This window comes from Nonomuraea sp. NPDC004580, from assembly GCF_040609855.1.
GTDB classification, from domain to species: Bacteria; Actinomycetota; Actinomycetes; order Streptosporangiales; family Streptosporangiaceae; genus Nonomuraea; species Nonomuraea salmonea.
In genome coordinates, this window is the sequence record NZ_JBEXLH010000069.1 from 1 (window position 1) to 43,859 (window position 43,859).

The 43,859-nt window shown below is 72.4% G+C and carries 44 protein-coding genes and 1 riboswitch; of the genes, 27 read left to right on the forward strand and 17 right to left on the reverse strand.

The genetic code is table 11. The features are described 5' to 3' along the window. Nucleotides 1–34 precede the first annotated feature (34 nt). Both ABZW11_RS39680 and ABZW11_RS39685 read right to left on the reverse strand, forming a co-directional pair. Nucleotides 35–2,491, reverse strand: a complete 2,457-nt coding sequence (locus ABZW11_RS39680; protein WP_355429381.1) for a VIT domain-containing protein — start codon at nucleotides 2,489–2,491, stop codon at nucleotides 35–37. Further along, the gene (locus ABZW11_RS39685; RefSeq protein ID WP_355429384.1) at nucleotides 2,488–3,087 is read right to left on the reverse strand and encodes a MerR family transcriptional regulator; all 600 of its coding nucleotides are present in this window, start codon (nucleotides 3,085–3,087) and stop codon (nucleotides 2,488–2,490) included. Before ABZW11_RS39685 ends, ABZW11_RS39680 begins: the two co-directional genes overlap by 4 nt. A 116-nt stretch (nucleotides 3,088–3,203) precedes the next feature. On the opposite strand from ABZW11_RS39685, the gene ABZW11_RS39690 reads away from it, so the two are divergent. Both ABZW11_RS39690 and ABZW11_RS39695 read left to right on the forward strand, forming a co-directional pair. After that, nucleotides 3,204–3,671 carry a DNA starvation/stationary phase protection protein gene (locus tag ABZW11_RS39690; protein WP_355429387.1) on the forward strand — a complete coding sequence of 156 codons (468 nt, stop codon included), beginning with the start codon at nucleotides 3,204–3,206 and terminating at the stop codon, nucleotides 3,669–3,671. Nucleotides 3,672–3,938: 267 nt separating this feature from the next. Beyond that, nucleotides 3,939–4,961 (forward strand): alkaline phosphatase PhoX, encoded by a 1,023-nt coding sequence (locus tag ABZW11_RS39695; RefSeq protein ID WP_355429390.1) that lies wholly within the window; start codon nucleotides 3,939–3,941, stop codon nucleotides 4,959–4,961. Between the two features lie 4 nt (nucleotides 4,962–4,965). Here ABZW11_RS39695 and ABZW11_RS39700 read toward each other — a convergent pair whose 3' ends face one another. Then, nucleotides 4,966–5,808, reverse strand: coding sequence for a helix-turn-helix domain-containing GNAT family N-acetyltransferase (locus tag ABZW11_RS39700; RefSeq protein ID WP_355429393.1), 843 nt, complete (start codon nucleotides 5,806–5,808; stop codon nucleotides 4,966–4,968). 103 nt (nucleotides 5,809–5,911) lie between these two features. On the opposite strand from ABZW11_RS39700, the gene ABZW11_RS39705 reads away from it, so the two are divergent. Next, the gene (locus ABZW11_RS39705) at nucleotides 5,912–6,826 is read left to right on the forward strand and encodes a beta-propeller fold lactonase family protein (protein WP_355429395.1); all 915 of its coding nucleotides are present in this window, start codon (nucleotides 5,912–5,914) and stop codon (nucleotides 6,824–6,826) included. Between the two features lie 52 nt (nucleotides 6,827–6,878). Then, complete coding sequence (locus ABZW11_RS39710; RefSeq protein ID WP_355429398.1) at nucleotides 6,879–8,204, forward strand: N,N-dimethylformamidase beta subunit family domain-containing protein; 1,326 nt, start codon at nucleotides 6,879–6,881, stop codon at nucleotides 8,202–8,204. Between the two features lie 14 nt (nucleotides 8,205–8,218). Here ABZW11_RS39710 and ABZW11_RS39715 read toward each other — a convergent pair whose 3' ends face one another. Then, a complete protein-coding gene (locus ABZW11_RS39715; RefSeq protein ID WP_355429400.1) occupies nucleotides 8,219–9,688 on the reverse strand; it encodes a glycerol kinase in 1,470 nt (489 codons plus the stop codon). Nucleotides 9,689–9,840: 152 nt separating this feature from the next. On the opposite strand from ABZW11_RS39715, the gene ABZW11_RS39720 reads away from it, so the two are divergent. Further along, nucleotides 9,841–10,866, forward strand: a complete 1,026-nt coding sequence (locus tag ABZW11_RS39720; RefSeq protein ID WP_355429403.1) for a 6-phosphofructokinase — start codon at nucleotides 9,841–9,843, stop codon at nucleotides 10,864–10,866. A gap of 137 nt (nucleotides 10,867–11,003) precedes the next feature. On the opposite strand, the gene ABZW11_RS39725 is transcribed toward ABZW11_RS39720, so the two are convergent. Both ABZW11_RS39725 and ABZW11_RS39730 read right to left on the reverse strand, forming a co-directional pair. After that, nucleotides 11,004–11,822 carry an MHYT domain-containing protein gene (locus tag ABZW11_RS39725; RefSeq protein ID WP_355429405.1) on the reverse strand — a complete coding sequence of 273 codons (819 nt, stop codon included), beginning with the start codon at nucleotides 11,820–11,822 and terminating at the stop codon, nucleotides 11,004–11,006. Between the two features lie 118 nt (nucleotides 11,823–11,940). Next, nucleotides 11,941–12,927, reverse strand: coding sequence for an MHYT domain-containing protein (locus ABZW11_RS39730; protein WP_355429408.1), 987 nt, complete (start codon nucleotides 12,925–12,927; stop codon nucleotides 11,941–11,943). A gap of 298 nt (nucleotides 12,928–13,225) precedes the next feature. On the opposite strand from ABZW11_RS39730, the gene thiI reads away from it, so the two are divergent. Next, nucleotides 13,226–14,422, forward strand: a complete 1,197-nt coding sequence (gene thiI, locus ABZW11_RS39735; protein ID WP_355429411.1) for a tRNA uracil 4-sulfurtransferase ThiI — start codon at nucleotides 13,226–13,228, stop codon at nucleotides 14,420–14,422. A gap of 154 nt (nucleotides 14,423–14,576) precedes the next feature. Here the strand turns inward: thiI and aroF are convergent, their stop codons facing one another. Next, nucleotides 14,577–15,617 (reverse strand): 3-deoxy-7-phosphoheptulonate synthase, encoded by a 1,041-nt coding sequence (gene aroF, locus ABZW11_RS39740; protein WP_355429414.1) that lies wholly within the window; start codon nucleotides 15,615–15,617, stop codon nucleotides 14,577–14,579. A gap of 241 nt (nucleotides 15,618–15,858) precedes the next feature. On the opposite strand from aroF, the gene ABZW11_RS39745 reads away from it, so the two are divergent. From ABZW11_RS39745 to ABZW11_RS39755, 3 genes are read left to right on the forward strand one after another with little or no spacing between them, the layout of a single operon-like run. After that, the gene (locus ABZW11_RS39745) at nucleotides 15,859–16,455 is read left to right on the forward strand and encodes a molybdopterin-dependent oxidoreductase (protein WP_355429417.1); all 597 of its coding nucleotides are present in this window, start codon (nucleotides 15,859–15,861) and stop codon (nucleotides 16,453–16,455) included. Between the two features lie 54 nt (nucleotides 16,456–16,509). Next, entirely contained in the window at nucleotides 16,510–17,640 is a 1,131-nt protein-coding gene (locus ABZW11_RS39750) for a histidine kinase (protein ID WP_355429420.1), read from the forward strand. Between the two features lie 58 nt (nucleotides 17,641–17,698). Next, nucleotides 17,699–18,439 carry a LytTR family DNA-binding domain-containing protein gene (locus ABZW11_RS39755; RefSeq protein ID WP_355429422.1) on the forward strand — a complete coding sequence of 247 codons (741 nt, stop codon included), beginning with the start codon at nucleotides 17,699–17,701 and terminating at the stop codon, nucleotides 18,437–18,439. Between the two features lie 664 nt (nucleotides 18,440–19,103). Here ABZW11_RS39755 and ABZW11_RS39760 read toward each other — a convergent pair. Then, a complete protein-coding gene (locus ABZW11_RS39760) occupies nucleotides 19,104–19,943 on the reverse strand; it encodes a deoxyribonuclease IV (protein WP_355429425.1) in 840 nt (279 codons plus the stop codon). 170 nt (nucleotides 19,944–20,113) lie between these two features. Between ABZW11_RS39760 and uraD the strand changes: the two genes are divergently transcribed. The 10 genes from uraD (at nucleotide 20,114) to alc (ending at nucleotide 28,330) form a co-directional block, all read left to right on the forward strand. Further along, a complete protein-coding gene (uraD, locus tag ABZW11_RS39765; protein WP_355429428.1) occupies nucleotides 20,114–20,614 on the forward strand; it encodes a 2-oxo-4-hydroxy-4-carboxy-5-ureidoimidazoline decarboxylase in 501 nt (166 codons plus the stop codon). After that, complete coding sequence (gene uraH, locus ABZW11_RS39770) at nucleotides 20,611–20,910, forward strand: hydroxyisourate hydrolase (RefSeq protein ID WP_355429431.1); 300 nt, start codon at nucleotides 20,611–20,613, stop codon at nucleotides 20,908–20,910. The genes uraD and uraH overlap by 4 nt, the downstream gene beginning before the upstream one ends. Beyond that, nucleotides 20,911–21,771, forward strand: a complete 861-nt coding sequence (pucL, locus tag ABZW11_RS39775) for a factor-independent urate hydroxylase (RefSeq protein WP_355429434.1) — start codon at nucleotides 20,911–20,913, stop codon at nucleotides 21,769–21,771. A 6-nt stretch (nucleotides 21,772–21,777) separates the two neighbouring features. Then, the gene (locus ABZW11_RS39780) at nucleotides 21,778–22,638 is read left to right on the forward strand and encodes an FAD binding domain-containing protein (protein ID WP_355429437.1); all 861 of its coding nucleotides are present in this window, start codon (nucleotides 21,778–21,780) and stop codon (nucleotides 22,636–22,638) included. Continuing rightward, the gene (locus tag ABZW11_RS39785) at nucleotides 22,638–23,108 is read left to right on the forward strand and encodes a (2Fe-2S)-binding protein (protein WP_355429440.1); all 471 of its coding nucleotides are present in this window, start codon (nucleotides 22,638–22,640) and stop codon (nucleotides 23,106–23,108) included. The genes ABZW11_RS39780 and ABZW11_RS39785 overlap by 1 nt, the downstream gene beginning before the upstream one ends. Continuing rightward, on the forward strand, nucleotides 23,105–24,490 hold the full coding sequence (locus tag ABZW11_RS39790; RefSeq protein WP_355429443.1) for an 8-oxoguanine deaminase: 1,386 nt from the start codon (nucleotides 23,105–23,107) through the stop codon (nucleotides 24,488–24,490). Before ABZW11_RS39785 ends, ABZW11_RS39790 begins: the two co-directional genes overlap by 4 nt. Before the next feature lie 36 nt (nucleotides 24,491–24,526). Beyond that, nucleotides 24,527–24,739: an EF-hand domain-containing protein gene (locus ABZW11_RS39795; protein ID WP_355429446.1), complete on the forward strand. Its 213-nt coding sequence runs from the start codon at nucleotides 24,527–24,529 to the stop codon at nucleotides 24,737–24,739. Between the two features lie 184 nt (nucleotides 24,740–24,923). Beyond that, the gene (locus tag ABZW11_RS39800; RefSeq protein ID WP_355429449.1) at nucleotides 24,924–26,078 is read left to right on the forward strand and encodes a glycerate kinase; all 1,155 of its coding nucleotides are present in this window, start codon (nucleotides 24,924–24,926) and stop codon (nucleotides 26,076–26,078) included. Then, a complete protein-coding gene (gene allB / locus ABZW11_RS39805) occupies nucleotides 26,075–27,385 on the forward strand; it encodes an allantoinase AllB (protein WP_355429452.1) in 1,311 nt (436 codons plus the stop codon). Before ABZW11_RS39800 ends, allB begins: the two co-directional genes overlap by 4 nt. Next, entirely contained in the window at nucleotides 27,386–28,330 is a 945-nt protein-coding gene (alc, locus tag ABZW11_RS39810; protein ID WP_355429455.1) for an allantoicase, read from the forward strand. It abuts the gene before it with no gap. Between the two features lie 63 nt (nucleotides 28,331–28,393). On the opposite strand, the gene pknB is transcribed toward alc, so the two are convergent. The 4 genes from pknB to ABZW11_RS39830 all read right to left on the reverse strand — a co-directional run bounded on the left by pknB (nucleotide 28,394) and on the right by ABZW11_RS39830 (nucleotide 32,753). Beyond that, on the reverse strand, nucleotides 28,394–30,349 hold the full coding sequence (gene pknB, locus ABZW11_RS39815; RefSeq protein WP_355429458.1) for a Stk1 family PASTA domain-containing Ser/Thr kinase: 1,956 nt from the start codon (nucleotides 30,347–30,349) through the stop codon (nucleotides 28,394–28,396). A gap of 256 nt (nucleotides 30,350–30,605) precedes the next feature. After that, nucleotides 30,606–31,313 carry a thiazole synthase gene (locus ABZW11_RS39820; protein ID WP_355429501.1) on the reverse strand — a complete coding sequence of 236 codons (708 nt, stop codon included), beginning with the start codon at nucleotides 31,311–31,313 and terminating at the stop codon, nucleotides 30,606–30,608. A 40-nt stretch (nucleotides 31,314–31,353) separates the two neighbouring features. Beyond that, nucleotides 31,354–31,554 carry a sulfur carrier protein ThiS gene (gene thiS / locus ABZW11_RS39825; RefSeq protein WP_345401180.1) on the reverse strand — a complete coding sequence of 67 codons (201 nt, stop codon included), beginning with the start codon at nucleotides 31,552–31,554 and terminating at the stop codon, nucleotides 31,354–31,356. After that, on the reverse strand, nucleotides 31,551–32,753 hold the full coding sequence (locus ABZW11_RS39830) for an FAD-dependent oxidoreductase (protein ID WP_355429461.1): 1,203 nt from the start codon (nucleotides 32,751–32,753) through the stop codon (nucleotides 31,551–31,553). Before ABZW11_RS39830 ends, thiS begins: the two co-directional genes overlap by 4 nt. Further along, nucleotides 32,744–32,860: riboswitch (TPP riboswitch) on the reverse strand. (Overlaps the previous gene by 10 nt.) 53 nt (nucleotides 32,861–32,913) lie before the next feature. On the opposite strand from ABZW11_RS39830, the gene ABZW11_RS39835 reads away from it, so the two are divergent. From ABZW11_RS39835 to thiE, 3 genes are read left to right on the forward strand one after another with little or no spacing between them, the layout of a single operon-like run. Beyond that, nucleotides 32,914–34,083: an FAD-dependent oxidoreductase gene (locus tag ABZW11_RS39835; RefSeq protein WP_355429463.1), complete on the forward strand. Its 1,170-nt coding sequence runs from the start codon at nucleotides 32,914–32,916 to the stop codon at nucleotides 34,081–34,083. 30 nt (nucleotides 34,084–34,113) lie between these two features. Continuing rightward, the gene (locus tag ABZW11_RS39840; protein ID WP_355429466.1) at nucleotides 34,114–34,488 is read left to right on the forward strand and encodes an Rv2175c family DNA-binding protein; all 375 of its coding nucleotides are present in this window, start codon (nucleotides 34,114–34,116) and stop codon (nucleotides 34,486–34,488) included. Next, entirely contained in the window at nucleotides 34,466–35,113 is a 648-nt protein-coding gene (thiE, locus tag ABZW11_RS39845) for a thiamine phosphate synthase (RefSeq protein WP_355429469.1), read from the forward strand. The genes ABZW11_RS39840 and thiE overlap by 23 nt, the downstream gene beginning before the upstream one ends. Nucleotides 35,114–35,173: 60 nt before the next feature. Here the strand turns inward: thiE and ABZW11_RS39850 are convergent, their stop codons facing one another. Next, on the reverse strand, nucleotides 35,174–36,241 hold the full coding sequence (locus ABZW11_RS39850; RefSeq protein WP_355429472.1) for a polyprenyl synthetase family protein: 1,068 nt from the start codon (nucleotides 36,239–36,241) through the stop codon (nucleotides 35,174–35,176). A 116-nt stretch (nucleotides 36,242–36,357) separates the two neighbouring features. On the opposite strand from ABZW11_RS39850, the gene metF reads away from it, so the two are divergent. Further along, on the forward strand, nucleotides 36,358–37,278 hold the full coding sequence (gene metF / locus ABZW11_RS39855; protein ID WP_355429475.1) for a methylenetetrahydrofolate reductase [NAD(P)H]: 921 nt from the start codon (nucleotides 36,358–36,360) through the stop codon (nucleotides 37,276–37,278). 201 nt (nucleotides 37,279–37,479) lie between these two features. Here the strand turns inward: metF and ABZW11_RS39860 are convergent, their stop codons facing one another. Both ABZW11_RS39860 and ABZW11_RS39865 read right to left on the reverse strand, forming a co-directional pair. Next, entirely contained in the window at nucleotides 37,480–38,052 is a 573-nt protein-coding gene (locus ABZW11_RS39860; protein ID WP_355429478.1) for a GNAT family N-acetyltransferase, read from the reverse strand. Nucleotides 38,053–38,062: 10 nt separating this feature from the next. Further along, on the reverse strand, nucleotides 38,063–38,539 hold the full coding sequence (locus ABZW11_RS39865; protein WP_355429481.1) for a YbaK/EbsC family protein: 477 nt from the start codon (nucleotides 38,537–38,539) through the stop codon (nucleotides 38,063–38,065). 99 nt (nucleotides 38,540–38,638) lie between these two features. On the opposite strand from ABZW11_RS39865, the gene ABZW11_RS39870 reads away from it, so the two are divergent. Beyond that, nucleotides 38,639–39,466 carry a L,D-transpeptidase family protein gene (locus tag ABZW11_RS39870; protein ID WP_355429484.1) on the forward strand — a complete coding sequence of 276 codons (828 nt, stop codon included), beginning with the start codon at nucleotides 38,639–38,641 and terminating at the stop codon, nucleotides 39,464–39,466. On the opposite strand, the gene ABZW11_RS39875 is transcribed toward ABZW11_RS39870, so the two are convergent. Then, entirely contained in the window at nucleotides 39,463–40,023 is a 561-nt protein-coding gene (locus tag ABZW11_RS39875) for a hypothetical protein (RefSeq protein ID WP_355429487.1), read from the reverse strand. The genes ABZW11_RS39870 and ABZW11_RS39875 overlap by 4 nt on opposite strands. 59 nt (nucleotides 40,024–40,082) lie before the next feature. Then, nucleotides 40,083–40,688 (reverse strand): helix-turn-helix domain-containing protein, encoded by a 606-nt coding sequence (locus ABZW11_RS39880; protein ID WP_355429490.1) that lies wholly within the window; start codon nucleotides 40,686–40,688, stop codon nucleotides 40,083–40,085. A 95-nt stretch (nucleotides 40,689–40,783) separates the two neighbouring features. Here ABZW11_RS39880 and ABZW11_RS39885 point away from each other — a divergent pair, with 95 nt between their 5' ends. The 3 genes from ABZW11_RS39885 to ABZW11_RS39895 all read left to right on the forward strand — a co-directional run bounded on the left by ABZW11_RS39885 (nucleotide 40,784) and on the right by ABZW11_RS39895 (nucleotide 43,148). Then, entirely contained in the window at nucleotides 40,784–41,974 is a 1,191-nt protein-coding gene (locus ABZW11_RS39885) for a cytochrome P450 (protein ID WP_355429493.1), read from the forward strand. A 6-nt stretch (nucleotides 41,975–41,980) separates the two neighbouring features. Then, nucleotides 41,981–42,172 (forward strand): ferredoxin, encoded by a 192-nt coding sequence (locus ABZW11_RS39890; protein WP_355429495.1) that lies wholly within the window; start codon nucleotides 41,981–41,983, stop codon nucleotides 42,170–42,172. 529 nt (nucleotides 42,173–42,701) lie between these two features. Further along, nucleotides 42,702–43,148, forward strand: a complete 447-nt coding sequence (locus ABZW11_RS39895; protein ID WP_355429498.1) for an SAV_6107 family HEPN domain-containing protein — start codon at nucleotides 42,702–42,704, stop codon at nucleotides 43,146–43,148. The last annotated feature ends 711 nt before the right edge of the window (nucleotides 43,149–43,859 follow it).

Genomic DNA, 43,859 nt, shown 5'->3' on the forward strand with positions numbered 1-43,859 from the left:
GGCCGGGCGTCGGGCGAGGGGGCCCCGGCCTCCGTCAGGCGCGCTTCCAGAAGGGGCCGCGCCGGCCTCCTTCACCAGGGGCGCCCGGGGCGCCCGGAGTCCCGGGGTCGTACGCCGGCCTCGGGCCCATCGCCGGGCGTGGGTCTCCCGCCGGAGGCGGGGGAGTGGGGCCGGTCAGGGCCGTGAGGACCTCGATGGCGCGGGCGTGCAGGGCGTGGGCGTCCGCGCCAGGACGCTCGGCCGCCGCCAGCTCCGCCGCCAGGCGTTCCAGTTGCTCGTTCCCCCCGAGGTACGCCGCCAGTGCCGCCAGCCGGGTGCCCAGGTCGGCCAGGTAGAGCAGGTCGGGCGCGGGCAGGGCCTTGAGGCGGTCGAGCTCGGCCGCGAGCTGGGGACGCACCGACTCCGGACGCCCGCCGGCCGCCCGCCCGCGACCCCGGCGCGGCCCGCCGGGAGCCATCGGCATGGGCGCCGGCGAGGGCGGCAGGGCGCCGCCGTCCTGCGGCCCTCCGGCGAGGAAGCCCCGCTCCATCTCCATCCCGCCCGCGCTGCTCAGCCCGGGCTGCGGTGTCCGCATCCTGGCCGGGCTCGCCGGTGCGGCGGCCAGCATGACGTTCGCCCCGAAGGCGCCCATCCCCGGCGACTGCGGCGGCTCCCACCCGCTCGGCGGCTCGACCGGCTGGATGACGCGGTGCTGCGGCCCCTCGCCGGCGACCTGCCGGGTGTCCACCGCCACGTACGCCGTGAACCGGCAGAGCACGCCGTACTCCAGCGAGGTGCGCACGATGCGCTCCTCCAGGTCGTGCTCGCCCATGGCGTACCGGTCCTCCAGCTCGCGCAGGTGAGCGCGGGCCCACACGGCCCTGATGGCCGGATTGTCCACCGTGACGCCGTCCACGCGCTCCTCCCACGGCCCCTGCGCGGTCAGTCCCCGCACGGTCACCGAGGAGCCCTCGCGATAGCGCCCGTACGCGCGCAGCGGCACCCCGGGGAAGATCGACCCCAGGTGGGTGACGGTCTCCGGCTCGACCTCCAGGCCCTTGAGCGCCAGGTCGGTGACCAGGGGAGCGCCGATCCTGCGGTGGATGTGCTCCATGGCCGCGTCGAGCCGGTCCTCCGACTCGACCAGCTCGCACCGGCCCGCGCCGAGCCCCGCGAGACGGCCGAGGAACCCGGCGTTCACCGCCCTGTCGATGCCCACCGCGTGCACCCGCATGGCCGACAGCGCGCCGCCCGCCTGCTCCAGGATCTGGTCCTCGTTGCCGACCTGCCCGTCGGTGACGAGCACGACGACCCGCTCGCGGCCCTCCGACCGGCCGTCGAGCAGCGCGACGGCCCGCCGCAGCGGCTCCAGCAGCTCGGTGCCGCCCCGGGCGTCCACCCTCGCGAGATGCTCGACCGCACGGTAACGGTTGCGGTCGGACGCCTCCACCAACCCCTCGAACGCCTCCTCCACCACCGAGTCGAACGTCAGCACCGCGAACCTGTCGTGCGAGGTCAGCGTGTCGACGATGCGCGCGGCGGCCCGGCGGGCGCAGACCATCTTCCAGCCGCCCATGCTGCCCGAGCGGTCGAGCAGCAGCACCAGGTCGCGCGGCGTGCGGGCGCCCTCCAGCGGCGGCGGCAGCACGGTCAGCGCGAACGTGCCCTGCCCGTCCACCTGCCCGTCCACCCGCCCGTCCACCCGCCCGTCCACCTGCCCGTCCAGCTGGAGAGCCGTGGAAGCGGCGAACGTCAGCCGCAGCACGAAGTCGCGGTCCAGGCGCTCGCCGGGGCGCAGGCGTACCGTGCCGCCCTCCTCCTCGACCACGTGCAGGCTGGAGGCGAGCTCGCGCAGCTCCAGCCCGGCCGCGTCCACCGTGGCCGTCAGCGACAGGCGTACGGGGTCGGGGAAGCCGGGCAGCAGCACCGGCGGGCTGATCCTGGAGGCGTCGGGCACGGCGTCGGTGTCGGGCGCCACGCCGGCACCGGCCGGCGGGCCGTCGATCGGGCGGCCGGGGATGTAGCGCGGCGCCACGACCAAGGGGAACCTGAACGTGGCGGCGCCGTCCTCGTACGGCAGCGGCTGGCTCATGCTCAGGCGCACCGAGACGCGCTCGCCGGGCAGGATGTTGCCCACCCTGATCGTGAACACGTCGGGCCGGTCCTCCTCGGCGATCGCCGCCCGCCTGCCCTCGCGCAGCGCCCGGTCGTAGTCGGCCCTGGCCTGGCCGCGCTCCTTGAGCACGCCCTCCACCACCCGGTCGTCGGCCTCCATGCGGAAGCCGGTCACCGCCGCCCTGTCGGGCAGCGGGAAGACGTACGTGGCCTCAAGCGTCACGTCGTACGGGTTCGTGAACCCCTGCGTGACCTCGACCCCGGCGATCAGGCCCGAGATGGCGGCGGTCACGTCCACGCTCTCCAGCGGCAGGTTGCCGCGCTCGGTCAGCAGCGCGCCGAACCCGGCGTCCGGCACCGGAAGGCACCGCGCGGGCTCCAGCGAAGTGATCTTCATGTCAGCTTCCTCTCTTCGAGCACCGCGAGCAGCGGCCCGGCCGCCGCCAGCACCGCCTGAACGTCCTCATCCGACAGCGCCCGCCTCCCGTCGAGCACCAACCGCACCCCATCGCCCAGCCTGACCCCCGTGACGACCCCGGCCGCCTCTTGGGCACGGGCGGCGACGTCACGCACCGGCTCCTCCGGTGGGCTACCCGGCCGCTCGGCCCAGAAGCGCGCCCGCTCCCCGCCCCCTCCGGCGGCCGGGGCGGGGCCGGGGCGGGGGAGCGACCCGTTCAGGCCGGACGCCTGCTCCAGGGTGTGGTCGGTGGCGCCGGTCAGGGTCGTCTGGATCTCGGCGATCGAGTGGCCTGCGGCCTGCATGCGCTTGACGGCCACGAGCTGCAGGAGGTGACGGCGGCCGTAGCGGGCGATCCTGCCGCGCCGGGTCAGTGGCGGGTCGAGCAGCCCGATCGTCGTGTACCACCTGATCAGCCGCTCCCCGGGCACATCACGGACCCGTCCGTTCGCGGAGTGTCCGGCGGTCGCCGCGCCGTCGCGCAGCGCGCGGGCCGCGTGCTCGGCCAGCTCGCCGATCGTCCAGGTCTCGCTCATACCTCCACAATGACACTGTCATTGTTACAGTGTCAACGTGCTCGTGTGGCGGAAGAACCGCAGGCCGAAAACCGTTCTAAAGGTGTAAAAGCCGACTGGCGGGGAGGAAAGTACGCATGGCTACAATCACCGGACCACTCACGGGCGACGCCAAGAACACCGTCGTCGAGGCCCTCCAGGGCGCCCTGGTCGATCTCATCGATCTGTCCCTGGTCGCCAAGCAGTCCCACTGGAACCTCATCGGCTCCCACTTCCGCCCCATCCATCTGCAGCTCGACGAGGTCACCGACCTCGCCAGGACCCACATGGACACCATCGCCGAGCGCATGGTGGCCCTGGGCGCCAACCCGGACGGCCGCGCCGCGACCGTCTCCCGCGAGACCAAGCTCCAGCAGCCGGACGGCGGCTGGCTGGAGGACGGCAAGGTCGTGGCGACCATGACCGACATCCTGGGCGGCATCAGCAAGCGCATGTACGAGCGCATCGCGGCCACCGAGGAGGCCGACCCGGTCAGCCAGGACCTGCTCATCGCCGTGGCGCAGGAAGTCGACAAGCAGCACTGGATGTTCCAGGCACAGCGCTGAGCCGAAGGCGCGCGCGACGAAGGAGAGCCCGGGCGTGCGGCCCGGGCTTTCGTGTGTCCGGGCCGTTGCCCGGGCCGTTGCTCGGGCCGTTGTCCGGGCCGTTGCTCGGGCCGTTGCTCGGGCCGTTGCTCGGGCCGTTGTCCGGGCCGTTGCCCGAGCCGTCCCACGCGCACCGGTGGCGAGGTTTGCGCAGAGTTTGGTTTCGCGAGTCCTTGCCATTCATGTCGGTGCGGTCGACTAGCGTGGCACCTAGAGGGAGGCCCCACGATGTCGCACAAGACTCTCCTCCGCACGGGCCCGCTCTTGCCGGGCGGCATCAGCCCGTACGGTCCGCTCGGACTTCCGGGCCCCGACGGCCTGGCGCTGCCCCCTGGGTTCACCGGCCGGGTGGTGGCCCGCAGCGGTCACAAGGTCGCCGGCCTGACCTGGCACGCGGCCCCCGACGGCGGCGCCTGTTTCCCCGACGGCGCCGGCTGGATCTACGTGTCCAACTCCGAGCTGCCCCTGCTCGGCGGCGCGTCGGCGCTGCGGTTCAGGGCCGACGGCAGCATCGGCGACGCCTACCGCATCCTGTCGGGCACCGACCTCAACTGCGCGGGCGGCGCCACGCCGTGGCACACGTGGCTGTCGTGCGAGCTCGGCCACCGCGGCCGCGTCTTCGAATGCGACCCCTACGGCGCCCGCGCCGCGCGTCCCCGGCTGGCGATGGGGCGCTTCAAGCACGAGGCCGCCGCCTGCGACCCCGAGCGGCGGGTCATCTACATGACCGAGGACGAGCTCGACGGCTGCTTCTACCGGTTCAGGCCGGGCGACTGGGGCGACCTGACGGAGGGCACGCTCGAGGTGCTGTGCTCGTCGGGCCGCTGGCAGGCGGTGCCGTCGCCGGCCGCGCTGCTCAAGGAGGCCCGCCACCAGGTCGAGGACGCCCGCCACTTCGACGGCGGCGACGGCTGCCACTACGCCGGCGGGGTGTGCTATTTCACGACGAAGGGTGACACCCGGCTGTGGGCGTACGACGCGCAGACCGCCACGCTCGACCGGCTGTGCGAGGGCGTGCGGGCCATCACCGCCGCGCCCTCCGGTGACCTCTACGTCGCCAGAGAGCGCGCCGAGATCGACGTGATCGCGCCCGACCGGGCGGTCACCCCGTTCCTGCGCCTGGAGGGCCACCACGGGGCCGAGCTGACCGGGCTGGCGTTCTCGCCCAGTGGTGAGCGCCTCTACTTCTCGGCCAGGCGCGGCCGCACCGAGGGCCACACCTTCGAGGTGACGGGCCCCTTCCGTCCCTGAGTGCTCAGGCGAGGTCGAGGGTCCACATCTCCTCGACCAGCTCGACGCCGTTCTCCGAGCCCTTCTCCGCCGACTCCAGCTCGAACCCGGCCGCCCGGTAGATGCGCCGCGCGCTGGTCAGGCAGTCGCGGGTCCACAGCGTGACGCGCCGGTAGCCCTCGTCGCGGGCATGCCGTACGCACTCCTCGACCAGCCGCCGCCCGATGCCGAGACCGCGCGCGGACGGCTCGACCAGCAGCAGCCGCAGCTTCGCCGTCTCGTCGTCCTGCCGCATGCAGAAGACGCAGCCGGCCCGCTCGCCGTTCACCTCGGCGATCCACCCGGCGTCGCGGGCGGGGTCGAAGCCGGCCACGATGCCGGCGACGAGCTGCTCGAACGCGGTGCCCCAGCCGTACTCGGCGCTGTAGAGCACGCCGTGCCGGTAGGCGACCCAGCCGAGGTCGCCAGTGCGCGGGGGCCTGATCACGTACGAGCGGGGCTCGCGCGCCCCGCCGAGCACCTGCCTGATCGCCGCCATGCCGCCGACCAGCCGTGCCTGGTCCTCCTCGGCAAGCTCGCCGAGCAGCTGCGCGATCTCCTCGCCCGAGCGCCGGTCGAGCGCCGCGAAGACCTCTGCCCCGCCGGGGGTGAGCCGGACGAGCTGCTTGCGCGCGTCGGAGGCCGAGCGCTCGCGCTCCACGAGCCCGTCGTTCTCGAAGCGGGTCAGGATGCGGCTGAGGTAGCCGGCGTCGAGGCCGAGCAGGCCGCGCAGCTCCCCGGTCTCGACGCGGTCGGTCTGCGCCAGCTCGAACAGCACGCGTGCCTCGGTCAGCGAGTACGGCGAGTCGTGCATACCCGCCTGGAGCACGCCGATCACCTTCGTATAGAACCGGTTGAAGGCCCTGATCTCAGCAACCCTTGCTTCTGTCAACGAACTCATTGCCTCAGTCAACCATAGGAGGATCCCCGCTGTGAAGCACCTGCGCATAGGCGGATACGGCCCGGGCATCGTCACGATCGATGACGGGAAGGAGCACGGCCTCGCGCGGGTGGCGGCGCCGTCCTTCCTCGCCGCCCACCCCACGCTCCCGGTGCTGTACGCCGCGGGCGAGCTCGAACGCGGCTGGCTCACCGCCTTCGAGGCCACCAGCGAGCTGACCCCCTTCGACGAGCGCCCGAGCGAGGGCCACAGCCCCTGCCACGTCGCCGTCGACCCCACCGGCACGCTGCTCGCGACGGCCAACTACGGCGACGGCACGGCGGTCGTGTACCACCTGGACGAGCGCGGCGCGTTCACGGGCGAGCCGCTCGTGCTGCGCAACGAGGGCTCGGGACCCGACGCGGAGCGCCAGGAGGGCCCGCACGCCCACCAGTGCGTCTTCCACGACGGCCTGCTGCACGTCTCCGACCTCGGCACCGACGAGATCCGCCGCTACCGCCCCGACGGCACCCGGCTGGAGTCGATCACGCTGAGCCCCGGCACGGGCCCGCGCCACTTCGCGTTCGCCGGCGACCGCCTCTACGTCGCGGGCGAGCTCGACGGCACCGTCACGCTCATCGACGGCGAGCGCCGCACCAGCGTGCCCGCCTCCCGGCAGGAGGGGGCCAACGCGCCCTCCCACCTCCAGCTCGACGGCGACTTCGTCTACGTCGCCAACCGCGGCCCCAACACCGTCTCCGTGCTGCGCGCCGGCGACCTGTCGCACGTGGCCGAGGTGCCGACCGGCGGCGACTGGCCCCGGCACTTCGCCATCGACGGCGAGCACATGTACGTGGCCAACCAGTACGCGAACACGGTCACCCGCTTCACCCTGCGCGACGGGGTGCCCGCGCCGGACGGGGAGGCGTACGAGGTGGACAGCCCGGCCTGCGTCCTGGTCATGTAAGGACTTCACCAAGTCGCGGCCGGAGGAGGCACGCCACGCCGACCATGGGCGCGTGCGCAAGGTGCTACTCGTCGTCGCCCTGCTCGTCGCCGGCTGCGGCGAGCCTCCTCCCGCCGCGCCGCGACCCGTCGCGCCGCCCGCTCCGATCGTGGGCGCGGACGTGCAGGAGTCGTGGCGGATCCACAAGCTCGGCGCCGCGCACGAGATCGAGGGGTACGCCGACCGGGTGAGCGTGCTGCCCGGCGAGCGGCTGCGGCTGCACGTCTCCACGACCGCGCCGCGCTTCACCGCCCGCGCCTTCCGCATGGGCGCCAACCCGGCCAAGGTGTGGGAGTCCGACCCGGTCAAGGGGGTGCGCCAGACGCCCGCCAAGGTCGTGGACGGCGCCGTCACCGCCGCCCACTGGACGCCGTCGCTGACCGTGGACACCGAAGGCTGGCCCGAAGGCTCGTACCTCATCAGGCTCGACGCCTCCACCGGCGCCCAGCGCTACGTGCCCGTCACCGTGCGCTCGGCCTCCACCGCGGGGCGCGTCGTCCTGGTGAACGCGGTCACCACCTGGCAGGCGTACAACCTGTGGGGCGGGCGCAGCCTCTACCAGGGCCCCGGCGGGTACGCGGACCGCTCCCGCGCCGTCACCTTCGACCGGCCCTACGACCGCAGTGGCGCCCGCCTCTTCCTCGACTTCGAGAATGAGGCGCTGGCGGTGGCCGAGCAGAGCGGCGTGCCGCTGGCGTACCTGACGAACCTCGACCTCGTCCCCGGCGCGCTCGACGGCGCCCGCGCGGTGATCTCGCTCGGCCACGACGAGTACTGGTCGCCCGGCATGCGCCAGGTCGTCACCCGGGCCAGGGACAGCGGCACCAACCTCGCCTTCCTCGGCGCGAACGCCGTCTACTGGCGCATCGCCGTGCACGGCAGGACGGTCGCCTGCGACAAGGAGCGCGACTGCCGGCTCTGGCGCGACACCCGGCCGGAGAGCGCGCTGGTGGGGCAGATGTACGACTGCTTCCCCGCCGATGGCGTCTACCGGGTCAGCAGGCCCGGCCACTGGATCTTCGCCGGGACCAAGGGGCGCAGCTTCCCCGGGCTCGTCGGCGTGGAGACCGACCGGGTGTCGCGCGGCTCGCCCGACGGGGTGCAGGTGCTGGCCGAGTCGCCGTTCTCGTGCGGCGGGCGGCGCAGCGTCACGCACAGCACCTACTACACGGCGCCCAGCGGGGCCGGGGTGTTCGCCTCGGGCACGATGCGGTGGGTGTGCGGGTTGCGCGGCAGGCGCTGCGGCCACGGCGTCACCGACTCCGCCGCCGCCTTCACCCGCCGCGTCACCTTGAACCTCCTCACCCGCTTCGCCCAGGGCCCCGCCGGCAAACCCTGATCGGTTGTGGTGCCTCAGGCGGGGTGGGCGGCGGTGCGGGTCAGGTTCACCGCGGCCTGCCAGCGGGCGTAGGCGGCCTCGTCACGCTCGCCGGGCTCGAAGCGGCGATCGAGGCGCCAGGTCTCGCGCAGCTCGGCCTGTGAGCCCCACACGCCCGCCCCCAGGCCGGCCAGGAAGGCCGCGCCCAGCGCCGTGGTCTCCTGGACGGCGGGGCGCTCGACGGCGGTGCCGAGCTGGTCGGCCTGGACCTGCATGAGCAGGTCGTTGGCGCTGGCCCCGCCGTCGGCCTTGAGCACCTGCACCGAGCCGGCCGTCATCGACTCGACCACGTCGCGCACCTCGAACGCGATGGCCTCCAGCGTCGCCCTGACCAGGTGCGCCCGGGTCGTGCCGCGCGTGATGCCGGTGATCAGCCCGCGCGCCTCGGGCTCCCAGTGCGGCGCGCCGAGCCCGGTCAGCGCGGGCACGAACACCACCCCGCCGCTGTCGGCCACCGTACGCGCCAGCGCCTCGGACTCCGGCGCCGAGCCGATCAGTCCCAGCCCGTCGCGCAGCCACTGCACCGCCGCCCCGGTGACGAAGATCGACCCCTCCAGCGCGAACGTGCGCTCACCGGCCGGGGTCTGCCAGGCCACCGTGGTCAGCAGCCCGTTCTCCGGCCTGGCGATCTTCTGGCCGAGGTTCGCCAGCACGAACGAGCCGGTGCCGTAGGTGCACTTCACGTCGCCCACGTCGAAGCACGTCTGCCCGAAAAGCGCCGCCTGCTGGTCACCGGCGACCCCGCTGATCGGCAGGTCGAGCCCGAGGAAGGAGGACGGGTCGGTCCGGCCGAGCGGCCCGAAGTTGGGCACGATCTCCGGCAGCGCCGCCTCGGGCACCCCGAACAGCTCGCACAGCTCCGGCTCCCAGCCGCCGGACGCGAGCCCGTACAGGAGGGTGCGCGAGGCGTTGGACGGATCGGTGACGTGCCGCGCGCCCGCCGTCAGCCGTGCGACGAGGTACGAGTCCACCGTCCCCACGGCCACGGCCCCCGACGTGACGCCCGCCCACACCCCGGGGTCGTGCTCGGCCAGCCAGGTGAGCTTGGTGGCGGTGAAGTAGGGGTCGAGCCGCAACCCGGTCAGCTCGCTCACCCGCGGCTCGTGCCCCGCCTCGCGCAGCCGCCCGCACAGGCCCGCGGTGCGGCGGTCCTGCCAGACGATGGCCCGGCGCGGCGCGGCCAGCGTGTGACGGTCCCACAGCACGGCGGTCTCGCGCTGGTTGGTGATGCCGACGCAGGACGGCCGCAGCGAGGTGCCGCGCAGCGCGGCGGCGCAGGCCGACAGCGTGGCCTGCCAGATGTCCTCGGGGTTGTGCTCGACCTGGCCCGGCTCGGGGAAGTGCTGGGCGAACTCCTCGTACCCCTTGCTCGCGACGCTTCCGTCCTCCGTGACGACGAGCGCCGTCACTCCCGTCGTCCCGGCGTCGATGGCCAACACGGTCACGGACATTCCTCCTCTAACGATCACGACACGACCGGGCGCCCAGGTTTAATTCCGCAGCCTCGCGTTTGGTCTAGACCACTGCGTGTGATGCCGGGCACAATGCGAGTCTGACATCAGGTCTGGTTCGTGACCCCAATCGGGAGGAACCCGCCATGCGTATTGGAGTGCTCACCGGAGGCGGCGACTGCCCCGGGCTCAACGCCGTCATCAGGGCAGTGGTGCGTAAGGGGGTGAGCGTCTACGGGCACGAGTTCGTCGGCTTCCGTGACGGCTGGCGCGGCCCCCTCGAAGGCGACACGATGCCACTCGACATTCAAGCCGTACGCGGCATCCTGCCGCGCGGCGGCACCATTCTGGGCTCTTCCCGCACCAATCCGATCAAGATCGAGGGTGGTGTCGACCGGATCAAGGAGAATCTCGCCGCGACCGGCGTCGACGCGCTGATCGCCATCGGCGGCGAGGACACCCTGGGCGTCGCCAAGCAGCTCTACGACCGTGACGTCCACGTGGTGGGCGTGCCCAAGACCATCGACAACGACCTGTCCGGCACCGACTACACCTTCGGCTTCGACACCGCCGTCAACATCGCGACGGAGGCCATCGACCGGCTGCACACCACCGCCGAGTCCCACCACAGGGCGCTCATCTGCGAGGTCATGGGCCGCCACGCCGGCTGGATCGCGCTGCACGCGGGCATGGCGGGCGGCGCCAACGTCATCCTCATCCCGGAGAAGCCGTTCGACATCGACCGGGTCTGCGAATACGTCGAGTCCCGCTTCCGCACCCGCTACTCGCCGATCATCGTGGTCGCCGAGGGCGCCCACCCCGTCGAGGGGCAGATGGAGCTGCAGACGGGCACGCTCGACGCGTTCGGGCACGTCCGGCTGGGCGGCATCGGCGAGGTGCTGGCCAAGGAGATCGAGAAGCGCACCGGCAAGGAGGCCCGCACCACCGTGCTCGGCCACATCCAGCGCGGCGGCACCCCGACGGCCTACGACCGGGTGCTGGCCACCAGGTTCGGGCTGCAGGCCATCGACGCGGCCCACGAGGGCGACTTCGGCAAGATGGTCGCGCTGCGCGGCACCGACATCATCCGCGTCGGGCTCGACGAGGCCACGGCCGAGCTGAAGACGGTGCCGGTCGAGCGCTACTCCGAGGCCGAGGTGTTCTTCGGCTGACTGTAAGCCGGTTGCAAGCGGGCGGCCGTACCGTCGAGGACAGCGGGGTTATCCGCTACAACCCCCTCGGGGTACGGCTTGCGCCGCGCCACGTCGGCGGCCCACCTGTGCGCCGCAAGCCGTACCCATGACATAGCTCAACCGCGGGGCGTGCCGAAGAGATCCACCTCCGGCGCGCCCTCAGCGTTTCCGCGGCGCAACCGCTCCTTGAACTCCGCCTCGCTGCGCAGCTCCTTCTCCGACGGCGACAGGACGACGGCGAGCAGCAGCCCCACCGTGACCAGGCTGATGCCGACGATGAGCGGCAGCAGGAAGTCGATGCCCTGCGCGCCGGCCACCGGCACCATGTCCGAGTGGGCCTGCACCGACATCGACGCCATGCCGGTGTAGTGCATGCCGGCCACCGCGATGCCCATGACGAGCGCGGCGCCGCCGATTTTCAGCGCGCCGGTCACCCGCAGCGCGAACCACAGCGCCGCCGTCGCCGCCGCCACCGCGATGAGCACCGACAGCGCGACGACGGGCGGGTCGTAGGAGACGTGGCCTGACATGTTCATCGCGGCCATGCCCAGGTAGTGCATGCCGGCCACGCCTGCGCCGGTCAGCACGCCGCCCGCGATCAGGCGGCTCGGCCGCTCGCCTCCGTGCGAGGCGAGGAACAGGCCGGCGCCCACGACGACGATCGCGAGCAGCGCCGACGCCACGGTGAGCGGCACGTCGTAGCGGATCACCGAGCCGGGCACGGAGAAGCCCAGCATGGCGATGAAGTGCATGGTCCAGATGCCGGTGCCGCCGATCGCGACGGCCGCGCCGGCCAGCCAGTACGTGGCCTCACGGCCGCCGGTGAGCCGGGCCCGCGCGGTCAGCAGCAACCCCAGCATCGAGCCCACGCTGGAGACGGCGTACGCGAGTACGGGCGTCAGCAGCCCGTGCGAGAAATGCTCGATCGGCGACATGCCCCACCCATCCCCTTACCGCATCGATGAGGGGAGTATGAGTGGGGCTCAGCTCTTCGCGCAAGTATCAGCAGGCACGGCCTTCCGCCGCGCCTGCTCACGCCTCGTGCGTTTCTCCCTAGCGGCGCCTGCCCCTGGATCGTGCGGGCTGCTGGCGGGGCGCCGGGGCCGGCTGCGGCTGGGCCGGCTGCGTCGGCGGCACCGGCTGCTGGCGTCCCTGCATGGGCTGCACCGGCTGCTGTCGGCCCTGCACCGGCTGCGGCCGGCCGGGCACGGGAGCGGCCAGCGGCGCCGGGTAGGCGGCCAGCTGCTGCTGTTGCTCGGCGTTGCGCCGGCGCAGCTCCAGCTTGGCGAGCAGCTCGGCGTCCTCGGTGAGCTCCTCCTCCGACGGGGACAGGATCACCATGAGGAGCATGGTCAGGGTGATCAGGCTGATGACGGTCATGAGCGGGACGAGGAAGTCCAGCGCGTCGGCGCCAGGGACCTCGCCGGTCACCGGGTCGACCGTGACGTGCATGGCGTACATGCCGGTGTAGTGCATGCCGGCCACCGCGACGCCCATGACGAGCGCGGCGCCGGTGATCCAGATGGGCTTCCTGACCCGGGTGGCGAACCAGAGCGCGACCGTGGCCGCCACCACCGCGATCGCGACGGAGACGCCGACGAGCACGCGGTCGTAGGAGACGTGGGCGGACATGTTCATCGCGTACATGCCGAGATAGTGCATGGAGGCCACGCCGAGCCCCGTGAGCAGGCCGCCGCCCAGCAGCGCCGGCCACCGGCCGCCGCCGTAGGAGACGAGGAACAGGCCGGTGCCGACGACCACGATGGCGACCAGGGCGGAGGCCGCGGTCAGCCAGACGTCGTACTTGATCTGGGTGCCCTCCACCTGGAAGCCCATCATGGCGATGAAGTGCATGACCCAGATACCCGTGCCGCCGATGGAGACGGCCGCGCCCAGCAGCCAGCGCACGCGTGCTCCGCCGCGTGAAGCGTGCGCCTGCGCGGTCAGCCGCAGTCCGAGCATCGAGCCCATGCAGGACATGACGTAGGCGAGCAGCGGTGTGAGCAGTCCGTAGGTGAAGTGATCCACAGCGGAGGTCATCTATCGGTCCTTGCGATTTAGGGGTTCCCGGATTTTGCCATCCCGGATGTCCTATTCGCATGGATACTGCAACTATCTGTCAAATCGTGCTGTCGGAAACATGAGAACCCCTCATAACTCTCTGGGGTGCGGGTGCCGCGCAGAGTGAGGGCAGAGTGAGGGCGGAGTGAGGGCAGAGTGAGGGGCAGAGTGAGCACAGAGTGAGGACGGTGAGGAGGACAGCGGCGCGGACTAAACTCGATGGGTCGCGACGTTGCCATCAACGGCCGCGTTCCCCATCTTCCCCGGAGGTTCCACCATGACGATGTCCGCCCTGGGCGAGCCGTGCGTTCTGCTCAAGCTGGGCGAGATCGTCCTCAAGGGCAAGAATCGCGAGCTGTTCGAACGCCGCCTCATCGGCAACATCCGTGACGCGCTCCAGAGCGTCGGCATCCAGGTCGACGTCCGCAGGCGGCACGGCGTGGTCGCGATCTTCCTGCCCGAGGGCGCCACGGCCGAGCAGGCCGACGCCGTCGCGGAGCGGGTCGCCGACGTGCCAGGACTGGTCTGGATCCACCGCGCCTGGCGGGTCGCCAAAGACCCCGACACCGTGCTCAAGGCCGGTCTCGAGCTGGCCGGCGAGAGCGAGGCGGCCAAGCGCGGCGCCCCCTTCGCGGTCCGCTCCCGCCGCCGCGACAAGCGCTTCCCGCTCAGCTCCAACGAGCTCGACCGGTTCGTCGGCGGCGCCATCAACGACGAGTACAACCTGCCCGTCGACCTCAAGAACCCCGAGCTGACCATCTTCATCGAGGTCGACAGGGACGAGGTGTTCGTCTTCACCGGCGGCATCCCCGGCCAGGGCGGTCTGCCGGTCGGCAGCAGTGGGCGGGCGCTCGTGCTCATGTCGGGCGGCATCGACTCGCCGGTGGCCGCCTACCGCATGATGCGGCGCGGGCTCCACGTCGACTTCCTGCACTTCTCCGGCATCCCCTTCACCACCTCCGAGTCGATCTACAAGGCGTACGCGCTGGTCAAGAAGCTCGACCGGTTCCAGGGCAAGTCGCGCCTGTGGGTGGTGCCGTTCGGCAAGGCGCAGCAGTCGATCCGCACCTCCGGCCAGGACCGCCTGGCCGTGATCGCGCAGCGGCGGCTCATGCTCAAGACCGCCGAAGAGGTCGCCCACCGCATCCGCGCCTCCGCGCTGATCACCGGTGACGCGCTCGGCCAGGTGTCGTCCCAGACGCTGGCCAACATCACCGCCCAGGACAACGCCGTCGACCTGCCGATCCTGCGGCCCCTCGTCGGGTGGGACAAGACGGAGATCATGGCCGAGGCCCGGCGCATCGGCACGCTTGAGATCTCCGAGCTGCCCGACGAGGACTGCTGCTCGCTGCTCGCGCCCAAGCGGGCCGAGACGCGGGCCAAGATCGAGGACCTCAAGCAGATCGAGAAGCGGCTCGACGCCGAGGAGCTGTGCGTGCAGCTCGCCGACTCCATCCAGGAGTACACGCTCTGAGATCCAGGAGTACACGCTCTGGGCCGCGCCCCGGGCCCCGCGGTGGCGGGGCCCGGGATCGCTCGGCCGGGCGTCAGACGGTGGCCGTTGCCCGGCCTGGCATCAGGCGATGGCTGGGGTGGAGGTAGCGCCGGTGACCGTCAGACGGTGACCGTCAGGCGGTGACCGGGGCGGCGGTGGCGGCGGCCGTCCTGCCGAGCAGCGGCGGGAAGTCCGTCATGATCTGCGCGAGCTCGCCCAGATCGGTGTCCACGAGCGCCTGCGGGCCGTCGCAGAGCGCCTGCTCGGGCTGCGGATGCACGTCGATGATCACGCCGTCCGCGCCCACGGCGACGGCCGCCCTGGTCAGCGGCAGCACCAGGTCACGCCGCCCGCCCGAGTGCGACGGGTCGACGATGACCGGCAGGTGCGACAGCCGCTGCGCCACCGGCACCGCCGAGACGTCGAGCGTGTTGCGGGTGGCCGTCTCGAACGTCCTGACGCCCCGCTCGCACAGCACGATGTCGAGGTTGCCGCGCTGCGCGATGTACTCGGCGGCCATCAGCCACTCCTCGATGGTGGCCGTCATGCCGCGCTTGAGCATCACCGGCCGCCCGGCCGCGCCGACCGCCTGCAGCAGCCCGAAGTTCTGCATGTTGCGGGTGCCGACCTGCAGCATGTCGACGTAGGAGGCCACCAGCTCGACGTCACGGACGTCCACGACCTCCGTGACGATCGGCAGCCCCGTCTCCTCGCGCACGTCCGCCAGGATGCGCAGCCCCTTCTCGCCGAGGCCCTGGAAGGCGTACGGGGAGGTGCGCGGCTTGAACGCACCGCCGCGCAGCAGCACCGCGCCGGCCGCCTGCGCCATCCGCGCCGCGTCGAGCGTCTGCCGGTGCGTCTCCACCGCGCACGGCCCCGCGATCAGCGTCACGGTGTCGGGACCGATGGGCACGCCGCCCACGTGCACGGTGGAACGTTCCGGATGATTCTCCCTGCTCACCAGCTTGTACGGCGTCGAGACCCGCATGACGTCCCGCACCCCGCCCATGCCGCGCAGGGCGGCGGCGTCGAGCTGCGTCACCTCGCCCACCAGGCCGACGATCGTCCTGCGCACGCCCTTGCTGACGAACGCCTCAACCCCTGCCGCCTCGACGACCGACACGATCGCCGCGAGATCGTCCGCGGTGGCCTCAGGGCCCATCACGATCACCATGTTGCCGCTCTCCTTCTCCGGAAAACACGAAAGGCCCCGGGTCCTCGAGGACCCGGGGCCTTTCGTTCGCCTGTCTGCTAGTGCAGCGTCAGATGGCGAACGGACTCGGGTCCGTCGCCATACCAAAACAGGAACGCTGCACGCATAGCCCTAAACGATAGCGCACCGCACCCGCTGCCGAGGCACGCGAGGGCCGATGGCAGGATGGCCACGAGACGGGAGAGCGGTGAAGGGAGAGTTCGTGGAGGAGTCGCGCCTGCCTCCAGGCCAGTACGTCCCACGCGGCAGACCCGTGATCCACTACGGCCGCGTCCCCGCGTTCAAGCCGGAGAGCTGGGACTTCCGGGTGTTCGGCGCGACCGCGTCGGGCGAGGAGCACTGCTTCACCTGGCCGGAGTTCGAGCGGCTGCCCCGTGACACGCGGGTCGAGGACTTCCACTGCGTCACCAAGTTCTCGCTCATGGCCAACGAATGGCGCGGCGTCACGCCGGCCACGATCATGGCGGCCGCCCCGCCCGACCCCGGCGTGCGCCACGTGATGATCTGGGCCGAGTACGGCTACAGCGCCAACCTGCGCATGTCCGACTTCACCGCGCCCGGCACCCTGTTCGCCATGGAGTTCGACGAGAAGCCGCTCAGCGCCGACCGCGGCTTCCCCGTGCGCATCGTGGTGCCCCACCTGTACGCGTGGAAGAGCGTCAAATGGGTGCGCGGCATCGAATACCTGCTGGAGGACCGCCGCGGCTTCTGGGAGGAGCGCGGCTACCACAACGTCGCCGACCCGTGGCGCGAGCAGCGCTACTCCTACCAGGAAGAACCCGGCGAAGGCCCCGACTGACTTCACCCTCCGTTCGCCCCCGTACACTCCGCGGTTACGGCTACGGTTTCCCGCATGCTGACCACCGCGTGCGCGGCGCTGGCCTGCCTGTCCTTCCTCCTGGGTTACGCGCTCGCCTGCCGCCGCCAGGCGCCGCCGCGCAGGGCGGACGCGGCGACGTTCGCCACGCTGCACGTCGCCGCGATGGCCGCCCCCGCCCTGCGCGCGGGGCTCGACCGCGACTCCGCCCGCAAGGCCGTACGCCACCTGCACACCCTCCTCGGCACCAGGGCCGTCGCCCTCACCTCGGCGGACGCCGTGCTGGCCGTCGAAGGGCCGGGCACCGATCGCGTGCTCGGCCACGCCGCGGCCGCGCTGGCCGCCGGGCGGGCGCAGGTCTTCCCCGACGAGCCGTACGCGGCGGTCGTGGTGCCGCTGACCGTGGACGGCACGGTCGTCGGCACGCTGGCCGCCATCGACGACGAGGTGAGCGCGGCGCTCGTGCGTACCGTCACCGAGGTCGCCGGCTGGGTGTCCGGCCAGTTGGAGCTCGCCGGGCTGGCCGCCTCGCGGCAGCGCGCGACGGAGGCCGAGATGCGGGCCCTGCGCGCCCAGATCTCGCCGCACTTCGTCTACAACGCGCTCACCACGATCGCCTCGTTCGTGCGTACGAACCCGCGGCGGGCCCGCGAGCTGCTGCTCGACTTCGCCGACTTCTCCCGTTACGCGCTGCGCCGCGCCCACGACTTCACCACCCTGGCCGACGAGCTGACCTGCGTCGACCGCTACCTGCTGCTGGAGCGCGCCCGCTTCGGTGACAAGCTGCGCTTCAGCATGCAGGTGGCGCCCGAGGTGCTGCCCGTGCCGGTGCCGTTCCTGTGCCTGCAGCCGCTCGTCGAGAACGCGATCAAGCACGGCATGCGCGGCCGCGGCGGCCCTGGCGAGGTGCGGGTGGTGGTGTGCGACGCCGGACCCGAGGCGCACATCACGGTCGAGGACGACGGCGCCGGCATGGACCCCGAGTGCGCCCGCCGCATGCTGGACGAGGACCCGGCCCGCGAGGGCAGCGGCATCGGCCTGGCCAACGTGGACCTGCGCATGCGGCAGATCTACGGCGACGGCTACGGGCTGGTCGTCGAGACCGCGCTGGGAGCGGGCACGAAGGTGCGGCTGCGGGTCCCCAAGTCTCTTTCTGTGGTCGAATGATTACGCTATGCTGACGTGTCTCTTGTGACCTCTGCTTTCATACGACAGCGTGGTGGACATGCTGAGAGTGCTGGCCGTCGACGATGAAGTGCCTGCTCTGGAGGAGCTCGCCTACCTGTTGCGCCAGGACGACCGCATCGAGCACGTCACGACCGCGGCCGACGGCGTCACGGCGCTGCAGGACATGGTGCAGATGATCGGCGGCGGTGAGCGGCTCGACGGGGTGTTCCTCGACATCCGGATGCCCGGCCTCGACGGGCTCGACCTCGCCCGGCTGGTCGGCGGCTTCCCCAGCCCGCCCCGGCTGGTCTTCGTCACCGCCCACGAGGAGTGCGCGGTGCAGGCGTTCGAGCTGGAGGCCGTCGACTACCTCCTCAAACCGGTCAGGGCCGAGCGTCTGTCCGAGGCGGTGCGGCGGCTCGAGGCGGCCACCTGCCCCGCGCCCGAGCCGGGGCAGGACGACGTGATCCCGGTCGAGCTGGGCGGGCGCACCCGGTTCGTGCCGCAGCAGGCGGTCTGGTTCGCCGAGGCCAAGGGCGACTACGTACGCCTGCACACCGTCGACGGCAGCTACCTCGTCCGCATGTCGCTGGCCGCTCTGGAGCGGCGCTGGTCGGACGCCGGGTTCATCCGCATCCACCGCAGCACGCTCGTCTCGGGACGGCACGTCAGCGAGCTGCGCTTCGAGGGCGGCCGGGTGACGCTCACCGTCGGCACCGAGACCCTCCAGGTCAGCAGACGCCACAGCCGCCAGGTCCGCGACCAGCTCGTCCGCCACCACCGCGGCACGCTGCCGTAGGGAGCCCTTCGGCTCGGACGGACGGAGCGGTCGCGGTGGGCGTGATCGCCGGTGGGGGTGTGATGGGGGCGGTCGTGTCGGGGGAGCGGGCGGGCGTGAAGCCGGAGGTGCCCGCATCGTGTCCCGTGGGCGTTGCGGCGTGCGGCGCCTGCGCGGTGATGGTAATGATTTCCCTGGTCACCATGGGTCGGCCGGCGCGGAGGACGGGCTGGGCGATTGTCAGGATGCATCTCCCCGGGTGACTCACGGGCCCCCCTTGCTACCGTTCGTCGCGCCTGGATGGCCGCTGGTCGTGTGACCACTCTCCGTATGGCGATGACTACAGACCGCTCAACGAGCTGTACGTGAACAGGGTATCCCCCACAAGATCGCAACCGTAGTGTTTCGGCATCGGAAGCCATCCCGGCGCATCGGGAGGGACGAGCCGGGGGGCTCACGACAGGCTCGGTGCGCCGGCTTCACCGGCGACGCGCAGGTCGCCGCGGCGGCCGGGCCCTTGACCGGGGGGTAGGGCCCGACACGCCGGATCCGTGAAGGGGCGCCCGCGTGGCCGCGATTGCGGGCCTCGCGATCCGGCACGCGGGGGCGGCCGCATCGCGCGAACGGGCGCCCCTGTCACGGCCACCCCTTCCCGCGGCGCCCCTCCGAGCTCCGGAAGAAGGGGTCAGCCGTCGCGGAGTTTCTTCAGCAGGGCGATGTCCTCGGCGTGTTTCGGGGCCTTGCCTGGAGTCTCGATGCAGATCGGGACGCCGGCGACCGCCGGGTGTCGCATCAGGTCGGCGAAGGGCTGGATGCCGATGTGGCCGGCGCCGATGTTCTCGTGGCGGTCCTTCTTCGCGCCGCACACGTCCTTCGAGTCGTTGGCGTGGACGAGCTTGAGCCGGCCGGGCGCGATCGTGTGGAGCGCGTCGAACGTCTCCTGCACCCCGCCCTCGGCGGCGAGGTCGTGGCCGGCGGCGAAGGCGTGGCAGGTGTCGAGGCAGACCCCGGCCCGGGGATGCCAGTCGAGGGTGGCGAGATAGGGCTCGAGGTCCTGGACGGTGGCGCACAACATGGCGCCCTGGCCGGCCATCGGCTCGAGCAGCAGGTCGGGCCCGCCCTCGGGGATCTCGTCGAGCAGCGGCAGAAGATGCTCATGGAGCTGGCGCATCGCGTCGTCGCGCGGCTGCGTGACCGCCGAGCCGGTGTGCACGACCACGCCGCGCGCGCCGGTCTCGACCCCGCGCCGCAACGTGTGGCGCACGATCGCGACGGAGTTGGCCAGCGTCTCGGGACTGGGCGAGCCGAAGTTGACGAGATAGGGCAGGTGGATGAACGTGGGCACGCCGGAGGCGGCGAGCGCCGCGTCCTGGTCGGGCCTGCCCTCGGTGAGCGCCCAGCCACGCGGGTTGGTGACGAACACCTGGATCATCTCGGCGCCGATCTCGGCCATGGAGGACAGCCCGCCTTTGGCCAGGCCGCCCGTGACGGACACGTGCCCGCCGATCAGGGATGTTGGGGTCATGATGGCACCCAGTTTAGGGCCGCCGGGCGACACTTCCGCAGATCAGCGCCGCCACGCACGAACGGGCCCGGGCGATTGGAGCATGACACGAAAAGTGCCCGGGTTTGTGGCCGTGAGTTGGGAGTTCTGGCGGATGGACCGGGCACGGAACCGCTGTGTGTACTTCTGCTATGGCCGACCGACTCGCGAGCTTCAACGCCCGGCCCAGGGCCGAGGCCGAGGCCGACCTGCTCACCTGCTGCGCCTCCCCGGCCTTCGCCGGCGAGGTGGCGGGGCGCAGGCCGTACGGGGACCTCGGCGAGCTGCTGGACACCGCGAGCACGGCCGTGCGGGACCTCGGCTGGGACGAGGTGCTGCGGGCGCTGAGCGCCCACCCCCGCATCGGCGAGCGGCCGAAGGGGGAGGGGAGGGAGGCGTCCTGGTCGCGGCAGGAGCAGTCGGGTGTGCCCGACGCCATGCGCGCGGCGCTGGCCGACGCCAACCGCGCCTACGAGCGCCGCTTCGGCCACGTCTACCTGGTCTGCGCCACCGGCCTCACCGGCGCGCAGCTGCTGGCCAGGCTGGAGGAGCGGCTGGCCAACGACGAGGAACGCGAGCGCGAGGTCGTCCGTGCCGAACTGGCCGCGATCGCCCGGCTGCGGCTGGCCAAGCTGATGAAGGAGGGGACATGAGCCTGTCCACCCACGTGCTCGACGCGGTCACCGGCCGGCCCGCCGCGGGCCTGCGCGTACGTCTCGAACAGGACGGCCGGGTGCTGGCCGAGGGCCGCACCGACGACGACGGCCGCATCAGGGGCTGGAACCCGGGCGCCGGCGTGCACCGGATCGTCTTCGACACCGGGGCGTACCTGGAGGACACGTTCTACCCCGAGGTCGTCGTCACCTTCACCGTCAAGGACCCGGCCACGCACCACCACGTGCCGCTGCTGCTCAGCCCGTATGCCTACAGCACTTACCGAGGGAGCTGAATGACCGTCAAGCTCGGCGTCAACCGCTACGGGAAGGCGGAGACGAGGCTCGTCCACGTGGTCAGGGACGGTCCCGTTCACCACCTCAAGGACGTCAACGTCAGCGTCTCCCTGTCGGGCGACATGGAAGCCGTTCACCTGACCGGCGACAACGCCGCCGTGCTGCCCACCGACACGCAGAAGAACACCGTCTACGCCTTCGCCAGGAAGCACGGGGTGGGCCAGATCGAGGCGTTCGCGCAGCGGCTGGCCAGGCACTTCGTGACGTCCCAGCCGGCCGTCAGGCATGCCAGGGTGGAGATCGAGGAGTACGCCTGGCGGCGGCAGGGCCCCCACTCGTTCGTCCGCGACGGCACCGAGGTGCGCACCTGCCTGCTCCACCACGACGAGGACGGCCGCACCACGGTCGTGTCGGGCCTGAAGGACCTGGTGGTGCTCAACACGACCGGCTCGGAGTTCCACGGCTTCGCCGTCGACGAGTACACCACGCTGCCGCCGGCCACCGACCGCATCCTCGCCACCGCCGTCACCGCCCGGTGGCGGCACGAGGGCGACACCCCCTCGTACGCGACGTCGTACGGCCAGGTCAGGCAGGCCCTGCTGGACGCCTTCGCCAACACCCACAGCCGCTCGCTGCAGCAGACCCTGTACGCCATGGGCGAGCGCGCGATCACCACCTGCCAGGGGATCTGCGAGGTCCGCCTGGCCCTGCCCAACAAGCATCACTTCGCGGTGGACCTGTCGCCGTTCGGCCTGGACAACGACAACGAGGTCTTCCACGCCGCCGACCGTCCCTACGGGCTCATCGAGGGCAGTGTGCTGCGTGAGGACGCACCCGACGCCGGATTCGCCTGGGAGTAGGGACCGATGGACTTCTTGCGCCCCACGACGTGGGAGGAGGCGCTGGCCGCCAAGGCGGACCGGCCCGACGCGGTGCCCATCCAGGGCGGCACCGACGTGATGGTGGAGATCAACTTCGGCGTGCGCAGGCCGCCCGCGCTGCTCGATCTCAACGGGGTGGCCGAGCTGCGGGACTGGTCGATGACCGGGGGCATGTGCCGGCTGGGGGCAGGGGTGCCGTACGCGGTGGTCGTCGACCGGCTGGGCGACGTGCTGCCGGGGCTCGCGCAGGCCGCGCGCACGGTCGGCTCGCCGCAGATCCGCAACCGCGGCTCGGTCGGCGGCAACCTGGGCGCGGCCTCGCCGGCGGGCGACAGCCATCCGCCGCTGCTGGCCGCGGGCGCGGTGGTCGAGGTGGGTTCGCGCGATCGCGGCGTGCGGATGATCCCGGCCACCGAGTTCTACCTGGGCGTCAAGCGCAGCGCGCTGGAGCAGGACGAGCTGATCAGGGCCGTGCACGTGCCGCCCGCCACGGGACCTCAGTACTTCTCCAAGGTCGGCACCCGCAACGCCATGGTGATCGCGGTGTGCTCGTTCGCGATCGCGCTGCACCCGGGGGAGCGGCGGGTCGGCACCGGGCTCGGCTCGGCCGCGCCCACCCCGCGCCGCGCGCTGGAGGCCGAGGAGCTGCTGGCCGCCGAGCTCGACTGGGAGGCGCCGCTCGATCCGGCGCTGGCCCGGCGGTTCGGCGAGCTGTGCGCGCGGGCCGCCGCCCCGATCGACGACGTCCGTGGCACCGCCGCCTACCGGGTGCACGCCATCGGCGTGCTGGCCCGCCGCACGCTCGCCTGGGCGTGGACCGACCATCTGGGAAAGAGGGCCGCCTGATGCGCGTCACGTTCACCGTCAACGGCCGCGAGGAGATCGCCGAGGACGTCTGGGAGGGCGAGAGCCTGCTGTACGTGCTGCGCGAGCGCCTCGGCCTGCCCGGCTCCAAGAACGCCTGCGAGCAGGGCGAGTGCGGCTCCTGCACGGTCTACCTCGACGGCGTGCCGGTCTGCTCCTGCCTGGTCGCGGCCGGGCAGGCGGAGGGGCGGCAGGTCCGTACGGTGGAGGGCCTGTCCGACGGCGACCGGCTCGACCCCGTGCAGGAGGCGTTCGCGGAGAGCGGGGCCGTGCAGTGCGGCTTCTGCACGCCCGGGCTCATCGTCCAGGCCCACGACCTGCTCGAACGCGTGCCGCGCCCGTCCGACGCGGAGATCAGGGAGGCGCTGGCGGGCAACCTGTGCCGGTGCACGGGCTACGAGAAGATCCTCGACGCGGTACGCCTGGCCGCCGAGCGCAAGGCGGCGCCGTGACGCTGATCATCGAGAACGTCCACATCGCCCCCGTCTCCGGCCCCGAGATCCCGTCCGGCTTCCTCAGGATCGACGGCGACACGATCACCGAGCTGGGCCCCGGTCAGGCCCCCGACGTGCCCGGCGCCGAGCGCGTCGACGGCGCGGGCTGCCTGGCCACCCCCGGCCTGGTCAACACCCACCACCACCTCTACCAGTGGGCCTCGCAGGGCCTGGCGCAGGACGCCACCCTGTTCGAGTGGCTCGTGGCGCTCTATGAGGTGTGGGCCGCGATGGACGCCGAGGTCGTCGAGGGCGCCGCCACGGCCGCGCTCGGCTGGCTGGCGCTGTCGGGCTGCACCACCTCCAGCGACCACCACTACATCTTCCCCAAGGGCCGGGGCGACCTGCTCGCCGCCGGGATCGAGGCCGCCCGCGCGATCGGGCTGCGCTTCCACCCGGCGCGCGGCTCCATGGACCGGGGGCGATCGCAGGGCGGGCTGCCGCCGGACGTCGTGGTCGAGGAGCTGGACGACATCCTGGCCGCCACCGCCGAGGCCGTGGACGCCCACCACGACCCGTCGCGCTCCTCCATGCTGCGGGTGGCGGTCGCGCCGTGCTCGCCGTTCTCCGCCAGCGGCACGCTGATGACCGAGTCCGCCGCGCTGGCCAGGGACAAGGGCGTACGCCTGCACACCCACCTCGCCGAGACCCTCGACGAGGACGAGCACTGCCTTGAGCAGTTCGGGTTGCGGCCCGTCGACTACATGGAGAAGCTGGGCTGGCTCGGGCCCGACGTGTGGCTCGCCCACGCCGTGCACCTGAGCGACGCCGACATCGCCAAGCTCGCCGCCACCCGTACCGGGACCGCCCACTGCCCCTCGTCCAACGGGCGGCTCGGCGCGGGCGTCGCGCGCGTCTCCGAGATGCTGCGGCAGGGTGCGAACGTCGGGCTCGGCGTGGACGGCAGCGCCTCGTCCGAGCTGACCACGATGGCCGGGGAGATGCGCCAGGCGCTGCTGTTCCAGCGGGCCCGCTACGGACCGCGGGCCCTGACCGCGCGGCAGGCGCTGGAGCTGGCCACGCTGGGCGGCGCGCGCAACCTCGGCAGGCAGGACGAGCTGGGCACGCTGGAGCCCGGCAAGCTGGCCGACGTGGTGCTGTGGCGGGCCGGCAAGCCGTTCCACGCCGCCGTCACCGACCCGGTCTGCGCGCTCGTCTTCGGGCCTGCTCCGCCGGTGGAGCTGGTGCTGGTGGGCGGGCGTACGGTGGTCGCCGGCGGCGAGCTGCGCACGGTCGCGCAGGACGCGGCAGGACGGGCGGGCGCCGACGCGCACCGTCGGCTGCTGCGGCTGGCCGGGGAGCGCGGTGTCACCGCCGCCCGGCAGGTGCGTGGGGACTAGTGTGGAGATATCCGGACGAACAGGAAAGGCGGTCCCGTGTCGGCGGAATCCCCAGACGAGCGGCTGGCGCAGCTCAAGAACACCTTCGCGGCCATCGACACCGACGGCGACGGCTACATCACCGAGGCCGAGCTGAAGCGGCACTTCCCCGACCTGCCCGCGGAGGCGCTAGGGGCGATGAGCCAGGAGGCCGACTACGACCAGGACGGCCGCTACTCCCTGGAGGAGTTCATCCGCACCCTCTCCTGACGAACGGCTCCCGCCCGCCCGGCCGGCGTGCCAGGGCACGGGCGGCAGGCCCTGATGGAACCGGCTTCCCCCGGCGCGTGAGGTGGGCAGGGCGGGATGTGATGATGAGTCACGCCTTCCTGCCCGCTCGCACCGGGCAGGAAGGCGTGTCAGCACATTGTTCATCATCAGGCGGGAGTTCGTAGTGGTTCAGCACGTTCTGGTAGCCCCCGACAAGTTCAAGGGGTCGCTGACGGCCGCCGAGGTCGCCTCTCACGTCTCGGCGGGGCTGGGCGTGCCGACGGTGGAGCTGCCGGTCGCCGACGGCGGCGACGGCACCGTGGACGCCGCCGTGGCGAGCGGCTACAGCCGGATCACGATCGAGGTCACCGGCCCGACGGGGCAGCGGGTGCCCGCCTCGTACGCCTGGCAGCCCACCGGCACCGCCGTGGTCGAGCTGGCCGAGGCGTCCGGGCTGCGCCGCCTGCCGGGCGGCCCAGAACCGCTGACCGCCACCAGCCGCGGCACCGGCGAGCTGATCGCCGACGCCGTACGCCGCGGCGCCAAGCGCGTCGTGCTCGGCCTCGGCGGCAGCGCCTGCACCGACGGCGGCGCCGGACTGGCCCAGGCGCTCGGCGCCCGCCTCATCGACGCGGAGGGCGATGAGCTGCCGCCCGGCGGCGCCGCGCTCAAGCGGCTCGACCGCATCGACATGTCCGGCTTCCTCGACGTCTCCGGCGTGGAGTTCGTGGTCGCGAGCGACGTGGACAACCCGCTGCTCGGCCCGCACGGCGCCGCCGCCGTCTACGGCCCCCAGAAGGGCGCCACGCCCGGCGACGTCACGACCCTGGAGGCGGGGCTGGCCCGCCTGGCCGCCGTCGCCACCGCCACCCACGGCCTGATGGGCGCGGTCGAGCACGACGACGTCCCGCGCGCGATGGGCGTCGCGGGCGCGCCGGGAGCGGGCGCGGCCGGCGGAGTGGGGTTCGCGGCGCTCGCCTTCCTGCACGCCGAGCTGCGGCCGGGCATCGACTACCTGCTCGACCTGCTCGGGTTCGCCGGGCACGCCGAAGGGGCCCGGCTGGTGATCACGGGGGAGGGCTCGCTGGACGAGCAGACCCTGCGCGGCAAGGCCCCGGCGGGCGTCGCGCGGGCGGCCGCGCGGGCGGGCGTGCCGGTGGTGGCCGTCTGCGGGCGCACCACGCTCTCCGAGGCCGACCTGAAGAGCGCGGGCATCGAGGCCGCGTACGCGCTGACCGACCTCGAGCCCGACACCGGCCGCTGCATGGCCGAGGCGGGCCCGCTGCTCGAACGCCTCGCGGCCAGGATCGCCGCCGAGCGGCTCCCGGAGGGCGAATGACACCGTACGACCTGGTCGTCCGATCCCGCAGGACCGTCACGCCCGACGGCGAGCGGGCCGCGGCCGTCGCCGTGCGCGGCGAGCGGATCGCCGCCCTGCACGACTACACCGCGCCGCTGGAGGCCGCCGAGGACGTCGACCTGCGCGACCTGGCGCTGCTGCCCGGCCTGGTCGACAGCCACGTCCACGTCAACGAGCCGGGCCGCACCCACTGGGAGGGCTTCGACTCCGCCACCAGGGCCGCGGCCGCGGGAGGCGTCACGACGATCGTGGACATGCCGCTCAACAGCCTGCCGCCCACGGTCAGCGCCGAGGCGCTGGAGGTCAAGCTGCGGGCCGCCGAGGGGCAGTGCCACGTGGACACCGCGTTCTGGGGCGGCGCCGTGCCGGGCAACCTCAAGGACCTGCGGCCGCTGCACGAGCGCGGGGTGCGCGGGTTCAAGTGCTTCCTGTCGCCGTCGGGGGTCGACGAGTTCCCGCCGCTGGGCGCGGCCGAGCTGCGCGCGGCGCTGACGGAGGTCGCGGGGTTCGGCGGGCTGATGGCGGTGCACGCCGAGGACCCCGCGCTGCTGGGCGAGCCCGACGGGCCCGGCTACCGCGCGTTCCTCGACTCCCGGCCCGGCGCCGCCGAGCGCAGCGCCGTCGAGCGCGTCGTGCGGCTGGCCGCCGAGACCGGCTGCCGGGTGCACGTCCTGCACGTCTCCAGCGCCGAATGCCTCGACGTGCTGGAGACGGCCAGGGCCGAGGGGGTGCCGGTCTCGGCGGAGACCTGCCCCCACTACCTGACGCTGGCGGCCGAGCAGGTGCCCGAGGGGGAGACGGCGTACAAGTGCTGCCCGCCCATCCGCTCCGGGCGCAACCGCGACCTGCTCTGGGACGGCCTGGCCAGGGGCGTGCTGAGCTGCGTGGTGTCCGACCACTCGCCGTCCACCGCCGACCTCAAGGTGCCCGACTTCGCCGCCGCGTGGGGCGGCATCGCCTCCCTGCAGCTCGGGCTGGCCGCCGTCTGGACCGAGGCCGCGCGCAGGGGCCACACGCTTTCTGACGTGACCCGCTGGATGTCGGCGGCCCCGGCCGAGCTGGCCGCGCTGCCCGGCAAGGGCGCGATCGCGGCCGGGCACGACGCCGACCTCGTGGCGTTCGACCCCGAGGCCGACAACTTGATCGACGCCGCCCGCCTGCACCACAAGAACCCCGTCACCCCCTACCACGGCCGCACACTCAAGGGCGCCGTCCTGACCGCCTGGCTGCGCGGCCGGCCGGTGGACGGCGCGCCGCACGGACGATTCCTGCTGGGAGCGCGATAGATGGACGGCTGCACCCGCCTGCCCGACCTCGCCCTGCGGACGTACGGCGGCTCGGTGGTGGCCGCGAGCGACGAGTCGTTCGCCGAGAAGGAGAGCCTGATCAAGCCAGGACGCCCCGGCTTCCTGCCGGAGACGTTCGGGAACAAGGGGCAGGTGTACGACGGCTGGGAGACCCGCCGCCGCCGCGAGCCCGGCCACGACTGGGCGCTGGTACGCCTCGGGCTGCCCGGCGTGATCCGCGGCGTGGTGATCGACACGGCCTGGTTCAAGGGCAACTATCCGCCCCGGGCGTCCGTCGAGGCCACGTCGGTGGCGGGGCATCCGTCGCCGGCCGAGGTGCTCGCCGCGCCCTGGACCGAGATCGTGCCGCTGTCCGACCTCAAGGGCGACGCCGAGCACCTCTTCCCGGTGACCGACGACGCCCGCTACACCCACGTACGGCTGAACATCCATCCCGACGGCGGCGTCACCCGGCTGCGCGTGCACGGCGAGGTACGTCCCGACCTGTCCCTCTACGACGGCCTCGGCATCGACCTGGCGGCGCTGGCCAACGGCGGCCTGGTCACCGCCTGCTCCGACGAGTTCTACTCCGCGCCCAACAACGTCATCGCCCCCGGCCTGGCCCGCCACCAGGCGGAGGGCTGGGAGACCGCGCGGCGGCGCGACGGCGGCAACGACTGGATCGTCATCAGGCTGGCCGGGCGCGGCGTCGTGAGGCTCGCCGAGATCGACACCACCAACCTGCTGTTCAACGCGCCCGGCGCGGTCGCGCTCACCGGGCTCGACGGCGACCGCGAGGTGGGGCTGCTGCCGAGGACGCGCCTGCAGCCCGACACGCCGCACCGCTTCCGCCTCGGCGCCGACACGCCGGTCACGCACGTGCGCGTGGACATCTACCCGGACGGCGGCCTGGCCCGCGTCCGCCTGCACGGCCACCTGGCCTGACCCTCAGGGCCCTTCGGGGCCGCTCACGAGCGCTGAGCGCCGACCCCGCCGGGGGATCGGCGGTCACTGCCAGAGGATGACCGTGCTGCCCGGCGGGCGCTCGCTGTTGGGCAGCGGCCGCTGGAACTGCACCACGCCGCCGTTGCCCAGCCGCTGCACCCGCACCTGGAACCCCAGCGCCTCCAGCTCCGACTTGGCGTCGTTGACGTTCTTGCCGATGACCCCGGGCACCATCGCGAACTGCTGGTCGTCACGCGCCTCGTTGTCGCCCCTGAACCAGTCGAGGAACGGCGTCTGGCAGCGCGCCACCGTGATCATCGCGGGCGCGCCCTTGTCGACCTCGGACTTGGCCTTCGGGGTCTGGGCGATGACCGTGCACGGCTCGGCGTCGTCGTCGACCTCGTTGACGTGCACCTGGAAGCCCTGCGAGCTGAGGAAGCCGGCCGCCTCGTCCTTCGGCATGCCGTTGACGTCGGGCATGGTGAGCCCGGCGCTGACGAAGATGTTGACCTTCGCGCTCTTCTTGATCTTCTCGCCCACCTGCGGCGAGGTGCGGATCACCTTGTCGCGCTCGACCTGCTGGTTGGGCTGGCGCTTGACGCTGCCGACGGTCAGGCCGGCCCTGGCGATGGCGGCGCGGGCGTCGTTGCCGTTCATGCCGGTGACGTTGGGCACCACGATGCGCTCGGGGCCGAGCGAGAGCGTCAGCGTGACCGTCGAGCCCTCGTCGAGCTCGGTGTCGGCCACCGGGTCGGTGCTCAGCACCAGGCCCTCGGCCATCTTCTCGTCGTACTGGCTCTCGCCCTTGCGCACCTTCAGCCCGGCGCCGACGAGGTCCTTCTCGGCCAGCGCCAGGTCCTTGCCGACCAGGTCGGGCACCTTCACCTGCTCGGGCAGCGAGAAGTACCACCCGGTCAGGCCCACCGCGACGACCATCACCACGGCCAGGACCGCCAGGAACCAGCTCGGCCGGAACCGGCGCTTCTCCGGCAGCTCGGCCCGCGGCTGGATCATCGTGTGGGCCGGCGCCGCCTGCGGCGCCGACGGGGCCGACGCGGCGAACGGGACGGGCCCCGACGCCGGCTGCGCGTGATAGGCCGCAGTGCCAGTGCCCGTGCCAGTGCCAGTGCCCGTGCCAGTGCCCGTGCCAGTGCCGGGCGGGTTGGTCATGCGCGGCAGCACGCGGTGGGTCTCCACCGCCGCCACCAGCATCGCGGTCGCGTCGGCGGGGCGGTCGTGCGGCTCGCGGGCGGTCGCGCTGGCCACCAGCGTGTCGATCAGCGGCGGCACGTCGGGATAGACCGAGGACGGCGCGGGCACGGTGTCGTGGACGTGGCGGTAGGCCACCGACATCGGGGTCTCGCCGTCGTAGGGCTGCTGACCGGTCACCAGCTCGAACAGCATGATGCCGGCGGCGTAGACGTCGCTGCGCACGTCGGCGGCGCCGGTCATCACCTGCTCGGGCGCCATGTAGCCGATCGTGCCGATCAGCACGCCGGTGCGGGTCTGGTTGGTCGCCTCGATCGCCCTGGCCAGGCCGAAGTCGACGACCTTGACCCGGCCGTCGTCGGTCATCAGGACGTTCTCGGGCTTGACGTCGCGGTGCACCATGCCGGCCTGGTGGGCCGCGCCCAGGGCGGCCAGCACCGGGATGAGGATCTCCAGCGCCTCACGGGCCGGCAGCCGGCCGCGCTCGCGCAGGATGTCGCGCAGGGTGCGGCCAGGGACGTATTCCATCGACAGGTAGACGACGTCGTGGTCGGTGCCCTGGTCGAAGACGTGCACCACGTTGGGGTGTGACAGGCTGGCGACCGACTTCGCCTCGCCGATGAACCTTCTGACGAACGCCGGGTCCTCGGCGAGCGAGCGGTGCATGACCTTCAGCGCGACGGTCCGGTCGAGCCGGACGTCCAGCGCGAGGTAGACGGTCGCCATACCGCCCCGGGCGATCCGGCCCTCGATGCGGTAACGCCCATCGAGGAGCCGCCCGACCAGGGGGTCCGCAGTCGTCGTGTCCACCCCGCTGAGTTTACGGGCGTTTTGCCACCGGCATGGCCCTAGCGCCCGAAACCGATGCGGAGACGTTCTCGTCCCGTGTGTGACGGCGATGCGGCAGTGACCCCGGCGTGTCGCCGGGGCGCACGGTGTCACGATGCCGCTCCCGCCGGCCGGGACCAGGGGCCGGGCCTCCGCCGCCCGGTTCGGGTCACGGCTGCGACGCCCGCTTCCCGGCAGAGGCCTCGCCGGCGTCCGTTCAGGAGGCCCGGCGGGCGGCTCAGGGGGTCATCGGTGAGGAGGCCTCGGCGTAGCGGCGGCGCGGAATGCGGCCCGCCTGGGCCGCCTGCCGCCCGGCCACCACCGCGCCCTTCATGGCCGCCGCCATCAGGTCGGGCCGCTGCGCCCGCGTCACGGCCGTGGCCAGCAGCACGGCGTCACAGCCCAGCTCCATCGCCAGCGCGGCGTCGCTCGCCGTACCGATGCCCGCGTCGAGGATCACCGGGACGGACGCGGCCTCCACGATGAGCTCGATGTTGTGCGGGTTGCGGATGCCGAGCCCCGAGCCGATCGGCGCGCCGAGCGGCATCACGGCCGCGCATCCGGCCTGCTCCAGCCGCCGGGCCAGCGCGGGGTCGTCGCCGATGTACGGCAGCACCACGAACCCGTCGGCCACCAGCCGCTCCGCCGCGTCGAACGTCTCGATCGGGTCGGGCAGCAGCGTGCGCTCGTCGGCGATCACTTCGAGCTTGACCCAGTTCGTGCCCAGGGCCTCCCTGGCCAGCCGGGCCGTCAGCACGGCGTCGCCCGCGGTGAAGCAGCCCGCCGTGTTGGGCAGCACCTTGATGCCGCGCCCACGCAGCACGTCGAGCACCGAACCACGGGCCGCGGGGTCGAGCCGCCGCATCGCCACCGTGGTCAGCTCGGTGCCGGACGCCGCCAGCGCCTGGTCCAGCACCTCCAGCGAAGGGGCGCCGCCGGTGCCCATGATGAGCCGGGAGGAGAACTTCTCGCCGGCGATGATCAGCTCATCCACCTTGCACCGCCGTCAGCACCTCCACGCGGTCACGGTCGCTGAGCGCCGTCGTCTCCCAGGCGCCGCGGGTGACCACCTCGTCGTTCACGGCCACGGCCACTCCGGTGGTGGCCGTCGTCAGCGTACGTACGGCCTGCGCCACGGTGGTGCCGTCGGCCAGCTCGTGCGCGGACCCGTTGATGGTAATAATCATGAAATTTCCCGAAATCTCCCCGGCGAGCACAGGGCCGCCAGCTCGCTCTCCTCGCCCATCAGGATGGCCGCCGTCAGCGGGGCCATCAGCACCCCGCCCCGGTGGTGTCCCGTCGCGTACGTCAGCCCCGGCGTCCTGCCGGGACCGATCACCGGCAGGTTGTCGGGCGTGCCGGGACGCAGCCCCGCCACCACGTCGGCGACCTCCAGCTCGGTGACGCCGGGCACCAGCTCCCTGGCGTCGCGCAGCAGCTCGTACAGGCCGCCCGCGGTCACCCTCGTGTCGTAGCCCAGCTCCTCCTGGGTGGCGCCGACCACCAGCTCGCCGTCGCCCCGGGGGACGAGGTAGACCGGCGAGCCGTGGACGGTGCCGCGTACGCAGCGGGTGAGCAGCGGCTGCGGCGAGCGCAGGCGCATGATCTGGCCCTTGACCGGCCGCACCGGCACCTCCGCCAGCTCACCGCTCCACGCCCCGGCCGCCAGCACCACCCGCTCGGCCGCCAGCACCTCGTCTCCGGCTCGTCCGTCCGTGGCGGCGAGGGGTGCGGAACCACGGCCTTCAGCGGGCCCGGCGGGCGGCTCGGCGGGCGGCTCGGCGGGCGGCTCGGCGAGGCGGACGCCGGTGACGGCGCCGTCCGTGCGGACCAGCTCGCTCACGCGGGCCCGCACGATGGGGACGCCGCGCCGCTCCAGGGCGGCCAGCAGCGCCGCCGTCACCCGGCGCGGGTTCACCCACGCGTCGCCCGGCGCCAGCAGCCCGCCGCGCACCGACGGGGCCAGCATCGGCTCAAGCCGCCGGCACTCGCGCCCGGTCAGCCGCTCGACCGGCAGATCCAGCTTCTCCATGAACGCGGCCAGCTCATCGAGCGCCGCCATGTCATCGGCTCCGAACGCCACGTCGAGCGTCCCCTCGGCCCGCAGATCCAGCCCGCTCACCCCTTCGGGTCCAGCGGGTGGAAGGGCGGCGTCCTCGGCCAGGGCGGCGGCGAAGGCGGGCCAGCGGCGCAGGGCCGCGACGCCCAGCCGCAGCAGCGGCGCCTCGGTGTAGGTGACCTCGCTGACCGGCGCCAGCATCCCGGCGGCCGCGTGGGAGGCCCCGGAGGCGGGTGCCGGGTCGACGACGGTGACCGGCCGCCCCTCGCGCGCCAGCCGCCAGGCCACGGACAGCCCGACGACCCCGCCGCCCACGATCACATCCATGATCCGCTCCCTTCGCCGGCATGATCCGGATCAGGTGTCTTGCGGTCGAAGGCCCGCTGCAGCCTTCCTCTCAGCCCGGTCACGGCCGGACTCCCGCGCGTCTTTCCGTCCACAGCCTACGGCCTCGGTGCCGGGTCCACGCACCGCCCCCGTTATGGTCATGACCGTGGAGCATGTCGTGGTGGTGGGAGCGGGCCTGTCGGGAGTGCGCACGGTGGAGGCCCTGCGCGGGCGCGGCTATGCCGGTCGCCTGACGCTGCTGGGCCAGGAGCGCCATCGCCCCTACGACCGCCCGCCGCTGTCGAAGGCGGTGCTCAAGGGCGATGCCGACACCAGCTTCATCGACACCGACCTCGAGCGGCTCCAGGCCGACTTCCGTCCAGGGGTCGCGGCGAAGTCGCTGCGCGCGGGCGTCGTGGAGACCACCGAGGGCGAGCTCGACTACGACGGCCTGGTCATCGCGACCGGCGCCGACCCGATCAGGCTGCCGGGCGACGGCCCTCAGCACGTCCTGCGCACCCTCGACGACGCCCATGAGCTGCGCGTGATGCTCGTCCCAGGGGCGCGGGTCACGGTCATCGGCGCGGGCTGGATCGGCGCCGAGGTGGCGACGGCCGCCCGCCGCGCCGGCTGCACGGTGACGGTCATCGAGGCCGCGCGGGCCCCGCTCGCCAGCGCGGTGGGCACCGAGCTCGGCGCTCGCACGATCCCCTGGTACGACGGCATCGACCTGCGCCTCGGCACCATGGTCGAGTCGGTCGACGAGGGCGGAGTCCGGCTGGTGGGCGGCGAGTTCGTCGAATCCCACGTCGTCGTCACCGGCATCGGCGTGCGCCCGGCCGTCGAGTGGCTGGCCGACGCCGACATCGACCTGCACAACGGCGTCGTCACCGACGAGCACCTGCGCACCTCGCTGCCCGGGGTGGTCGCCGTGGGCGACTGCGCCGCCTGGTGGTCGCGCCGCTGGGGCGCCCGCCTCAGGGTCGAGCACTGGGACACCGCGATCAACGCCCCCGAGGTCGCCGCCGCGACGCTGATGGGGGAGGAGGCGGTCTACGACCCGGTGCCGTACTTCTGGTCGGAGCAGTTCGGCCACATGCTCCAATACGCCGGCCACCACGCGTCGGGCGAGCGGATCGTGCACCGGGGCGAGCCCGAGGGCAAGTGGTCGGCCGTCTGGCTCACGGCGGACGATACGCTTGCCGCGGTGCTGGCCGTGGACCGGCCGCGCGATCTCGTCCAGGGCCGGCGCATCATCGAGGCGGGTCACCGGCTGGACACGGAACGCCTGGTAGATCCACAAGTGCCCCTACGAGATTGTGTTGTTTGAGCAAGGACGGCATGTGGTAGTTGTGGTTTCGTGACGCTTTCTGTTGCACAGATCGACCGGGAGACCGACCAGCTCGTCGACGAGTGGCTCACCCTCCCCGAAGTGGCCTCACGCCTCGATCTCCCGATCGGGCGGGCCAAGCAACTCCTGAAGGACCACAAGCTGCTCGGCGTGCGCCGCGGCAGCGGCGGGCCACAGGTGCCCGCGGTGTTCCTCGACGGAAAGGACGTGATGAAGGGCCTGCCAGGCACGCTCACCGTGCTCCAGGACGCCGGCTACGACGACGTCGAGGCGCTGCGCTGGCTCTTCACCCCCGACGAGTCACTGCCAGGCTCGCCCATCGAGGCGATCAGGGCGGGCCGTCACACAGAGGTCAAGCGGCGTGCCCAAGCCCTCGCTTTCTGAGGCCCGCCTCTATCTCTGCACAGACGGCCGCCGCGACCGCGGCGATCTGGCGGAGTTCCTCGACGCGGTGCTGGCCGGCGGTGTGGACATCATCCAGCTGCGGGAGAAGGGCCTGGAGGCACGCGAAGAACTCGCGCTCCTCGAAGTCTTCCGCGACGCCTGTGACCGGCACGGAAAACTGCTCGCTGTCAACGACCGGGCGGACATCGCCTACGCCTCCCGGCCCGACGTGCTCCACCTGGGGCAGGACGACCTTCCCGTGACTGTCGCGCGAGAGATACTCGGCGACGACGTCGTCATCGGACGGTCCACCCACTCCGCGGCCGAGGCGTCCGCCGCGGCCGTGGAGGAGGGCGTCGACTACTTCTGCTGCGGCCCGATCTGGCCGACGCCGACCAAGCCGGGCCGCCCGGCGCCGGGGCCGCCACTGCTGCGGCACGCGGCGGCGCTCGGCACCTCGCGGCCGTGGTTCGGCATCGGCGGCATCGACCTGGGCAACCTGGACGAGGTGATGGCGTACGGCGTGAGCCGCGTGGTGGTCGTCCGCGCGATCACCGACGCCGGCGACCCGGGTGCGGCCGCCGCCGAGTTCGCCAAGCGGCTGGCCGCGGGGCCGGCCCGCTGAGCCTGCGAGGCGCCCGCGCTTCCCCGCGCGGGCGCCTCCTTACCCGCGGGCTTGGCGGGGTCAGGTTTTGCGGGACGTCGCCGCGATCGCCAGCTCGGTCAGCGCCTCGCGCGCCTCAGGGGTGACCGGCGCCGCGTCGAGCGTGGCCAGCGCCTGGCCGAGATAACCGGAGATGAGGTCCTCGCACTCCTGCAGCGCCCCGGTGTCCTCGATGATGCCGCGCAGCTCCGCCACACCCTGCTCGTCCAGCCCTGGGTCGCCGAGCAGCCGGCGTACGGTGGCCGCGGCGGCGGGGGAGGCGGCGGCGAGGGTGCGGGCCACGAGCATCGTGCGCTTGCCCTCCCGCAGGTCGTCACCGGCCGGCTTGCCCGTCCGCGCCGGGTCGCCGAAGACTCCCAGGATGTCGTCGCGCAGCTGGAAGGCGATGCCGACGCGCTGGCCGTAGCCGGTGCACAGCTCGTCCATCCACGGCGCCTCCTTCCGGGCGGCGAGCACCAGGCCGAGCCGCAGCGGCTGCTCCACCGAGTATCTGCCGCTCTTGAACAGCGCCACCCGCAGCGCCGAGTCGAACGTGTTCTCCCCGGTGGCCTGCTCCAGCAGGTCGAGGTATTGGCCGCACATCAGCTCGCTGCGCATGTGGTCGTGGACGGGCCGGGCCGCGTCCAGCGCCTCGCGCGGCAGCCCGGACGTCCGCCACATCTCGCCCGACCAGAGCAGCAGCAGGTTGCCCAGCAGGATCGCCGCGCCCTCGCCGAACTGCCCGGACGAGCCGTGCCAGCCCGCCTCCTCGTGCATCGCCTGGAAGCGGCGGTGCGCCGACGGCATGCCCCTGCGCAGGTCGCTCTTGTCCATCACGTCGTCGTGCACCAGCGCGCTGGCCTGCAGCAGCTCCAGGGAGGCGGCGGCGGCGAAGACGCCGGGCACGTCGGTGCCCCCTGCGCCCCGCCACCCCCAGTAGCAGAACGCGGGCCGCAGCCGCTTGCCTCCCGACAGCAACGCGTCGGCGGCCGTGCGCAGCGGCGCGAACTCGGGCTCGCCCCCGGCGGGGAGCTTCCGTTCGACGAACTCGGCGAGGGCGCGCTCCACCTGGGCGCGCAGGATCTCCATGCCGGCGGCGTCAGTGGTCATGCCTTGAGACTAGTGGCCGGGGGAGCGGGCTTCGATCTCGGCTTCGATCTCGGCTTCGATCTCCAGGTGCCGCTCTGGCCGGTGCGCGCGGAGGTTGTCGGGGTAGCCTTGTCGGCATGGCTCTTGGTCGACCCTCCATCCGGCCCGATCGCGTCCCCACCGTCCGCGACATGCTGGCCTCCGGTGCCCGGTCGTTCTCGTTCGAGTTCTTCCCGCCGAAGACCGACGAGGGCGAGCGGCAGCTGTGGCGCGCGATCAGGGAGCTCGAGTCGCTGCGGCCCACGTTCGTCTCGGTGACCTACGGCGCGGGCGGCTCCACCCGCGACCGGACGGTCGACATCGTCGAGCGCATCGCCCACGACACCACACTCACCCCGGTGGCCCACTTCACGGCCGTCAACCACTCCGTGCGCGAGCTGCGCCACCTCGTCGGCCGCTTCGCCGACGCGGGCGTGCGCAACATCCTCGCCGTACGCGGTGACCCGCCCGGCGATCCCACCGCCGACTGGGTGCCCCACCCCGAGGGCGTTCTTTACGCCGAGGACCTCGTGCGGCTGATCCGGCAGTCCGGCGACTTCTGCGTGGGCGTGGCGGCCTTCCCCTACAAGCATCCGCGCTCGCCGTCCATCGAGTCCGACACCGAATACTTCGTCCGCAAGTGCCAGGCGGGCGCCGACTACGCGATCACGCAGATGTTCTTCCAGGCCGACGACTACCTGCGGCTGCGCGACCGGGTGGCGGCCAGGGGCTGTGACACGCCGATCATCCCGTGCATCATGCCGGTCACCCAGATGAGCACGATCGCCCGCTCCGAGCAGCTGTCGGGGGCGCCGTTCCCGCCCGACGTCGCGGCCCGCTTCGAGGCGGTCAAGGACGACCCGGCGGCGGTGCGGCGGCTGGGCATCGACCACGGGGTGGAGCTGTGCCAGCGGCTGCTCGACGAGGGCGCACCCGGCATCCACTTCATCACGTTCAACCGGTCGAGCGCGTCGCGTGAGGTGTTCCAGCGGCTGGAGCTCGCAAGCCTGCCGGCGTAGAACCTACCCGTGGAGAAATGGCCCGCGTAGAAATGGCCCGTGTAGAAATGGCCCGTCACCCGCCCGCAGGGGGACCGGGCGGGTGACGGGCAGGGGACACTAGACGGTGGGTAAAGGGTCGGCTACTTTCCGTCATGAATGGTGCCCGTGCGTCATCGCCGGTAAACATGGGGTCACGCCGTCTTCAGCTCGCCCGGCTGCTCAGGTCAGGGGGAGGCGGCGGCCCGCGATCGCGTATTCCTCGTGGCCGCCGGGGAAGACGAAGTTGGTGAGCAGGTCCATGAAGCCCATGCCGGCGTAAAGGTGGCGGGCCGCCGTGGGCTGGTCGTGGGTCGACAGGATGGCCGTACGCTCGTGACGCCCGGCGCACAGTGTCCTGATCATCTGGCGGCCGATGCCCTTGCCCTGGTAGTCGGGGTGCACGTGGATCTCGGCCAGCTCGAAGGCGTGGCCCATCCAGGCGTGCGCGGCCTCCTGGCCGATGCGGTCGGCCAGGCCGCGGACGACGACGTCGTGCCACCACTGGCCCGGCGCGCCCCTGAAGCCGTAGGCGAAGCCCACGATCCGGGGTTCCGGAGCCGCCAAATCTGGGGATGAATCACGCAATTCCGCGAAATAGCACTGAAAATGGGGATACGTCGCGTGATTGCGCATGATGGTCTGGCGGCCGGCGATCTGGTCGAGAGGCGGGTTCATGGCCGCCGTGTAAATGCCGATCACCGTGTCCAGCCGTTCGGTGAACTGGGCCGGACCGGCTCCGCGAAACTCGATCACCCGTCGCACACTACTCGACGTCCACCGGCGTACCCCCGGTGATCCGCACCAGCTCGTCGAACGTCGTCGGAAAGACCGTGTGCGGGTGGCCGCCGGCCGCCCACACCACCTCGTGCTTGCTCAGCCAGTTGTCCACCAGCGTCCGCACCGGGGCGGGATGCCCGACCGGGGCCACCCCGCCGATGGGCTGGCCGGTCGCCGCCCTGACGAACTCCGGCGTGGCCCGGCGGACCCGCTCGGCGCCCGCCGTACGGGCGATCAGCTCGACGTCCACGCGGTGGGCGCCGCTGGTCAGGACGAGCAGCGGAGCGCCGTCGGCGTCGAAGATCAGGCTGTTGGCGATGGCGCCCACGTCGCAACCCAGCTGGGCGGCGGCCGCCGCGGCGGTGGGGGCCTTCTCCGGCAGGACCACGATCTCGCCGTGTGCTCCGCGTTCGCGCAGCGCGGACTCGACGACGACGGCGTTCGACGGCAACTTCTCAGGCATGGGGACACTCTAAACAGATTGGCCGCCCGATTACTCCCACAAAGGTCCTGGTGTAGGGTCCCGTGATCACTTATGTACGGAATGTGAGAGGTGGTACCTGTGGGGTTTCCACGGCTGGCCGGGGTGGCTGCCCTCCTGACGGCCGGCGCGGTCGTCGTCTCGGGGTGCGGAACACAGATCGCGTCGCGTACGGCCGCCCCGCCCCCGAGCGGCTCCGCCGCCTCCGTCGCGCCTCCCGCGGCGGCGAAGAGCGCCCCTTCCGCCGACCCCGGGCTCGCGGTCGAGGCGCCGCGCAAGACGTTACGGCTGGGCGCCAAGGGATCGGCGGTCAAGTGGCTGCAGAAGCGGCTGACCGAGCTCGGCTACCGGCCGGGCAAGGCCGACGGGCGCTACGGCGGCACCACGCTGGCCGCCGTGTGGGCGTTCCAGAAGGTCAACGGCATCAAGCCGACCAGCACCATCGCCCGCCGCACCTGGCAGGCGCTGGAGACGCCGACGGCGCCGCGGGTGCTGGTCCGCAACGGCCGGCCCACCCGCGCGGAGGTCGACCTCACCAAGCAGGTCATGGTCCTGTACGTGCGCGGCAAGGTGAAGCTGATCACCCACGTGTCGTCGGGCAGCGACATCCCCTATTGCGAGACCACCACCTGGCAGGGCAAGAAGCAGCGCTTCTGCGGCTCGGCCAGCACCCCCACCGGCAACTACCGGACGACGTGGCGGGTGAGCGGGTGGCACAGGTCCTACCTCGGCCAGCTCTACAACCCCATCTTCTTCAACGGCGGCATCGCCTTCCACGGCGCGCTGTCGGTCCCCCTCCATCCCGCCTCGCACGGCTGCGTCCGCATGCCGATGAACGTGGCGGCGGAGCTGCCCGGCCTGCTCGGCAAGGGCGTGCCGGTGCACGTCAGGGGCAGGTTCCGCCGCTAGCTCCCCGCCTGGGCCGCTGAGCTCTGCGGGCTCTCCTGGCTCTTCTTGGCCGCCGCCGCGCGCCTGCCGTCGGCGGCGGCCATCACCATGCCGGCGGACTGCGCCAGCCCGCCGAGCAGGATCAGGTACGCCGCGTACGACTGCCAGCCGGGCAGGCCCGCCACGAACCCGGACTGCCCGGTCAGCCCCGCCAGCGCCCTGGCCGGGTTGATCAGCGCGACGGCGAAGGCCAGCGTGTACGGCAGGACCAGCACGCCCGAGACCACCAGCAGCGCCGTGCGGCCCCTGCGCGGGCGGCGCAGCAGCAGGCCGATGACCAGATAGGCGAGCGCCACCAGCCCGGCGAGCAGCGCCGTCAGCAGGATCATCTGCCAGGCGTCCGTGCCCGTGGACGTCATGCCCGAGTCGTCGATCGTGCCGCCCTCCCACTTGGGGTCGGCGATCTGCGCCCGCACCGCCGCGCGGACGCCCAGGTGGCCGGCGCCCGCGTACGCCGCCGCCAGCACGGGACCCAGGGCCAGCAGCACGAGCCCGGCCGGTCGCCCGATTCGCGCCATGCGCGCTCCTCTCCGCTCGTTCGGGGTTCTTGGAGACAGCCTCTCACCGGATGCCGGTGCTAGCCGAGCGCGCGCAGCCCGGCCAGCGCGATCTCGCCGGCCCGCCGTACGGTGGCCATGATCTCCTCAACGGACCGGTTCTCGTCGACGTCCGTCATCACCGCCACCATGATCGCGCCGATCAGCGCGCCGACCGTCGCGCCCGCCTCGGAGAGGGTGAGCCGGTCGCGGAACGCCTCGTGCAGCGCCTTGGCCAGCATGAGCTGGCTGTCCAGCAGCACGTGCAGCGCCCGCGCCTGCAGGGACGGCACGGTCAGGACGAGCCGCGCGCGCACCGCGGCGGCGTCGAACGTGCCGGCGCCCGCGATGGCCTGCCCGATGCTGTCGTCGATGAGCTGCAGCAGCAGGTCGGCCACCGTGTCGCCGGGCCGCCTGGCCGAAAGCCGTGCCAGCGCCCCTTCGAGGCGGGCGCCGGCGTCGTAGAAGAGCACGTCCTCCTTGCTGGCGAAGTAGCTGAAGAACGTGCGCGTGGACACGTCGGCCTCCGCGGCGATCTCCGCGAGCGTCGTCTCCTCGAAGCCCTTCTCCTCGAACAGCCGCATCGCCGCCTGAATCAGCGCCTGGCGCGTGCGCTGCTTCTTGCGCTCTCGCAGTCCCTCAGCCATGGCGGCACTATAGTGCACCCGGTTATTTTTTACACTCGTTGCAGTTTTTCATCCCGCGAGGTTTTCTGGAGAGGTAGCGAGGAAAGGAGCCGAACATGTCCGAAGTCACCCTGGTCACCGCTCGCCAGCGCCCGCTCGACCCGCCGGACGAGGTCACCGGCCTGCGACGGGACGGGGCGATCCACCGCATGAGATACGCGGACGGGCACCTGGGGTGGCTCGTCACCGGGTACGCCGCCGCCCGCGCGGTGCTCGCCCACCCCCACCTCAGCAACCACCCCGAGGGGCACCACCCGCCTATCGCCTCCACCCGGGCCGAGCTCGCCGAACGCGGCTTCAAGCTGCCGCCCGGGTTCTTCCTGCGCATGGACGCCCCCGAGCACACCCGCTACCGCAAGCTGCTGACCGGGCAGTTCACCGTGCGGCGGATGAAGACCCTCGAACCGCGCATCGCCGAGATCACCCGCGACTGCATCGACGCCATGGAGGCCAAGGGCGGGCCGGTGGACCTGGTGGAGGAGTTCGCGCTGCCGATCCCCTCGCTGGTCATCTGCGAGCTGCTCGGGGTGCCGTACGACGACAGGGAGATGTTCCAGACGGAGTCGAAGAAGCTCTTCGACATCGAGGCGTCGGCGGACGACGCGATGGCGGCGCTGGGACGGGTCTGGGCGTACCTGCACGGGCTCATCCGGCAGAAGCGCGAGCGGCCGGCCGACGACCTGCTCAGCGGGCTCCTGGAGGGCGGTGAGCTCAACGACGACGAGCTCACCGGAGTCGGGGTGCTCCTGCTGATCGCCGGGCACGAGACGACCGCCAACATGCTGGGGCTGGGCACGTACGCGCTGCTGACCGACCCCGATCAGCTCGCCGCGCTGCGCGACGACCCCTCCCTGGTGGACAACGCCGTCGAGGAACTGCTGCGGCACCTCACGATCATCCACCTCGGGCCCACCCGCGTGGCCAGGCAGGACGTCGAGATCGACGGCGTCACGATCAAGGCGGGCGAGACCGTCACCCTCCACCTGCCCGCCGCCAACCGCGACCCCGAGCGCTTTCCCGGCGGCGACCACCTCGACATCACCCGCCCCGCCGGCGGGCACCTCACCTTCGGCCACGGCATCCACCAGTGCCTCGGTCAGCAGCTCGCCCGCGCCGAGATGCGCATCGCGTACCCGGCACTGCTGGAGCGCCTGCCTGGCCTACGCTTGGCGGTAACACCCGAGGAGGTGCCGATGCGCTCGAAAATGTCGATCTATGGGGTGCACCGCCTCCCTGTCACTTGGTAGGTCACCATGAAAATCAAGGCAGACGAATCGGTGTGCATCGGGGCGGGCATGTGCGCGCTGACGGTGCCCAAGATCTTCGACCAGAGTGAGGACGAAGGCACGGTGGTGCTGTTGCAGGACGTGCCGCCCCAGGAGCTGGAGGACGCCGTGCGCCGCGCTGTGACCCTCTGCCCGTCGGGGGCGATCTCAGTCGAGTGAGGACCACCCTCCGGGTCGTCTGACGCCGTCCTGGGGCGGTCTCCCGGCGGCCTCCGGGCCGTCTGATCCGTCATAAGGGCCGTTCACGGCGGCCCGTCACACCGTTTTGCCGCCGCCGCCGCGACCTGGGTCGCGGCGGCGGTTCGCTATGTCGCACGCCCTGCTTCCTGCGCCTTCCTGTGCCGTATGCCCTTCGCTTCAAGGTCATCGAACCTTTGTTCGCGAACCGGTTGACAACTGGGCGTGATCGAAATTATGTTCGATCTAGTGACGGTGGGGCTCGCGGCTCAACGTCACCAGGACCTGGTCGCGGGCCATCGCTTCCCCAAGCGAGCCCCGCGGCCAGGCTCCTCGGGCGAAGGGCACGTCCTCGTCGTCGGCGGAGACGAGTGGGCGTGTCCTGGCCGGACGGGGAGAGGGGAAGCTCCTCGTCCGGCCGGCCCGGCGGAAATGTCGGTGGCGTCTGCGATTGTTGTCACCACCGGCGGAGACGCCGGCGCCGCCCACGACTCCAAAGGAGGCGCGCAAGATGGCACCACGGCCTAGAGAAACGCCCGGGCCCCGGCTGTCGCCTGCGGTTCGGGCACACCTGACCGATTCCCGTTCCTGCCTGGCGGAGGCGAGCGCCGCTCGCACCCCCGCATCCCGCTACGTCGCCGCCCATCTGGCGGCCCTGCGCGCGGCCGCGGCCCTGCTGGCCGCCCGCCCCAGGCCCACGGAGGGCCGCAGGCGACGCCTGCGCAGCGCGTGGGAGCAGTTGCCCGAGGCCGAGCCCGCGCTGGCCGAGTGGGCCGCCTACTTCTCGATGACCGCCGCCAAGCGCGCCGCCGCCGAGGCGGGCATGGTGCGGCGGGTCAGCCAGGCCGACGCCGACGAGATCCTCGCCGAGGCCGAGACCTTCGTCTGCACCATCGAAGACCTCCTCGGCGTGCCGGGCCAGCCACAACTGCCAGTGGACGTCCCACTGGCAGGCTGACCCCCAGCCATCCCCAGCCCCCTGGCAACCGACGCGAGGCCCCGCCTGCCCGCCGCAGGGACTGACACCACGGTCGCGGGCGAACGCGTCCTCACCCGCGCCCAGCCGCCCCCGCACCCCTGGCCGGGTTGTTCACGCGAGGTTCCGCTTCCACCGCCGCGAGGGTCCGACACCACGGCCTCGGCCAAACGGTTGCGGCGAACGCGACCTGTCCCGCTGCTTGCGCCCTCACCCCGCTACGGCAGGCGAACCCGCCATGGCATCCTGACCCCACCTCCCCGCAGCGACCACGTCCCTTCTGCCGGTCGGCGAGCCGCCGTCGCGGCAGGCTGACGCCACTATCGTCGCAGGGGTCGTGCCGCATCTCGGCGCGGACCCTCTCACCGGGCAACGGGCTGCCCCCGCCCCGGCGGGCTGTCCGCGCATCTCCCTGCTGGACGGCTTCTTGCCCTCGCGGCTTGCCTGCCGCTTCGCCGCGGCAGGCAAGCGTCACCCCGTCGCGGCAAGCTGACCGGCTCTCACGCCGTGCGGGTCCTCCGGTGCGGGTTCTCAGCCGAGCTTGTCCGGTCGGCGGTTCTCGTGCCGGCGCGCCGGTTATGGGGCTGGGCGGTGCTTGGTTGCTTTCTGCGGGGATGTGAACGTGGGGGGTGGGTGACCGGTCACTTCGGGCTCTGCGTGGCTTTCATGACCGTTCTGGGGGCGTTTTTTTTG

What these genes read in the sequence shown, in the direction of transcription:
- ABZW11_RS39680 (WP_355429381.1), bottom strand. Translation starts at nt 2,491, where the DNA reads ATGAAGATCACTTCGCTGGAGCCCGCGCGGTGCCTTCCGGTGCCGGAC.
- ABZW11_RS39685 (WP_355429384.1), bottom strand. Translation starts at nt 3,087, where the DNA reads ATGAGCGAGACCTGGACGATCGGCGAGCTGGCCGAGCACGCGGCCCGC.
- ABZW11_RS39690 (WP_355429387.1), top strand. Translation starts at nt 3,204, where the DNA reads ATGGCTACAATCACCGGACCACTCACGGGCGACGCCAAGAACACCGTC.
- ABZW11_RS39695 (WP_355429390.1), top strand. Translation starts at nt 3,939, where the DNA reads ATGTCGCACAAGACTCTCCTCCGCACGGGCCCGCTCTTGCCGGGCGGC.
- ABZW11_RS39720 (WP_355429403.1), top strand. Translation starts at nt 9,841, where the DNA reads ATGCGTATTGGAGTGCTCACCGGAGGCGGCGACTGCCCCGGGCTCAAC.
- ABZW11_RS39725 (WP_355429405.1), bottom strand. Translation starts at nt 11,822, where the DNA reads ATGTCGCCGATCGAGCATTTCTCGCACGGGCTGCTGACGCCCGTACTC.
- ABZW11_RS39730 (WP_355429408.1), bottom strand. Translation starts at nt 12,927, where the DNA reads ATGACCTCCGCTGTGGATCACTTCACCTACGGACTGCTCACACCGCTG.
- thiI (WP_355429411.1), top strand. Translation starts at nt 13,226, where the DNA reads ATGACGATGTCCGCCCTGGGCGAGCCGTGCGTTCTGCTCAAGCTGGGC.
- aroF (WP_355429414.1), bottom strand. Translation starts at nt 15,617, where the DNA reads ATGGTGATCGTGATGGGCCCTGAGGCCACCGCGGACGATCTCGCGGCG.
- ABZW11_RS39750 (WP_355429420.1), top strand. Translation starts at nt 16,510, where the DNA reads ATGCTGACCACCGCGTGCGCGGCGCTGGCCTGCCTGTCCTTCCTCCTG.
- ABZW11_RS39755 (WP_355429422.1), top strand. Translation starts at nt 17,699, where the DNA reads ATGCTGAGAGTGCTGGCCGTCGACGATGAAGTGCCTGCTCTGGAGGAG.
- ABZW11_RS39760 (WP_355429425.1), bottom strand. Translation starts at nt 19,943, where the DNA reads ATGACCCCAACATCCCTGATCGGCGGGCACGTGTCCGTCACGGGCGGC.
- uraD (WP_355429428.1), top strand. Translation starts at nt 20,114, where the DNA reads ATGGCCGACCGACTCGCGAGCTTCAACGCCCGGCCCAGGGCCGAGGCC.
- uraH (WP_355429431.1), top strand. Translation starts at nt 20,611, where the DNA reads ATGAGCCTGTCCACCCACGTGCTCGACGCGGTCACCGGCCGGCCCGCC.
- pucL (WP_355429434.1), top strand. Translation starts at nt 20,911, where the DNA reads ATGACCGTCAAGCTCGGCGTCAACCGCTACGGGAAGGCGGAGACGAGG.
- ABZW11_RS39780 (WP_355429437.1), top strand. Translation starts at nt 21,778, where the DNA reads ATGGACTTCTTGCGCCCCACGACGTGGGAGGAGGCGCTGGCCGCCAAG.
- ABZW11_RS39785 (WP_355429440.1), top strand. Translation starts at nt 22,638, where the DNA reads ATGCGCGTCACGTTCACCGTCAACGGCCGCGAGGAGATCGCCGAGGAC.
- allB (WP_355429452.1), top strand. Translation starts at nt 26,075, where the DNA reads ATGACACCGTACGACCTGGTCGTCCGATCCCGCAGGACCGTCACGCCC.
- alc (WP_355429455.1), top strand. Translation starts at nt 27,386, where the DNA reads ATGGACGGCTGCACCCGCCTGCCCGACCTCGCCCTGCGGACGTACGGC.
- ABZW11_RS39820 (WP_355429501.1), bottom strand. Translation starts at nt 31,313, where the DNA reads ATGGGCACCGGCGGCGCCCCTTCGCTGGAGGTGCTGGACCAGGCGCTG.
- thiS (WP_345401180.1), bottom strand. Translation starts at nt 31,554, where the DNA reads ATGATTATTACCATCAACGGGTCCGCGCACGAGCTGGCCGACGGCACC.
- ABZW11_RS39830 (WP_355429461.1), bottom strand. Translation starts at nt 32,753, where the DNA reads ATGGATGTGATCGTGGGCGGCGGGGTCGTCGGGCTGTCCGTGGCCTGG.
- ABZW11_RS39835 (WP_355429463.1), top strand. Translation starts at nt 32,914, where the DNA reads ATGACCGTGGAGCATGTCGTGGTGGTGGGAGCGGGCCTGTCGGGAGTG.
- ABZW11_RS39850 (WP_355429472.1), bottom strand. Translation starts at nt 36,241, where the DNA reads ATGACCACTGACGCCGCCGGCATGGAGATCCTGCGCGCCCAGGTGGAG.
- metF (WP_355429475.1), top strand. Translation starts at nt 36,358, where the DNA reads ATGGCTCTTGGTCGACCCTCCATCCGGCCCGATCGCGTCCCCACCGTC.
- ABZW11_RS39865 (WP_355429481.1), bottom strand. Translation starts at nt 38,539, where the DNA reads ATGCCTGAGAAGTTGCCGTCGAACGCCGTCGTCGTCGAGTCCGCGCTG.
- ABZW11_RS39875 (WP_355429487.1), bottom strand. Translation starts at nt 40,023, where the DNA reads ATGGCGCGAATCGGGCGACCGGCCGGGCTCGTGCTGCTGGCCCTGGGT.
- ABZW11_RS39880 (WP_355429490.1), bottom strand. Translation starts at nt 40,688, where the DNA reads ATGGCTGAGGGACTGCGAGAGCGCAAGAAGCAGCGCACGCGCCAGGCG.
- ABZW11_RS39885 (WP_355429493.1), top strand. Translation starts at nt 40,784, where the DNA reads ATGTCCGAAGTCACCCTGGTCACCGCTCGCCAGCGCCCGCTCGACCCG.
- ABZW11_RS39890 (WP_355429495.1), top strand. Translation starts at nt 41,981, where the DNA reads ATGAAAATCAAGGCAGACGAATCGGTGTGCATCGGGGCGGGCATGTGC.
- ABZW11_RS39895 (WP_355429498.1), top strand. Translation starts at nt 42,702, where the DNA reads ATGGCACCACGGCCTAGAGAAACGCCCGGGCCCCGGCTGTCGCCTGCG.